Source organism: Roseovarius lutimaris, from assembly GCF_900115165.1.
In the GTDB taxonomy this organism is placed as follows: Bacteria; Pseudomonadota; Alphaproteobacteria; order Rhodobacterales; family Rhodobacteraceae; genus Roseovarius; species Roseovarius lutimaris.
In genome coordinates, this window is the sequence record NZ_FOVP01000023.1 from 1 (window position 1) to 52,326 (window position 52,326).

At 60.1% G+C, this 52,326-nt stretch carries 38 protein-coding genes and 1 pseudogene; 16 read left to right on the forward strand and 23 right to left on the reverse strand.

All coding sequences use genetic code 11. From position 1 onward, the window contains the following. From BMZ91_RS21850 to panB, 4 genes are all read right to left on the reverse strand, one after another. Nucleotides 1-251, reverse strand: a 251-nt coding sequence (locus BMZ91_RS21850) for a transposase (RefSeq protein WP_143076383.1), incomplete at its 3' end; no start/stop codon positions are given. Further along, nucleotides 217-1,302 carry an IS630 family transposase gene (locus BMZ91_RS17570; RefSeq protein ID WP_245736453.1) on the reverse strand — a complete coding sequence of 362 codons (1,086 nt, stop codon included), beginning with the start codon at nucleotides 1,300-1,302 and terminating at the stop codon, nucleotides 217-219. The genes BMZ91_RS21850 and BMZ91_RS17570, both read right to left, overlap by 35 nt. Nucleotides 1,303-1,483: 181 nt before the next feature. Then, nucleotides 1,484-2,332: a pantoate--beta-alanine ligase gene (gene panC / locus BMZ91_RS17575; RefSeq protein ID WP_092841649.1), complete on the reverse strand. Its 849-nt coding sequence runs from the start codon at nucleotides 2,330-2,332 to the stop codon at nucleotides 1,484-1,486. Then, complete coding sequence (panB, locus tag BMZ91_RS17580) at nucleotides 2,332-3,156, reverse strand: 3-methyl-2-oxobutanoate hydroxymethyltransferase (protein WP_092841651.1); 825 nt, start codon at nucleotides 3,154-3,156, stop codon at nucleotides 2,332-2,334. Before panB ends, panC begins: the two co-directional genes overlap by 1 nt. A gap of 137 nt (nucleotides 3,157-3,293) precedes the next feature. On the opposite strand from panB, the gene BMZ91_RS17585 reads away from it, so the two are divergent. The 3 genes from BMZ91_RS17585 to BMZ91_RS17595 all read left to right on the forward strand — a co-directional run bounded on the left by BMZ91_RS17585 (nucleotide 3,294) and on the right by BMZ91_RS17595 (nucleotide 8,361). Next, complete coding sequence (locus tag BMZ91_RS17585) at nucleotides 3,294-4,463, forward strand: winged helix-turn-helix domain-containing protein (protein WP_092841653.1); 1,170 nt, start codon at nucleotides 3,294-3,296, stop codon at nucleotides 4,461-4,463. Between the two features lie 373 nt (nucleotides 4,464-4,836). Beyond that, nucleotides 4,837-5,556, forward strand: a complete 720-nt coding sequence (locus BMZ91_RS17590; protein WP_092841655.1) for a flavodoxin family protein — start codon at nucleotides 4,837-4,839, stop codon at nucleotides 5,554-5,556. 297 nt (nucleotides 5,557-5,853) lie between these two features. After that, nucleotides 5,854-8,361, forward strand: coding sequence for a GcvT family protein (locus BMZ91_RS17595; protein WP_092841657.1), 2,508 nt, complete (start codon nucleotides 5,854-5,856; stop codon nucleotides 8,359-8,361). A 151-nt stretch (nucleotides 8,362-8,512) separates the two neighbouring features. On the opposite strand, the gene BMZ91_RS17600 is transcribed toward BMZ91_RS17595, so the two are convergent. From BMZ91_RS17600 to BMZ91_RS17620, 5 genes are all read right to left on the reverse strand, one after another. Beyond that, complete coding sequence (locus BMZ91_RS17600) at nucleotides 8,513-9,259, reverse strand: glycoside hydrolase family 25 protein (RefSeq protein ID WP_092841659.1); 747 nt, start codon at nucleotides 9,257-9,259, stop codon at nucleotides 8,513-8,515. Nucleotides 9,260-9,405: 146 nt separating this feature from the next. Continuing rightward, complete coding sequence (locus tag BMZ91_RS17605) at nucleotides 9,406-10,017, reverse strand: DUF937 domain-containing protein (protein WP_245736455.1); 612 nt, start codon at nucleotides 10,015-10,017, stop codon at nucleotides 9,406-9,408. Between the two features lie 101 nt (nucleotides 10,018-10,118). Beyond that, entirely contained in the window at nucleotides 10,119-10,460 is a 342-nt protein-coding gene (locus tag BMZ91_RS17610; protein WP_092841661.1) for a carboxymuconolactone decarboxylase family protein, read from the reverse strand. Nucleotides 10,461-10,531: 71 nt separating this feature from the next. Continuing rightward, nucleotides 10,532-11,191: a DUF938 domain-containing protein gene (locus BMZ91_RS17615; protein WP_092841663.1), complete on the reverse strand. Its 660-nt coding sequence runs from the start codon at nucleotides 11,189-11,191 to the stop codon at nucleotides 10,532-10,534. Between the two features lies 1 nt (nucleotide 11,192). Further along, nucleotides 11,193-12,128 carry an aldo/keto reductase gene (locus BMZ91_RS17620; protein WP_092841665.1) on the reverse strand — a complete coding sequence of 312 codons (936 nt, stop codon included), beginning with the start codon at nucleotides 12,126-12,128 and terminating at the stop codon, nucleotides 11,193-11,195. Nucleotides 12,129-12,218: 90 nt separating this feature from the next. On the opposite strand from BMZ91_RS17620, the gene BMZ91_RS17625 reads away from it, so the two are divergent. Both BMZ91_RS17625 and BMZ91_RS17630 read left to right on the forward strand, forming a co-directional pair. Continuing rightward, nucleotides 12,219-12,941, forward strand: coding sequence for a phosphatidylserine decarboxylase (locus tag BMZ91_RS17625; protein WP_281243390.1), 723 nt, complete (start codon nucleotides 12,219-12,221; stop codon nucleotides 12,939-12,941). After that, nucleotides 12,938-13,675: a CDP-alcohol phosphatidyltransferase family protein gene (locus BMZ91_RS17630; protein ID WP_092841669.1), complete on the forward strand. Its 738-nt coding sequence runs from the start codon at nucleotides 12,938-12,940 to the stop codon at nucleotides 13,673-13,675. Before BMZ91_RS17625 ends, BMZ91_RS17630 begins: the two co-directional genes overlap by 4 nt. Nucleotides 13,676-13,798: 123 nt before the next feature. Here BMZ91_RS17630 and BMZ91_RS17635 read toward each other — a convergent pair whose 3' ends face one another. From BMZ91_RS17635 to BMZ91_RS21220, 5 genes are all read right to left on the reverse strand, one after another. Next, nucleotides 13,799-14,872: a BMP family ABC transporter substrate-binding protein gene (locus BMZ91_RS17635; RefSeq protein ID WP_092841712.1), complete on the reverse strand. Its 1,074-nt coding sequence runs from the start codon at nucleotides 14,870-14,872 to the stop codon at nucleotides 13,799-13,801. Between the two features lie 37 nt (nucleotides 14,873-14,909). Further along, nucleotides 14,910-15,830 carry an ABC transporter permease gene (locus BMZ91_RS17640; RefSeq protein WP_092841671.1) on the reverse strand — a complete coding sequence of 307 codons (921 nt, stop codon included), beginning with the start codon at nucleotides 15,828-15,830 and terminating at the stop codon, nucleotides 14,910-14,912. Next, nucleotides 15,830-16,912, reverse strand: a complete 1,083-nt coding sequence (locus BMZ91_RS17645; RefSeq protein WP_092841673.1) for an ABC transporter permease — start codon at nucleotides 16,910-16,912, stop codon at nucleotides 15,830-15,832. Before BMZ91_RS17645 ends, BMZ91_RS17640 begins: the two co-directional genes overlap by 1 nt. Before the next feature lie 44 nt (nucleotides 16,913-16,956). Beyond that, entirely contained in the window at nucleotides 16,957-18,474 is a 1,518-nt protein-coding gene (locus BMZ91_RS17650; RefSeq protein ID WP_092841714.1) for an ABC transporter ATP-binding protein, read from the reverse strand. 267 nt (nucleotides 18,475-18,741) lie between these two features. After that, entirely contained in the window at nucleotides 18,742-19,017 is a 276-nt protein-coding gene (locus BMZ91_RS21220) for a hypothetical protein (protein WP_143076384.1), read from the reverse strand. A 624-nt stretch (nucleotides 19,018-19,641) separates the two neighbouring features. On the opposite strand from BMZ91_RS21220, the gene dnaE reads away from it, so the two are divergent. Further along, the gene (gene dnaE / locus BMZ91_RS17665; protein WP_092841677.1) at nucleotides 19,642-23,142 is read left to right on the forward strand and encodes a DNA polymerase III subunit alpha; all 3,501 of its coding nucleotides are present in this window, start codon (nucleotides 19,642-19,644) and stop codon (nucleotides 23,140-23,142) included. Nucleotides 23,143-23,266: 124 nt separating this feature from the next. Then, nucleotides 23,267-24,109, forward strand: a complete 843-nt coding sequence (locus BMZ91_RS17670; RefSeq protein ID WP_143076385.1) for a hypothetical protein — start codon at nucleotides 23,267-23,269, stop codon at nucleotides 24,107-24,109. Between the two features lie 4 nt (nucleotides 24,110-24,113). Here the strand turns inward: BMZ91_RS17670 and BMZ91_RS17675 are convergent, their stop codons facing one another. After that, a complete protein-coding gene (locus BMZ91_RS17675) occupies nucleotides 24,114-24,308 on the reverse strand; it encodes a SlyX family protein (RefSeq protein ID WP_092841680.1) in 195 nt (64 codons plus the stop codon). A gap of 111 nt (nucleotides 24,309-24,419) precedes the next feature. Between BMZ91_RS17675 and hisS the strand changes: the two genes are divergently transcribed. From hisS to hisG, 3 genes are read left to right on the forward strand one after another with little or no spacing between them, the layout of a single operon-like run. Next, nucleotides 24,420-25,904, forward strand: coding sequence for a histidine--tRNA ligase (hisS, locus tag BMZ91_RS17680; RefSeq protein ID WP_092841682.1), 1,485 nt, complete (start codon nucleotides 24,420-24,422; stop codon nucleotides 25,902-25,904). Continuing rightward, the gene (locus tag BMZ91_RS17685) at nucleotides 25,904-26,989 is read left to right on the forward strand and encodes an ATP phosphoribosyltransferase regulatory subunit (RefSeq protein ID WP_092841684.1); all 1,086 of its coding nucleotides are present in this window, start codon (nucleotides 25,904-25,906) and stop codon (nucleotides 26,987-26,989) included. The genes hisS and BMZ91_RS17685 overlap by 1 nt, the downstream gene beginning before the upstream one ends. After that, nucleotides 26,986-27,681 carry an ATP phosphoribosyltransferase gene (gene hisG / locus BMZ91_RS17690; RefSeq protein ID WP_092841686.1) on the forward strand — a complete coding sequence of 232 codons (696 nt, stop codon included), beginning with the start codon at nucleotides 26,986-26,988 and terminating at the stop codon, nucleotides 27,679-27,681. The genes BMZ91_RS17685 and hisG overlap by 4 nt, the downstream gene beginning before the upstream one ends. Before the next feature lie 82 nt (nucleotides 27,682-27,763). On the opposite strand, the gene BMZ91_RS17695 is transcribed toward hisG, so the two are convergent. From BMZ91_RS17695 to BMZ91_RS17705, 3 genes are all read right to left on the reverse strand, one after another. Further along, nucleotides 27,764-28,336 carry an outer membrane protein gene (locus BMZ91_RS17695; protein ID WP_092841688.1) on the reverse strand — a complete coding sequence of 191 codons (573 nt, stop codon included), beginning with the start codon at nucleotides 28,334-28,336 and terminating at the stop codon, nucleotides 27,764-27,766. 313 nt (nucleotides 28,337-28,649) lie between these two features. Further along, nucleotides 28,650-29,294 (reverse strand): outer membrane protein, encoded by a 645-nt coding sequence (locus tag BMZ91_RS17700; protein WP_092841690.1) that lies wholly within the window; start codon nucleotides 29,292-29,294, stop codon nucleotides 28,650-28,652. 206 nt (nucleotides 29,295-29,500) lie between these two features. After that, a complete protein-coding gene (locus BMZ91_RS17705; protein ID WP_092841716.1) occupies nucleotides 29,501-29,926 on the reverse strand; it encodes a DUF1489 family protein in 426 nt (141 codons plus the stop codon). A 134-nt stretch (nucleotides 29,927-30,060) separates the two neighbouring features. On the opposite strand from BMZ91_RS17705, the gene BMZ91_RS17710 reads away from it, so the two are divergent. Further along, entirely contained in the window at nucleotides 30,061-32,355 is a 2,295-nt protein-coding gene (locus BMZ91_RS17710; protein ID WP_092841718.1) for an adenosylcobalamin-dependent ribonucleoside-diphosphate reductase, read from the forward strand. Between the two features lie 1,448 nt (nucleotides 32,356-33,803). Here BMZ91_RS17710 and BMZ91_RS17715 read toward each other — a convergent pair. The 5 genes from BMZ91_RS17715 to BMZ91_RS17735 form a co-directional block, all read right to left on the reverse strand. Beyond that, a complete protein-coding gene (locus BMZ91_RS17715; RefSeq protein ID WP_092841692.1) occupies nucleotides 33,804-34,169 on the reverse strand; it encodes a hypothetical protein in 366 nt (121 codons plus the stop codon). A 603-nt stretch (nucleotides 34,170-34,772) separates the two neighbouring features. Then, nucleotides 34,773-36,206: a hypothetical protein gene (locus tag BMZ91_RS17720; protein WP_177193906.1), complete on the reverse strand. Its 1,434-nt coding sequence runs from the start codon at nucleotides 36,204-36,206 to the stop codon at nucleotides 34,773-34,775. A gap of 29 nt (nucleotides 36,207-36,235) precedes the next feature. Then, nucleotides 36,236-38,530: a hypothetical protein gene (locus BMZ91_RS17725; RefSeq protein WP_092841696.1), complete on the reverse strand. Its 2,295-nt coding sequence runs from the start codon at nucleotides 38,528-38,530 to the stop codon at nucleotides 36,236-36,238. A 25-nt stretch (nucleotides 38,531-38,555) separates the two neighbouring features. Next, complete coding sequence (locus BMZ91_RS17730; protein ID WP_092841698.1) at nucleotides 38,556-38,771, reverse strand: hypothetical protein; 216 nt, start codon at nucleotides 38,769-38,771, stop codon at nucleotides 38,556-38,558. Continuing rightward, entirely contained in the window at nucleotides 38,764-38,952 is a 189-nt protein-coding gene (locus tag BMZ91_RS17735; protein ID WP_092841700.1) for a hypothetical protein, read from the reverse strand. Before BMZ91_RS17735 ends, BMZ91_RS17730 begins: the two co-directional genes overlap by 8 nt. 366 nt (nucleotides 38,953-39,318) lie before the next feature. Here BMZ91_RS17735 and BMZ91_RS17740 point away from each other — a divergent pair, with 366 nt between their 5' ends. The 5 genes and pseudogenes from BMZ91_RS17740 to BMZ91_RS17760 all read left to right on the forward strand — a co-directional run. After that, nucleotides 39,319-40,800 carry a hypothetical protein gene (locus tag BMZ91_RS17740; protein ID WP_143076386.1) on the forward strand — a complete coding sequence of 494 codons (1,482 nt, stop codon included), beginning with the start codon at nucleotides 39,319-39,321 and terminating at the stop codon, nucleotides 40,798-40,800. A 65-nt stretch (nucleotides 40,801-40,865) separates the two neighbouring features. Next, nucleotides 40,866-41,813, forward strand: coding sequence for a pentapeptide repeat-containing protein (locus tag BMZ91_RS17745; protein ID WP_177193907.1), 948 nt, complete (start codon nucleotides 40,866-40,868; stop codon nucleotides 41,811-41,813). Next, nucleotides 41,814-46,814: an AAA domain-containing protein gene (locus BMZ91_RS17750; RefSeq protein WP_092841706.1), complete on the forward strand. Its 5,001-nt coding sequence runs from the start codon at nucleotides 41,814-41,816 to the stop codon at nucleotides 46,812-46,814. Further along, on the forward strand, nucleotides 46,811-51,787 hold the full coding sequence (locus BMZ91_RS17755; RefSeq protein ID WP_092841708.1) for a hypothetical protein: 4,977 nt from the start codon (nucleotides 46,811-46,813) through the stop codon (nucleotides 51,785-51,787). The genes BMZ91_RS17750 and BMZ91_RS17755 overlap by 4 nt, the downstream gene beginning before the upstream one ends. 306 nt (nucleotides 51,788-52,093) lie before the next feature. Then, nucleotides 52,094-52,326, forward strand: a pseudogene (locus BMZ91_RS17760) (IS256 family transposase); the annotation flags it as partial.

Consider the following 52,326-nt stretch of genomic DNA (forward strand, 5'->3'; position numbering starts at 1 on the left):
CGTTCCACAACAAGCTGGCCGATCTTGGAATGCAGTTTGTCGACATCAGCGGCACTAACCCGTTCAGGCGCTGAACCTTGGCGCGTAAAGGCCGCCGCCATGTTTTCTATCGCCGCGCGTTTCCACGTCCCAATCTGCGTCGGATGCACGCTGTATTTCTTGGACAGCTCGGCAAGCGTCATCTCCTCACGGATCGCTTCAAGAGCAACCTTGGCCTTAAAATCCGGCGAATGGTTCTTTCGTTTCTTCATTTTGGATCGTCACTTTCATCATGCGATCCACCTTAACGTCTGGTCCGAATTTCCGCGACCACCTCTCATTTGGGATGATTTCCCGGAAGAACTTCAGGATCGCATTCGCGAACTGTTTTTGGGTGGGGTAATGTCGGTTGTGCGTCACCTGCTGGTGCATGACGGCCCATAATCGTTCAATGGGGTTAAGGTGCGGGCAATACGGTGGCAGCTGGATCAGGTGGATTCTGCAGTCTGGCCTTGCGAGGAAAGCCCTGACGTCTGGTCCTTTATGGTAGGCGGCGTTGTCCCAGATCACATGAATAATGCGCTTGTCGGGGTTGCGGGCCTCGATCTTGGCGAGAAGCGGCGCGGCGCTGCCCCCATCGACGGTGGTTGGTTCGACAAAGGGCGCGTCGAAGGTTTCAAGGTTGAGCGCACCATGGATGTTCACTCGGCCACGTCCTGCCGTGGTCGTGACCGCTGGGTTTGACCCGGTCTTAACCCAGCCGAAGCCGGGTTTAGTCTGGTATTCGGGATGCACAGCATCAGCGAAATAGACGGCTTCATCCATGCTCATCTTACTCACCAGCCGTTCGTACATCGCGATGAACGCAGCCTGCTTTTCGGCAGATGCAACCCGTGGCAGGGCCTTGGGCTTGCGGTACTCGAACTCCAACCGGGCCAGAAGCTTGATGCAGCCGGAATGTGAATATTCCAAGCAAAATTTAGACGCGATGTGCGATCTGATCTCAACCGTCGAGCGGCAGAAGCGTCCTTCCAGCCAAGTGCATAACGCAGCTTCCTGTGCTGACGTCATACGGGACTGGCCACCCTTCCAGCCATCGACGGCAAGCGCGTCCCAACTGCTCTCTCGGTAGGTCTTGTACCAGCCGCGAATGGTATCGTCATCAAGGTAGAGAAATTCGGCTATCACCTGGCAGGACTTGCCGTCATCCAGCAACAGGATCGCATTCGCCCGCCGTGCAATGCCATGATCCTCGCGCTGACTGCCAACGCAGGCCTCAAGCTCAAGGCGCTCTGTTGAGGAAAGAAAGCCGGGACGGATCATGCACGTACCTGAAGCACTCCTGGCCCAGACGTCAACCCGTCAAAAATTCGGTTGCCCGAAGACTCTGTGTATAGTACTGATAAGTATCAGCTTTCTAACTTGACAATACTCCCACCGGAGGCATCCGGGGCCAACCACAGGTGCCTCCGGCGGGAGTATTTATGGAAAGATGAAAGCGGGCTCAGGCCTCGACCGCGATGTTGTCAATCAGGCGCACCCCGGCAAGCCAGGCGGCGGCCAAAAGGCGGGCGGGGCGTGTCGGGGTATCGAGCAGGCTGAGGTCGTCGTTGGCGCGCATTTCCAGGTATTCGACTTTGGTGAAGCCGGCCAGTTCCAGGCGTCTGATCGCGGCCGCTTGCAGCGGGGCAAATGCCTCGCCCGCGAGGAGGGCGGCGGCCAAGGTTTCCATTTCCTCGTGCAGGCGCGGGGCGGTGACGCGGGCGCGATCCGAGAGCAGCAGGTTGCGCGAGGACATCGCCAGCCCGTCAATCTCGCGGATGGTGGGACAGCCATGCACCGTGATGGGAATGTCGAGATCGCGTGCCATGCGGCGCACGATCTGAAGCTGCTGAAAATCTTTCTCGCCAAAGAACGCGTCGCTGGCCGAGGTTTGCAGGAACAGCTTGGCCACCACCGTGGCGACCCCGTCGAAATGCCCCGGTCGATGCGCCCCGCACAGCACATCGGTCAGCCCCGACACCGTGACCTTGCTCGAAAACCCGTCGGGATACATCTGTGGCCCGTCGGGCACATAAAGCGCGTCGACGTCAAAGCGTTCGAGCTTGCGGGCGTCGTCATGCTCGGTGCGGGGATAGTTCTCAAGGTCTTCGGGCGTGTTGAATTGCATCGGGTTGACAAAAATCGTCACGATCACCCGGTCACAGGCCGCCTTGGCCGCCTCGACCAGCGACAGGTGCCCGTCATGCAGCGCGCCCATTGTCGGCACGACGCCGATTGTCTCACCGGCAAGGCGCCAGGGCAGGGTGGTGTCACGCAGCATGTCAAGCTGGCGCAGAATGGGGGCTGGCATCAGGTCGGGGCCTTATCTGCAAAGGTATGTTCGGGGCCGGGAAAGGCACGTGCGCGCACCTCTTGGGCATAGCTGGCAATCGCCGCCTCACCATCGGTGCCAAGGGAAGCGTAGCGTTTCACGAATTTCGGTTTGAACGCCGTGAACAGGCCGAGCATGTCGTCGACCACAAGTATTTGCCCGTCACAGTTCACAGAGGCGCCGATGCCGATGGTCGGAATGGGAATCTCTGCGGTGATCTGATCGGCGAGGGCGGCGGGCACTTTTTCAAGCACGACGGAAAAGGCGCCGGCCTCGCTTACCGCGCGGGCATCGCCCATAAGCGCCTCGGCGGCATCGCCGCGGCCCTGAACCCTATAGCCGCCAAGCGTGTTGATGGATTGCGGCGTCAGGCCGATATGCGCCATCACCGGCACGCCGCGCGCCACCAGAAAGGCGATTGTCTCGGCCATATGACGACCACCTTCAAGCTTGATCGCGCCGGCGCCGGTCTCGGCCATAAGCCGCGCGGCATTTGCAAAGGCCTGTTGCGGCGATTCCTCGTAAGAGCCGAACGGCATGTCGAGCACCATCATCGCGCGGCTCAACCCGCGTGCCACCGCCTTGCCGTGCAGGATCATCATTTCCATGGTCACGCCAAGCGTCGAGGGCAGGCCATGCAGCACCATGCCGACGCTGTCACCGACAAGCACGAAGTCGCAATGCGCATCCATCATCTGGGCCATCGGCGTGGTATAGGCGGTCAGGCTGACAATCGGGGGGCCGCCCTTCATCGCCCGGATATCATCGGGCAGGGGGGCGGATTTTCGGGCTGTTGCGCTCATGGGTCTGTCCGGCTTGTTTCTGCATTGCAGCGCAGACTAGCAATTGCGCCGGGTGAAATCTACTGTTCTGTTGCGTCCTGAACAGCAGAAGGACCAAGCGCAATGCGCCGACTGCCATTTTATGGATATGTGCCGCGATGAGCGCGCTGGAGATTTCCAATCGCGATGCGCGCCGACTTTGGCTTGCGGTCAATGGGTTGGGCGCAGCGCCGATGGCGGGGCTGCCGGATGTGGCGGCGATGATCCGCGCACTTGGCTTTGTGCAGATCGACACGATCCGCAATGTGACCCGCGCCCATCACCACATCTTATGGAGCCGCGCCCCGCGCTATCGCGAGACGATGCTTTGGCCGCTTCTGGGTCAAAAGCGGCTGGTGTTTGAACATTTCACCCATGATGCCTCGCTTATCCCGATAGAGGTTCTGCCCAACTGGCAGGAACAGTTTCGCCGTCTGGGGCAAAAGGCGGCGACCAACGATTGGTATCGTTCGGGGCTTGCAAAAGACGAGGTGCGCGCCATCCGTGACCGGATCGAGGCCGAAGGGCCGCTTTCGACCCATGCCTTTGACAGCCGCACCATAAGCCGCGAGATGTGGGCGCGCCCGCCGCATAAAAAGGTGCTGGATCAGATGTGGTATGCCGGCGATCTGGCGACCAGCCACCGTGAGAAATTCGTCAAGTTCTACGATCTCGGTGAACGGGTTTTTCCCGATATCGCGGCCGATTGCCCACCCGCGCGGGATCAAATCGGTTGGCTGTGCGATCAGGCGCTGGAGCGGTTGGTGATCGCCACGCCCGGCGAGATACAGCGATTCTGGGGCGTGGCAAGCGCGCCAGAGGTGCGCGATTGGCTCGCGCGACGCCGCCTTGTCGATGTGGCGGTGACCGGCGCGGATGGCACGCGGCAAAAGGCCTGGGCCCTACCGGATATCGAGGTGCGCCTGGCTGCCTGCGTACCCGTCGCGCGGCGTCTGCGTCTTCTCAACCCGTTCGATCCGGCGATCCGGGATCGCAACCGGCTTTTGCGGCTGTTCGGGTTTCAGTATCGCAACGAGATGTTCGTGCCGCAAAACCAGCGGATATGGGGCTATTACGTCTATCCGCTGCTTGAGGGCGATACATTTGTTGGCCGGATCGAGATCAAAGCGGACCGCGCGGCAAACTGGATGGCGGTCACCGGGTTCTGGCCCGAGCCGGGCGTGAAATGGGGCATCGGGCGGTGTGAGCGGCTGGACCTCGAATTGCGCCGCTTTGCCCGGCTGGCCGGGATCACCGATATTCGCTGGGACGTCTCGCGCCCGGCCTGAGCACCCTTGTGGCGAGCGCGCCGCATGGTGCGGGGGTGATGGTGGCGGCTTTGCGGGACTAAGTGTTAATTTGCAGATCGGGCGCCAATGGCCGCTTTACGTGCGCCAGCGCCTTCCAGAACCTCTAGACATGAAACGGCCAATAAGAGGAAGTAACCCGCTGTATGAACGGGAGGTCTCAAGTCAGATGTGCAAATCCTACAATTTGCAGGGAAATGACATGCCGGTTAGTCAAGTTCCTCAATTTCGAATACAAAGAAAATTCAGCAAGTTGAGTAAAACCATCACAGTCGCCAATTTTGGCCCCTCGTATCGTTCATGATGCAATGGTCAAGCTTCATGACTGAGCAAAATCTAATGGAAGGTCACCTCAATGACAGAATTCTCCGAGCTTCAAGCACTTTTCATCAATACATCTCTCAAGCGTGAACCATCTGAAAGCCATACCAAGTTGCTGATGAATGCATCGGGAAATATCATGGCGGAGCAAGGTGTATCGGTCGAGCATTTGCATATGCTTAGCCACCAAATACCACCCGGCGTTTATCCCGACATGACAGACCATGGATGGGATAAAGATGATTGGCCCAATATTTGGAGAATGGTCCTCGCAGCTGACATCCTCGTCATCGGCACACCGCTGTGGTTGGGTGAAGAATCCTCGGTTTGTCGGGTATTGATCGAGCGCCTGTACGGCATGTCCGGCGAGTTGAACGACAAAGGCCAGTCAGTTTTTTATGGTAAAGCCGCGGGTTGCGTGGTTACGGGCAACGAGGACGGTATCAAACATGCCGCAATGACAATCGGTTACGCAATGAGCCATCTGGGCTACACGATCCCACCCCAAGCTGATTGTGGCTGGATCGGAGAGGCGGGGCCAGGCCCTTCATATGGCGACAAAAAAGATGATGGCAGTCTGGTTGGATTCGACAACGAATTTACGCAACGGAACACCACTATTATGACATGGAACCTGATGCACTTGGCGCGGATGCTGAAAAACGCCGGTGGATACTCAAATCAGGGGAATGATCGAAATGCTTGGGCGGCGGGTGCACGGTTTGGTTTTGAGAACCCAGAATACCGAAGTTGATTTAGATTCTCTTGCCTCAGGAATCAACATCACAGGATAGGCTTATGCGCTTCTCATGATAGCAGTACTTTGTACGGTTTGCAGCATTGGTAACAATGAGTTCTGAGCTGACATTTGTCCGCTGCTTTGCGACGGATCGCCCTTTCATGCGGACATGCGGACGCCCCCCAAGGCCCAACCGACCGATGATATCGGGGCATGCGTCGGTTTTGCGCGCTCTTGTGTCGGCTGGGCTGTGCGCGGTTATGCAGGATTGATAAATATCGGGCAACGCATGCACCAAGGGAGTCGCAGCTCATGAAAACCAATGTCAAAGCCCTGGTCGTCGGCGGTGGCGCCGTCGGGACCTCGATTGCCTATCATCTGGCGCGCGCCGGGTGGGCGGATGTCATGCTGCTTGAGCGCGACGAGCTAACCAGCGGCAGCACATGGCATGCCGCCGGCCTTTTACCCTTGTTCAACATGTCCTATGCCACCACCCATATTCACAAATATTCGGTCGATTTCTACAAGACGCTTGAAGCGGAAACCGGCCTTAACGCCGGTTTTGCCGTGGTCGGCAACCTGCGCATGGCCCAGACCAAGGAACGGATGGATGAGTATATGCTTTATGCCTCGACCGCCGAAACCTGTGGTGTGCCCTATGAGTGGCTGACCCCCGATGAGATCAAGGCCCGCTGGCCACTGATCAATACCGAGGATCTTGAAGGCGCGATCTATCACAGCACCGACGGCTATATTAACCCCGCCGATGTGACCCAGGCGATGGCCAAGGGCGCGCGTCAGCGCGGCGTGATGATCGAGCGCAAATGGCAGGCGGATGCGTTTCACTGGACCGGCACCCATTGGGAGGTGACCTGTACCAGGATGGTGGAAAAGGGCGGCAACCTTGTGCCCGGCGACGAGCAGATCACCATCACCGCCGAGCATGTGGTCACGGCCTCGGGCAACCACGCCCAGACCACCGCCAGAAAGCTTGGCATCAAGATCCCCGCGATCCCGGTCGAGCATCAGTTTATCGTCATGGACAAGGACCCGGCATTGGTCGAATACCGTGCCAATGGCGGGCAGGAGCACCCCGTCGTGCGTGACGCCGATGCGCAATCTTATGTGCGCGAAGAGCGCGGCGGCTGGATCCTGGGTGTCTATGAGAAAAATGCACCGGCCTGCTTTGAGTACGGCGTGCCCGACAGCTTTCGCGCGGACCTGTTCCCGCTCGATCTTGAGCGGATCGAAGAACAGTACATGGCGATGATCCACCGGGTGCCGTCCTGTGAAGACTCTGGCCTCAAGGACGATTTCAACGGGCCGATCTGCTATACGCCCGATGGCAATCCGCTGGTCGGTCCGGCGCCGGGGCTGCGCAATATGTGGCTGGCCGAGGGCTTTAGCTTTGGCATCACCGCCGCGGGTGGCACGGGCTATTATCTGGCGCAGCTTATGGTCGATGGCGAGGCCGAGATCGACATGGCGTCGCTCGATCCCAAACGCTACAGCCAAAACTGGATGACCACCGAATTTGCCGCGCGCAAGAACGAAGAATGCTATGATCACGTCTATATCCTGCACCATCCCGACGAGGAACGCCCGGCCTGTCGACCGCTGCGCACGGTGCCGGCCTATGACCGCCAGAAAGCACGCGGCGCGCAATTTGGGTTTGTGAATGGCTGGGAGCGCCCGAATTATTTCGGCCCGCTCGACGCGCCCGAGAACTTTGACCATGACGCGCGCAGCTTCCGTCGCGGCGGCTGGTGGCAACATGCGGTGGAAGAGGCCCGCGCGATCCGCGAAGGCGTTGGCCTGATCGACGCCTCGGCCTTTACCAAGCATGTGGTCAAGGGCCCCGGCGCGACGGCGTTCCTTGATTGGTTCACCTGCAACAAGCTGCCGAAAGTCGGGCGGATCAACCTGACCTATGCGCTGACCGGCAAGGGCACGACGCGCACCGAGTACACCATCGTGCGCAATGGCGAGGATAATTATTACCTCGTCTCGGCCGGCGCCTGGACGGAATATGACGCCGATTATCTGCGCAAGGCGGCCGAGGACAAAGCCCCCGAATTCGGCTATATCGAAATTCAGGACGTGACCACCCAATGGGGCGTGTTTGCCATCGCCGGCCCCAAATCGCGCGATGTCCTGCGCGCGGTGATCAAGGACGCCGATCCCGACACAGCGCTGAGCAACAAGCGGTTTCCCTGGCTGACCGCGCGCAAGATCGAGCTGGGCATGTGCCCGGTCAACGCCATCCGCGTCGCCTATACCGGCGAGCTTGGCTGGGAATTGCACCACCCGATCGAAATGCAGAATTATCTGTTCGATCTGCTCGAAAAGGCCGGTGAAAAACACGGGATGAAACTGGTTGGCGCGCGGGCTCAAAACTGGCTCCGACAGGAGAAATCCTACCGCGCCTTCGGCAACGAGTTGGGGCGCGACGCAACCCCTCTCGAGGCCGATCTGCCGCGCTTTGTCGACCTTGAGAAAGAGTTCCACGGCAAGGATGCGATGGTCCAGACCGGCGTGCGTTCAAAATGCTGCACGCTTTTGATCGACGGGCCAGAGGATGCCGACCCATGGGGCCGCGAAGTGCTCTACACGCCCGAGGGCGCGCGCGTTGGCCGATTGACTTCGGGGGGCTATTCGGTGGCCTTTGGAAAATCCATAGGCATGGGGTATGTCAAACCCGAACACACCGCGCCGGGCACCAGGCTCAAGGTCAAAATCCTTGACCGGCTTTGGGATGCCGAGGTGACCGTCGATAGCCCCTATGACCCAAAAAACGAGACCATCCGCAAGGACGGCTGATCAGACCAAGGATCACAAAGACGGGGCCGGGGGATACACTCCGGCCTCTGTTTCTTCTGGCCGAAAATATCCTCGGGGAGTTTGAGGGGTGAAACCCCTCATCAAAACCGGAAACTGCGCGGCGCAGCCGCTCAATTTTGAAAAACCGCGTTCAGCGCCTGTGCGACCGCAGCCATTTTTGCCACTCACCGCGGCTGCCGTTGAAGACATTGACATCAACGCCGCCGGTGACACCCGGAACGAGGCCGGTGCCGGTATATTGCCAGAATTTCCAGTGTTGGTCGGGATAAACCTGCTCCAGCGACTTTGCGGTAGAGCGCAGCCAGAATTCGACGCCCGGTAACTTGCCCATCTGGTTCTGGCGATAAAACTCCGGCGTGGTATAGATGATCGGGCGCTGGCCGTAGTGCTTTTCGACCAAGGTCAGGAAAATCCGCGCCTGACGGCGGACTTCTTGTGCCGGGGGGCGTTTGACGCAGGTTGGCGAATGCGGGTTCCATTCCATGTCCAGCACCGGCGGCAGGGTGCCACGGCGACGCGGGACATTTTGAATGAACCAGGCCGCCTGTTCCTTGGCCGGGCGACAGAAGTAATAAAAGTGATAGGCGCCGCGCGGGATGCCCGCGCGCCGTGCGCCACCCCAGTGATCGGCAAACATCGGATCAAAGAAATCGCCGCCCTCGGTGGCCTTGATAAAGACAAACTCCACGCCCGCGCGTTTGGCCTTGCGCCAGTCGATCCGATCCTGAAACCGGGCGACGTCAAGCCCGTGAACCCCGTAGCTGTCAGGCGCGCGCCCGGTCCAGACCACCGGGGCGTTGTCGCCAAAACGATAGCCCGCCTGTCCGGGCAGGGCGAGCGAGAGCAAAATCAAGCTTAGCAAAAATACGCGGACCATGCGGCACCTCTGTTTGACAGGCACATGTAGGGTGGGTGAAACCCACGGCCCTGCACCTTGTGGGCTCGCCAGGAGCGTGGGTTTCACCCACCCTACACCTGCCGATCAAGTGTTTGCGCAAGACGGGCGCGACACGACCCGCTGGTTTAGCGCATGAATTTCCCCATCACATCATCCAAAACCGAACCATCGCCATCGGCGTCCAGCATCGAGGTCAGCATCGACAGATCCGGCCCGCCCTGGGCGCCCGCCTTGCCGCCGCCAAGCCAACCGCCGACCATGCCCATCAGGCCGCCGCCCTGACTGCCGCCGGAAAACGCCTGCATCATCCCGTCGATCGAGCTGTCGGGCATCTGTTTTTGCAACCCGCCCTGCACCATAGCGGCAATCGCCGGAAGAAATTGCGCCACGGTGCTTTGATCAACGCCGACGCGGCTTGCGGCCTCGGCGGCGAGGCCCTGTGCGTCTTGCTGACCACCCATCAGGCTTTCGAGAAAGGCCAGGCCCTGTTGCTGACCGGCGGCGCTTGCGGCGACGGTTGCATCCTCGAACATCGGCGCCTGATCCTCACCGCGCAGCGCGCCAAGCACGCTGTCAAGACCGCCGCTTTCGGCACGCTGTTTCGCCGCCGAGCCGATGACCGGGGCCAGCATTCCGGTCAGCTGGTTGGCCTTGGCCTCGTCCAGACCAAGCTGTGCGGCCAGCTGGGAAATGCCCTGACCGCCCTGGGCCTGTTGCAGAAGCTTCATGATCGACATGGGGGGATCCTCTCTACTGATACAATTTGGTTGCTAGCCAAACACGAAAGCCGCAGCCCACAAAGGGGAATTCCCGAAAAGGTCACGCATTCTGCGCCCGATCACCCGGATGCACTGAGTTCATCATAGCACGCCAGGGCCTTGGCGGCATACATCATCGCCGGGCCGCCCCCCATCTGAATGCACATGGCGATGACGTCGCCGATTTCTGCGCGCGTCGCCCCGGTCTTGATCAGCGCCTCGATGTGAAGCGCGATGCAGGGCTCGCATTTGGTGGCGACCGCAATGCCGAGGGCGACGAATTCCTTGGTCTTGAAATCAAGCGTGCCGCCTTCTTTCACCGCCTTGCCAAGCCCGCCAAAGGCGCGGGCGGTGTCGGGGATCAGCGCGTTGAGGGCGCGCAAATCCGTGCGGGTATTGCTTAGGGTGTCGGTCCAGATCATGGCAGTGCCTTGTAATAAGTTGCTTCGCCGTGACCCTAGCCCTGCGCGACGCAGGCTGGCCTTGATCCAGATCAGGCGCGCCGCTCGGCGACCAGCATGAGGTTGTTGGCGGGCATCTCCAGAGTCTTGACCGGGTCAAGGCCAGCCGCTTGCAGCCAACCCATGACATCGGCCAGATCCTTATAACCGATCTCGGGGTCTTGCGCGCAGAGGCTGGCATGAAACCGGGCGTCGCCCTCGGAGGTGGCGGCCCCATCGCGCAGAAACGGGCCGTAGATCACGAAGCGCCCGTTTGGCGCAAGCGCCAGAGCGGCTTGCTTGATCAGGGTTTGCGCCTCGGGGGCGCTTATCAGGTGCAAGAGGTTGATCAGCACTATCAGATCCTGACCGCCATGGCGCGCGCCCCAGCCATCGGCGGTGGCATCAAGCGCGATTGCGGCGCGCAGGTTGGGCAGGGCAGCGTCGCCTGCATAGGCGTCGATACTGGCGCGCCGCGCGGGGTCAATCTCGCTCGGTTGCCAGATCAAGCCGGGCAAGGCGGCGGCGAAGTGCAGCATGTGCTGGCCCGTGCCGCTGGCGATCTCAAGCGCGCGCCCCGACGAGGGCGCGATACCTTGCAGGGCCTGCGTGATCGCGGGCGCATTGCGCTCTGCCGAAGGCGCCGACAGGCGCGCTCCGGTGACCTGATGCGCGACCGAGGCGGTTTCGGGAAGGGGGCGGCGGGTTGTCATCTCAGGCCTCCTCAAGCCGGTCGGTGGCGGGGGCGGGCGTGGGGCTTAGCGCGCAAAGGCGGGCGTAAAGCGCGTCGTCCATGTCGAAACCGGTTGCGGCAAGGGAGGGCGCAAGCTGTTCGGCGGAGCGCGCCGACAGGATCGGCATCGGCCCGGCCGGGTGGCGCGCGGCCCAGGCGGCGGCCAGCGTCGCGGGGTGCAGGCCCATCCGGGTCGCAATCGCCGCCAGATCACGCGCGGCGTTGTGCATCCAGTCAAGCCCATAGCGCGCGGCGTAGCGGTCATTGTCGGTCAGGCGCCCGGTGCCGCCACTGGCATATTTGCCAGTCAAGAGCCCGCCCGCCAGTGGCGAATAGGGCGCGACGGCGATGTCTTCGGCGGCGCACATCGGCATAATCTCGACCTCGGCCTGACGCTTGACGAGATTGTACATCGGCTGAAGGATCGAGATCCGCAGATCGAATGTGGCGGCGATACAGGCGGCCTTCATCACCTGCCATGCGGCAAAGTTTGACAGGCCGACATGGCCAATCTGGCCGCGCGATTTCAAAAGCGCGAAGGTTTCCAAAGTCTCGTTAAGGTCCGTCGCCGCGTCAAAGCGGTGCAGATAGAGGATATCGACATGATCGAGCCCAAGCCGCTTGCGTGAGGTATCGAATTGCGCCAGCAGATTGTCGCGCCCCGCGCCCCCGGCATAGCCCGCCTTTGTCGCAATGATCAGGCGCTCTCGATGGCCGGGGATGAACCTGCCCAAAAGGGTCTCGGAGGCGCCGTCGTTATAGAGATGCGCGGTGTCGAAATGGGTGATGCCCGCGTCAAGGCTTGCCTCGAACATGGCGCGGCTTTCGGCCTCATCGGCGAGACCGCCAAATTGCATGGTGCCAAAGGCAAAGCGGCTTGCCGGGGTTCCATCGGGGGATGTCAGTGTGTTTGTCATGTCGCGAACTGTGCCACGGTGCATATCCAAAGGGAAGATGCTACCTTGTTGCTTGAAACTCGGGGTCAGGCGGCTTAGGCGAGGGAAACGTTGCCCGATCCCCGCCCCGATCCCCGCAAGGAACACACTGCCATGAAAATGCACGAAACCTTTATCAAGCCGATGCACCCCGAGGGGCGCAAATTCGTGGCGATCTTTGCCGCGATCACGCTGGTGCTGTTCATGGTCTGGGATGTGCTGGGCTGGGCCGGTCTTGGGCTGACGATCTGGTGCTATTATTTCTTTCGCGACCCCGAGCGCGTGACGCCCGAACGCCCCGATCTGATCATCAGCCCGGCCGACGGCATGGTGTCGCTGATCGAACCGGCGGTGCCACCAAGCGAGCTTGGCCTGCCCGATACCCCGCTGACGCGGGTAAGCGTGTTCATGAGCGTGTTCAACTGTCACATTAACCGCGCGCCGGTGGCGGGGCGGGTGCAGGCCGTGGCCTATCGTCCCGGCAAGTTTCTCAACGCCTCGCTCGACAAGGCCAGCGCAGACAATGAACGCAATGGCGTGGTGATCGAGATGGCCGATGGGCGGCTGTTGCCGGTTGTGCAGATCGCCGGCCTCGTGGCGCGCCGGATCGTGTGCTTTGTCGACAAAGAGGCCACTCTCAAGCGCGGCGAACGCTTTGGCCTGATCCGCTTTGGCTCGCGGCTTGATGTCTATTTGCCAGACGGGGTACAGCCGCAGGTGCGCGTTGGCCAAACCATGATCGCCGGCGAAACCGTAATTGCAGAGCTGAGCGCCGTCAAAGGGCCCGCGAAATGACCACCCCCCGCAAAGAGGTCACTCTGGCACAGCTGTTGCCGAACATGCTTACGGTGGCGGCCATTTGTGCCGGCATCACCGCCATTCGGCTTGGGGTGCAGGGCGATTTCGTGCGCGCGGTGCAGCTCTTGCTGATCGCGGGGGTTCTTGACGGGCTTGACGGGCGGCTGGCGCGGCTTTTGCGCAGCAGCAGCGCGATGGGCGCCGAGCTGGATTCGCTTGCCGATTTCCTCAACTTCGGCGTCGCGGCGCCGCTGGTGGTGTATTACTGGGGCCTTCAGGATGTGGCGCGTCAGGCCGGCTGGATCGCGGTACTGTTCTTTGCGGTCTGCTGTGTGATGCGGTTGGCGCGGTTCAATGTTTCGGCCAAGTCCGAGGACACCAAGGGCGGATCGGGGGCCTATTTCGAGGGGCTGCCGTCGCCTGCGGGCGCGCTTCTGGCGATGTTGCCGATGTTTGTCACCTTTGCCATTCCGGGCATGTCGACACCACCCGCGCCGCTGATCGGGCTTTACATGGCCGGGGTGGGCCTTCTGATGATTTCGCCGGTGCCGATCTGGTCGTTCAAGAAAACCAAGATCTCGCGCGAGAATGTAAAGTTTTTCCTGCTCGGCTTTGCCTGCGTCGCGGCTGCGCTGGTGATCTTTACCTGGACCGCGCTGATCGTGATGTGTCTGGCCTATGTGGGCACTGTGATCTGGGCAATTTTCGCCTGGCATCCCAAGGACGCTTGACCGGGGCAGGCATCGGCGCGCAGACCTGAGCGCCAGTGATTTCGGGCAATCGGCCCTTTTGCACAGAAACGAAAACAGCCGCCAGTCGCCCGGCGGCTGTTGTTTTTACCCTGTTCGACAGGCTTAGTTGGGGATGTCGCCGGTGATACCTTCGACATAGAAATTCATCCCCAGAAGCGTGCCGTCATCGGCGGCTTCACCTTCGGCAAGCCAATCGCTGCCGTCCTGCTTCTTCAGCGGGCCGGTGAAGGGGTGATAGCTGCCGTCGGCAAGGGCGGCCTTGAGGGCAAGCGCCTCGGCCTTGATGTCTTCGGGTACCGCGCTGCTGATCTCGCCGATGCCAACCATGCCGGGGCCGATGCCGTCCCATGTCTGAACGCTTTCCCATGTGCCATCCATCACCGCTTGGGTGCGGGCGATGTAATAGGGCGCCCAATTGTCGATGATCGAACTGACGCGCGGCATCGGGGCATATTCCCCCATATCCGAGGCCTGCCCGAAGGTGATGACATTGCCGGCCTTTTCGGCGGCGGCCTGCGGCGCGGTTGAATCGGTATGTTGCAGGATCACGTCCGCCCCCTGTTCGATCAACGCTGTGGCGGCGTCGGCCTCTTTGGCGGGATCAAACCAAGTATAGGCCCAGATGATCTTGAACTCGACATCGGGGTTGACCTTGCGGGCATGAATATAGGCCGAATTGATGCCGCGAATAACCTCGGGGATCGGGAAAGAGGCGATATAGCCGATGATATTCGACTTGGTCATCTTGCCCGCAATATGGCCCTGTACCGCGCGCCCCTCGTAGAAACGCGCCGAATAGGTCGAGAGGTTCGGCGCGGTCTTGAACCCGGTGGCGTGTTCGAATTTCACGTTTCCGAATTTCCCGGCCACGGCGAGCGTCGGTTCCATATAGCCAAACGAGGTGGTAAAGATCAGGTCCGCCCCCTGAAGCGCCATCTGCGTGATCGCGCGTTCGGCATCGGCGCCCTCGGGCACGCTCTCCTGATAGACGGTTTCAACCTTGTCGCCGAAATGCGCCTCGACCGCGAGGCGGCCCTTGTCATGCTCATAGGTCCAGCCGCCATCGCCGATCGGGCCGACATAGATAAAGCCGACCTTGGTCTTGTCCTGCGCCATCGCGGATGTCGCCAGCCCAAGCGCCAGGGTGGCGGTTGCAAGCAGTTTGGTGAGGGTCATATGTGGGGTCTCCCTGTTGTTATATTTTGGCAGCGCCTCATTGCGAGGCATGAAAAATGCGGCCCAAAGAGGCCGGCGCACGCGAGCGATCCGCAGACATGATGACCAGCACGAGGATCGTGATAAGGTAAGGCGACATGGACAGGTATTCGACGGGAATTGCAATCCCGGCGGCCTGAAGATTGAGCTGAAGCACTGTAACCCCGCCGAAAATCCAGGCGCCAAGCAACACCCGTCCGGCCTTCCAACTGGCGAAAACCACCAGCGCAAGCGCGATCCATCCCGCCCCGGCGGTCATGCCTTCGGTCCATTGCGGCACGCGGATCAGGCTTATGTAGGCGCCGCCAAGCCCAGCGCAGGCACCGCCGAACAGGATCGCCAGAACCCGGATACGCACCACCTTGTAGCCAAGCGCATGGGCGGCATCGTGGTTTTCCCCGACCGCGCGCAGGACAAGCCCGGCGCGGCTGTACTTCAGCATTGCCCAGATCGCCACGACCAGCGTGAGCCCGAAATAAACCATCAGATCATGGGAAAACAGAACCGGCCCGAGGAGCGGAATATCGCCAAGCAGCGGGATATCAAGCTTGCCAATCGGCGGTGGCTTGATGCCCACATAACCTTGGCCCAAAAGCGCGCTCAGCCCCAAGCCGAATAGCGTCAGCGCCAGCCCCGAGGCCACCTGATTGGCAAGGGCAAACTGGGTCAGGATCGCGAATAATAGCGACAAGAGCGCCCCTCCACCCGCCGCCGCGACAAAGCCAAGAACCGGCGAGCCGGTATTGACCGCCACCGCAAAGCCGCAGATCGCGCCAATGATCATCATGCCCTCGACCCCGAGGTTCAGAACGCCCGCGCGCTCGACCACCAGTTCGCCAAGTGCCGCCAGCAGGATCGGCGTTGCCGCCACCATCAGCGAGGCCAAGAGCAGCACCGGGTTGATTGATCCGAACTCCATCACGCGACCTCCGGTCTGCTCAGGCGAATGCGGTAATTGGTCAACACATCCACCGCCAGCAGAAAGAACAACAACATGCCCTGGAAAAGCTGGATCGCGGCGGCGGGCAGGCCAAGGTTGGATTGTGCCAACTCGCCGCCGATATAGGTCAGCGCCATCAAAAGCCCGGCCAAAAGGATGCCTACCGGATGCAATCGGCCGAGAAAGGCAACGATAATGGCGGTAAACCCATAGCCGACGTTGAAATCAATGCTCACCTGCCCGGCAGGGCCCGCCACCTCGAACATGCCCGCAAGCCCGGCAAGCGCGCCCGAGGTGCCCAGACAGAACAGCACAAGGCGCGCAGGCCTGACCCCGGCAAAGCGCGCGGCGCGCGGCGCCTGCCCGGTCAGGCGGATGTGATAGCCAAGGATATGCCGGTTCAGAAGGATATAGGCAAAGATTACCGCGATCATTGCCGCCACCACCCCCCAATGCATACCTGACCCGGTGATAAGCTCGGCGTTATGCGCGCTGTCATATTGTCTTAGGTTGCGCGAGCCGGGAAAGCCCATGCCCTCGGGGTTTTTCATCAGCCCAAGCGCCATCGCCGCCAATAGCTTTTCGGCCACATAGACCAGCATCAGCGACACAAGGATTTCATTGGTGCCAAAGCGCAGCTTCAAAACCGCCGGGATCATCGCCCAGATCCACCCGCCAAACGCGCCTGCCAGCACCATCAGCGGAAAGATCACCCAACTTTCCATCGGGTAAAACGCAAGGCCGACACCGGCCCCGGTCAGCGCGCCGATGATATATTGCCCCTCAGCGCCGATGTTCCAGATTCCGGCGCGAAACCCAAGGCTCAGGCCAATGGCAATCAACACCAGAGGCGCGCCCTTGATCAAAAGCTGCGGCCGGTAATAAAACGCGAACTCGCCAAACAGCGGCTCCCAGAAAATCGTCGTGATCGCCGCAACCGGGTCTTTGCCAAGCGCGGCAAAAAGCGCGGCCCCCATGATCATCGTGATCACCACCGCCAAAAGCGGCGTAAGATAGGTCCAGACCTGCGAGGGCTGTGGTCGCTTCTCAAGCCTAAGCATGACGCCCACCCTTCTTCTTGGCAAAAATACTCAAATCCGCCAGATCAGACATGCGCCACCTCCATGCCATGCGACCCGCCCATCATAAGGCCGATTTCCTCAACACTAAGCCCCTCTGCGGGCTTGATATCCGACAGCCGCCCCTCGTTGAGCGCGCAAAACCGATCCGAGATTTCCATAAGCTCGTCAAGGTCCTGGCTGATACAGATCACCGCCGCACCATTCGCCGCCAGGTCAAGCAGCGCCTGACGGATCGCGGCGGCAGCAGCGGCATCCACCCCCCAGGTCGGCTGATTGACCACCAGAACCTCGGGGCGCTGCAAGACCTCGCGGCCGATGACGAATTTCTGAAGGTTGCCGCCCGACAGGGCGCGCGCGGCGGTGCCGGGTCCGGGGGTGCGCACGTCGAATGCGGCGATGATCTTGCGGGTGAATGCCTCGGCCGCCCCCCATTTGAGAAACCCGTTCCGCATCAGGTTCTCGCGCGCCGCAGCGGTCAGAACCGTGTTCTCGATCAGGCTCATGTCCGGCGCGGCGGCATGGCCAAGCCGCTCTTCGGGGGCTGTCAAAAGGCCGCGTGCGCGCCGCTCGGACGGCCCAAGCCGCCCGATTCCGGCACCCTTGAGGCGGATCGCGTCTGGCACGGCAAGCGCCTCGCCCGAGAGCGCGGCAAGCAATTCGTCCTGCCCATTGCCAGCCACCCCGCCAATGCCAAGAACCTCGCCTTCCTTCACTGCAAAGCTGATGTCCTTGAGCGCCGTGCCGAATTGTCCGGGCGAGGTGAGGGAAAGCCCCGCGACCTCAATCGCCACCGGCCCAAGATCGCGATCGGCCCGCGCGGGGGCGGCAAAGGCCGATCCCACCATCATCTCGGCCATCGCCCGCGCCGAGGTCTCACGCGGGATGCAGGTGCCAACCGTCTTGCCCAGGCGTAGGATTGTGGCGTGATCGCAAAGCGCGCGGATTTCCTCAAGCTTGTGCGAGATGTAAAGGATCGCCACCCCCTCGGCGGTCAGCTTGCGCAGGGTGGTGAACAGGATGTCCACCTCTTGCGGGGTCAGAACGCTGGTCGGCTCATCCATGATCAAAAGCTTGGGGTCCTGTAGCAGACAGCGGATGATTTCCACCCGCTGGCGCTCGCCTGCGGACAGGCCGCCAACCGTGCGAAACGGATCAAGCGGCAGGCCGTAGGTCTCCGAGACATCCCGGATACGGGTGGCGAGGTCGCGCAGGGCGGGCGGCTCTTCCATGCCAAGCGCCACGTTTTCGGCAACGCTCATCGCATCAAATAATGAAAAATGCTGGAACACCATCGCGACGCCGGCACTGCGCGCTGCGCGCGGTTCTGCCGGGGCATAGGGCGCGCCATGCAGGGTCATGCTGCCGCTGTCGGGGGTGACAAGCCCATAGATCATCTTGACCAGGGTCGATTTTCCGGCGCCGTTCTCGCCCAAAAGCGCATGCACCTCGCCCTCGCGGATTGCAAAGGACACAGCGTCATTGGCGACAACGCCGGGATAGGCCTTAGTCAGGCCCACAACGCTTAGAAGGTCGCCTGTCACGTGGGGCTCTCCCCTGATCGTCTTTTCCCGCTTGTTTTCACTCCAATTGGCCTTTCTGCCCAAAGCTTAGGAAAGCATGATGTCGCCTGACAAGTCCTGTGCTCGACGGCCGGTCAGGGCGCGGCGTTCTGTGCGATCGTACCCCGTGACACTCTGCATCCGTCAAGACATTGTTTACCTGTAAGGAAATGCCTTTTGCCTTGGCAAACTTTTCGGAACTTTCAAATTTCATGCGAAACTGTCTCTGGTTTTGTGCCCGCAATTTCATCAGGGCGCAAGACATCTGCCACCACACCAATCGCAATCAGTTGTGGATGCTTGCCAAGCGCAGGCTCGCCAATCGGACAGGTGATGCGCGATCTGATCCGGGACATGGCGAGGCAAGCGATGGCAAAGCTCAAGATCAAGCGCATGCGAATAGATCAGGATCAGGTCGTCGGCACTCATCGGGGCATATGCCACCATGCGCTCCGGGTCCTGCGCGGGCAGGGCGCTGACCCCCTCGGGAATATCCTCGGGAAAGCGCGCGGGTGGGCCGCTCAATCGGTTCCACCCTCCAGCCTTCGATCAGTGCCGACGGCGGTGAAGACCTCGCTCAACATCTCACCCGCACCGCCTTGGTGACCCAAAGCCCGATATCCGTCGCGCCCGCGATCAACGTGGCATCGGGATGCCTGGCGTAATAGCGTGCCAACTCATCGGTGGTTTTGGGGTGGAGCGGCGGAGGGGGGCTGTCTGCCCCCCGGCCTTTGGCCCCCCCCGAGGATATTTCCGGCCAGAAGAAGCCGGGATCGTTCAGTCTTTTGGCGGTCCTGTGTCATCCAACCGGGCACCATGCGTTGTTCGGCGGCTTTGGCGGCGCGGAGGATTGGCGCGTAGCCGGTACAGCGGCAGAGGTTATCCGCAAGAGTGCGGTCATGATCGCGCTCGCCATTAAAATGCGCGGCGGCCATTGAGGCGATGAGCCCCGGCACAAAGGCCGCATTGCGAGCCGTGATGGTCGATCACGGCGCTTTGTACCGGGTGAAGCGCCGCGTCCGTGAAGTTGTGGCAGAAAGAAGAGACAGGCGTCGAAGGCGGGCGTGGTTGATGTAACTTTGCGAAAGCTGTGAAAACAGGCTTTGGCAAGTCTTTTGTTTGCCGCGCGGCAAGGCTAGTGTCGCGGCTATGACAACTGATCCCCGATTCATCCATCTGCGCGTTCACACCGAGTATTCGTTGTTGGAAGGTGCTGTGCGGCTCAAGAAACTTGCCGGTCTTTGCGCGGCGGCGGGCATGCCTGCGGTGGCGGTGACCGACACCAACAACATGTTTGCGGCGCTGGAATTTTCGGTGACCGCCAGCGGGGCGGGTATTCAGCCGATCATGGGTTGTCAGGTGGATCTGGCCTATATCACGGCGACGCCGGGCGAGCGCGCCAAGCCGCCCGCGCCGGTGGTTTTGTTGGCGCAGAATGAGCGCGGGTATGAAAACCTGATGAAGCTCAACTCCTGTCTTTATCTGCGCGACGACGGGGAATTGCCGCATGTCACGCTTGGTGATCTGGCCGAGCATGGCGAGGGGGTGATTTGCCTGACCGGCGGGCCGGATGGCCCGGTGGGGCGGCTTTTGCGCGGCGCGCAGCGCCCGGCGGCCGAGGCCCTGATGCGCCAGTTCAAGGAGATTTATGGCGACCGGCTTTATGTCGAATTGCAGCGCCATCCCGGTGAGGGCGGTGCGCCCGAGGCCGAGCGGTTGTCGGAGCGTGGGCTGATTGAAATGGCTTATGCGATGGATATCCCGCTGGTGGCGACCAATGATGTCTATTTCCCCAAATCCGAGATGTATGAGGCGCATGATGCGATGCTTTGCGTCGCTGACGGGGCCTATGTCGATCAGAGCCAGCCGCGCCGCCGCCTGACGCCGCAGCATTATTTCAAGACGCCGCAGGAGATGGTGACGCTGTTTGCCGATCTGCCCGAGGCCCTGGAAAACACCATCGAGATCGCCAGACGCTGTGCCTTTGGCACCTATCGCCGCGATCCGATCCTGCCGAAATTTGCCGATAACGAGGTTGCAGAACTGCGCCGTCAGGCGATTGCCGGGCTTGAGGCGCGCCTTGCGGTGATCCCGCATGCGGCCTCGGTTGAAGACTATACCGCGCGGCTTGAGTTCGAGCTTGGCATTATCGAGGGCATGGGATTTCCGGGGTATTTCTTGATCGTTGCCGATTTCATCAAATGGGCCAAGGATCACGATATTCCGGTGGGGCCGGGGCGGGGCTCTGGCGCCGGTAGCCTTGTGGCCTATGCGCTGACCATCACCGACCTTGACCCGCTGCGCTATAGCCTGCTGTTCGAGCGCTTTCTCAATCCCGAACGGGTGTCGATGCCCGACTTTGACATTGATTTCTGCATGGATCGCCGCGAGGAGGTGATCCAATACGTGCAAGAGAAATACGGACGCGACAAGGTTGGCCAGATCATCACCTTTGGCGCCCTTTTGTCCAAGGCGGCGGTGCGCGATATCGGGCGGGTGTTGCAGATGCCCTATGGGCAGGTTGACCGGATTTCCAAGATGATTCCGGTTGAGGGTGTCAAACCCGTCAGCATCGAACAGGCGTTGGCGCAGGAAGAGCGGCTTCGCGAAGAGGCCAAGGCCGAAGAGGTCGTGGACCGCCTGTTGAAATACGGCATGCAGGTCGAGGGGCTGTTGCGCAATGCCTCAACCCATGCCGCCGGTGTGGTGATCGGTGACCGGCCCCTTGATGCGCTGGTGCCGCTCTACCGCGATCCGCGATCCGATATGCCCGCGACGCAGTTCAACATGAAATGGGTGGAACAGGCGGGTTTGGTCAAGTTCGACTTTCTCGGCCTGAAAACCCTGACCGTCATTCAGAACGCGATTGAACAGATTCACGCGGGCGGGCGCGATCTTCATGTCGCGGCGGATGGCAACGCGATCTACGCGCCGATCGAGGGTGCGGAAAACGACATCGGGCAAATCCCGCTGGACGATGAAAAGACCTATGAGCTTTATGCGCGGGCCAAGACGGTGGCGGTGTTCCAGGTTGAAAGCTCGGGGATGATGGATGCCCTCAAGCGGATGAAACCCACCTGTATCGAGGATATCGTGGCGCTTGTGGCGCTCTATCGTCCCGGCCCGATGGAGAACATCCCGACCTATTGCGAGGTCAAGAACGGGCTGCGCGAGATTGAATCCATTCACCCGCTGATCGACAGTATTCTTGAGGAAACCCAAGGCATTATCGTCTATCAGGAACAGGTGATGCAGATTGCGCAGGTCATGGCCGGCTATAGCCTTGGCGGCGCCGACTTGTTGCGCCGCGCCATGGGCAAGAAGATCGCCGAGGAGATGGCCAAGGAGCGCCCGAAGTTTGAAAAAGGGGCGATGGAAAACGGCGTCGCCAAGAAAAAGGCGAATGAGGTTTTCGACCTTCTGGAGAAATTCGCCAACTACGGTTTCAACAAATCGCATGCTGCCGCCTATGCGGTGGTCAGCTATCAGACAGCCTGGCTCAAGGCCAATCACCCGGTCGAGTTTATGGCTGGGGTGATGAATTGCGATATTCATCTCACCGACAAGCTTGCGGTCTACTTTGAAGAGGTCAAGAAGGGCCTGCGGCTTGACTGGGTGCCGCCCTGTGTGAACCGATCCGAGGCGACGTTTGTGGTGCGCGACGGGGCGCTGCATTACGCGCTGGGCGGGCTCAAGAATGTCGGCGTCGAGGCGATGAAGCTGATCGTTCAGGGGCGCGAGGACAAACCCTTTGCCACGCTTTATGATTTTGCCCGCCGGGTTGATCTCAAGCGGATCGGCAAGCGCCCGCTTGAGATGCTGGCGCGGGCCGGGGCATTCGATGCGCTTGATCGCAACCGCCGCCGGGTGTTCGATAGCCTTGAGGGGCTGATGAATTATTCCGCCGCGATCCATGATCAGAAAAACTCCAATCAGGTGTCGCTGTTTGGTGAGGCGGGCGATGACCTGCCCGAACCACGGATGAGCCCGCTTGAGGATTGGTTGCCCGCAGAGCGGCTGAGCGAAGAGTTCAAGGCGGTTGGCTTTTACCTCTCGGGGCATCCGCTTGACGACTATATGACGGTGCTGAAACGCAAGGATGTCAAAACCCTCGATGAGGTCACGGCGCGCGCGGCGAGCGGGCCGTTGCTTGTCAAGATGGCTGGTGTTGTCGCGGGGCGGCAAGAGCGCAAATCGGCGCGCGGCAACCGCTTTGCCTTTGCGCAGCTCTCCGATACCACCGGCGGGTATGAGGTGACGCTGTTTTCCGAAACCCTTGAGAAATCTCGCGACTTTCTTGAAACCGGCGCGCAGGTGGTGATCACCGCCGAGGCGACCATGGAATCGGATCAACTCAAGCTTTTGTGTCGCAGCGTCCAGCCGATTGACGGGATGGTTGCCGATGCCGGGGCCGTGGGTTTGCGGATTTTCATAGATCAGCCGGGGGTGATCGCCTCGGTCGCCTCGGTGCTTGATAACGCCGCGCGCACCGTCAAGGCGGGCGGGCGCGGCCCGATCCACTTTTGCCTGATGGGGCAGGGATTGCCCGGCGAGGTCGAGGTCGACAGCGGACAGGAATACCCCGTCACCCCGCAGATCAAGGGCGCGATCAAAAGCCTGAGTGGTGTGGTCACGGTCGAGGAAATCTAGGCGGGTTTCGCGCATCCGGTCCGGCCATAAAGGGCCGATGCCCGCGCGGTGCGGTCTCTGTGCTGGACCGGGGCGCGCGCAGTTGATTAAGATGCGCCCGAGGATGCACGGGGGGACACAGATCATGCGGCGGGCGGTATATCTGGCATTTTGCCTGTTGGCGGTCGCCTGTAGCGATCCTTTGGATGAAATCCCCCGGTTGAGCGATCAGGACCTTGCCGATGAGCCGCCCCGCGTTGGCCTTACCCAGAGTCCCGATGTGGCCAGCGGTGGCGGATTTCTTGCACAGCTGTTGCGCGGCGATGACAGCGACGAGGCAACTGCCATGTCAGAGGCGGCAAAGGCCACGCCTGAGCCTGAGCCCGAGCGCGACACACAGCTTGCCCTCGTCGAGCCGCCAGAGCCAGAGGCGCCCAAAAAGCGCGGCGGTTTCCTGAGCTTCCTGCGCCCCGACACCTCGACCGCAACGGCATCCGCCACCAGCGAGGTCGCCTTCGGCACGGTTCTGCCTTACGGTCAGGCGGCGCGTATCTGTGGCCTTGATAAGGCCGCGATGGGGGAACGGGTGCAGCAGTACCCCGAGAAACGCCCGGTCTACAGGCTCTATGACAGCGATCCCCGCGACATTGGCCCGCATAGCTTTTACATCACCGGCTTTGACGATGGCTGTGCCCGGCAAGTCACCGCCTCGCTGGTGATGTTCGGCTCTGTCGAGATGCATGAGCAGTTGCGCTATGGTCTGCCCGCCACGGTGCAGCCCTATAGTGATACCGACAAGGCCTATGAAAAGATCAAATCAAGGGTCTGCCGCGTCGGGCGTAAGACGCCCTGTGGCGGGTCACTGTCCAAGCTTGAGCGGGATACGGTTTTTCTGAGCATCTACAAGAATTTTGGAGGCAATGCCGAGTGGTCCGAGATGCTTTTGCATGGTCGTGAAATGGTCGCCCTGAGCCACAAGGGCGGCTAACGCGTTAGTAATGCGGCGGGCGCTCGTCGCCGAGATAGACGCCGCCATCGCTGTCGGGGGTGCGGGCTGCCTCACGCTCGATCAGGATCTGAAGCCGCGCGGCCAGGTTTGCAATCTCGCGGTCCTGGCGGGCGACAACGTCCGACAGGTCATCGACGGCGCGTGTGAGATGCGCGATTTTCTCTTCAAGCTCGGTCATTCCCCCGCTCTATCGGTGCGCGCGCTGCCGGTCAACTCTCTACGCCCTGCTTGCCCCCGCGCGGCCCTTGGGCTAGACCGCGCCACGACAGAACCCGCAAGGACCAGAGCCATGGCCAAGCCCAAGAAACAGCCCCGCCCCAAGGCCGAAACGCCCAAAGGCTTTCGTGATTATTTCGGAGCAGAGGTAAGCCAGCGCGCCGCCATGCTGCGCCAGATAGCCGGGGTCTATCATCGCTATGGGTTTGACGCGTTGGAAAGCAGCGCGGTGGAAACCGTCGAGGCGCTTGGCAAGTTTTTGCCGGACGTGGACCGCCCCAACGAGGGGGTGTTCGCCTGGCAGGAAGCGGATGAGAGCGGCAATGGCGACTGGCTTGCGCTGCGCTATGATCTGACGGCGCCTTTGGCGCGGGTTTATGCCCAGCACCGCAACGATCTGCCCACCCCCTATCGGCGCTATGCCATGGGGCCGGTCTGGCGCAATGAAAAGCCGGGGCCGGGGCGGTTTCGCCAGTTTTATCAATGCGATGCAGATACGGTTGGTGCGCCAAGCGTGGCTGCGGATGCAGAGATTTGCGCGATGCTGGCCGATTGCCTTGAAGAGGTCGGCATCCCGCGTGGCGATTACATCGTGCGGATCAACAATCGCAAGGTTCTGAACGGTGTGCTTGAGGCAACCGGCCTGAGCGACACGGCGCAACGCGACGCGGTGCTGCGCACCATCGACAAGTTCGACAAGGTCGGCGAAGCAGGCGTGCGCGAATTGCTCGGCAAGGGCCGTCTTGATGCGTCGGGGGCTTATATCGACGGTGTCGGGTTGAGCGACGAACAGGCCGCGCCGGTGCTGGCGTTTCTGACCTCCAAAGGTGCGGATACTACTGCGACGCTGGGCAACCTGCGCGGCGCGATTGGCGGGTCGGATATTGGGGCCAGCGGGGTGGACGAACTAGAAGTGATCGCCGACCTTCTGGCGGCCCAAGGCTATGGCCCTGATCGGATCGTGATCGACCCCTCTGTCGTGCGCGGGCTTGGCTATTACACCGGGCCGGTGTTCGAGGCCGAGCTGACCTTTGAAATTTTGGACGAAAAAGGCCACAAGCGCCAATTCGGGAGCGTTGCGGGCGGTGGGCGCTATGACGATCTTGTCAAGCGGTTCACCGGTCAGGAAGTGCCTGCGACCGGTGTTTCCATCGGCGTTGACCGCCTTTTGGCGGCGCTGCATGCCAAGGGGCGGTTGGACGGCAAGGCCGAAGGTCCGGTGGTTGTCACGGTGATGGACCGCGAGCGAATGGCCGATTATCAGGCAATGGTCGGTGAATTGCGCGCCGCGGGTATTCGCGCCGAGGTTTACCTTGGCAACCCCAAGAATTTTGGCAACCAGTTGAAATATGCCGACAAGCGCAACAGTCCCGTTGCCGTGATCGAGGGCGGCGATGAAAAGGCCAAGGGCGTGGTGCAGATCAAGGACCTTATCCTTGGTGCGCAGATCGCGGAAAATGCCACGCTGGAAGAATGGAAGGAACGGCCCAGCCAGTTTGAGGTGCCACGCGCTGAGCTTGTTGAAAAGGTGCGTGAAATCCTGGGCGGGCAGGGCTGATGCCAAAGCGTGCCGCGATCCGTGCCGAGGCCGAGCGCCTGCGCCACCTGTTTGAGGCGGCGGGCGCTGTGCCGGTTGAAACCTCGGTTCTGCAACCTGCCGAAGTGCTGCTTGATCTTTACGGCGAAGACATCCGGGCGCGTGCCTATGTGACCTCGGATGCGCTTCGCGGCGAGCAGATGCTGCGCCCCGATTTCACCGTGCCGGTGGTTCAGATGCATATGGAGCACGGCGCAGAGCCCGCCCGCTATACCTATTCCGGCGCGGTGTTTCGCCGGCAAGAGGATGACGCGGCACGCAGCAATGAATATACTCAGGTCGGCTTTGAAATCTTCGAGCGCGCCGCGCCCGAGGCGTCGGATGCCGAAGTTTTCGCGCTGTTCTACGACATTCTGCGCCCGCTTGGTCTGCGCGCCGCGACCGGCGATATCGGTATCCTGATGGCCGCCGTTGACGGCTTGCAGACCACCGACCGGCGCAAGGCGGCGCTGCGGCGCCATATCTGGCGGCCGCGGCGGTTTCGCGCGCTGATTGACCGGTTTTCCGGGCGCGCGCCAGTGCCCGAGGCCCGCAAGGCGCTTTTGGCGGCGGGCGATCCGATGGCCAATGCGGGCGCGATGATCGGGCTGCGTGGCCCCGATGAAATTGCCGCGCGGATCAGGGCGCTGCGCGAAGATCAGGCGGCGGCGCCGATATCGGGGGCCGAAGTGGACCTGATTGATGCCATTCTTGCGGTGCGTGAAACCAGCCTGAATGCGCTTGAACGGCTGCGCGATATTGCGGTCGATATGCCCGCGATCCTGCCCGCCGTTGATCGGCTTGCCGCCCGGCTTGACGCGATGGAGGCCCGCGGGATCGACGTGAAAACGCTTGATTTCGAGGCCAGCTATGGGCGCACGCAGATGGAATATTACGACGGCTTCGTGTTCGGATTTTCCGCCGAGGGCCGCCCCGACCTTCCGCTTGTGGCCAGCGGCGGGCGCTATGACGCGCTGACCCGGCAGTTGGGGCGCGGACGCGAGATACCGGCGGTGGGCGGGGTGATCCGCCCGGATCTGGTGCTTGGTCTGGAGGGCGCGCAATGAGCCTCAAGCTAGGAGTGCCGTCCAAGGGACGGCTGATGGAAAAGACCTTTGACTGGTTCGCCAAAGGCGGCATCACGCTCGGGCGCTCGGGGTCGGATCGCGAATATGCGGGATATGTCCAGGGTATTGATAATGTTGAACTTGTCCTGCTTTCGGCGGGCGAAATCCCGCGCGAGCTTGCGGCGGGGCGCATCCATCTGGGCGTGACGGGCACCGATCTTGTGCGCGAAAAGCTTGGCCAGTGGGAACATCGCGTCAAGGAGCTTGCCGAGCTTGGGTTCGGGCAGGCCGATCTTGTGCTGGCGGTGCCTGCCTGTTGGGTCGATGTCGGCACGCTTGACGATCTTGATGCGGCGGCGGCGGCGTTTCGCCTCAGGCACGGGTTCCGGATGCGGATTGCCACGAAATACCACCGTCTTGTGCGCGATTTCCTGCGCGAGAATGGCGTCGCCGATTACCAGTTGATGGATAGCCAGGGCGCCACCGAAGGCACCGTCAAGAACGAAACCGCTGAGGCGATTGCCGATATCACGTCGACCGGCGATACGCTTCGGGCGAACCACCTCAAGATCCTGGATGACGGGCTGATGCTCAAATCGCAGGCGACACTGTTCAAATCGCGTGTGGCCCCGATGGAGGCCGAGGATCGACGCGCACTTGAGACTCTCAAGGCAAAGTTTGGGCTGGATTGAACGGGGCCCACAAGCTGTGAGATACGAAAACGGGCGGCCCTGAGGCCGCCCGTTGAGGTTCGCTCTGAAGAGGTTAAGTCGATCAGAAGCGGAAGGCGGCGCGGATTTGCGCGGTTGTGCCGTCAAGGTCTGCCCCGGAGTTGTTGAAGCTGCCATAGTCGTGGTAAAGAACCTCACCACCAACAGAGAAGCTCTGATTGATCATGTGCTCATACCCGGCACCGACAACATAGCCATCGTCGCTGCCGGCATTGTCGGTGCTTGCGATGGTGTAACCGCCGGTGCCGTAAAGCAGGCCATTGCCGATTTTATAACCGGCACGCAGTTTCGCGCGGAAAATTTCGTCGAGACCGTCGATATCGGCGAAATCATAATCCAGACCGCCACCGACAACGACGTTGTTGCCGAGGTCATAGTCATAGCCAAGGATCACACCACCAAGGATGCCATCTTCGCTCGGGCCAGGAGTGGAGTCGAAATCGCCATAGCCGATCTCACCACCGGCATAAAAACCGGTCCAGTTCGGGCTAGCCGGGGCCACGGGCACCGCGGCTGCGATAACCGGCTCGGGCGCGGGGGCCTCAGGTGAGCCGGCAAATGCGGGGGCGGCCATAAGGGCGGTTACAGCGGCCAGTGCTGTTGTTGTCTTAAGCATGGAATGCTCCTTTATAGTTGTGTTGTTTGCCGCGGGCGTGTCGTTCGGGGAGGAGATTTGCCCGGGGCACGGCGATACCGTACAGCGAGGATATCGGGTGTTTGAGTGCATCGGACAAGGGCCTTGGGTGCTATCTTAGATCACTACCGCGTGAGTGGCCAATATATGCTTAAATCAGGCGATAACTGGCGGTTTTCCGCAGATAACTGTGCTGAAATTGCAACCTACGGATGAAATTCAGGGCGGTTCCCTTGTCGGGAAAGCAGGCGGGCATGCTGGAGGACACGCCCGCCTTTTCAACGCCGAACCGAGGTTAAAAGCGGTAGGTGGCGCGAACCTGAAGGGTTGTGGCCTCAATGTCGGTGCCGGAATTATTGACGCTGTCAAACTCGTGATAGAGTGCTTCGGCACCGATCGAAAACTGATCGCTGATCATGTATTCGTAACCGCCACCGATGAACCAACCATCGTCGCTGCCTGCGGTATCGGTATTGGCAATCGCATAGCCGCCCGTCCCGTAGACCAAGCCCCGGTCGATCTTGTACCCGGCGCGGCCCTTGACGCGAAAGATTTCCTCAATCGAGTTGTTGGGCCCCGCGTCAATATCGGCAAAGTCGTAATCAAGCGCACCACCAAGCACCCACTGGCCGAAATCGTGGTCATACCCGAGGGTGAAGCCGCCCATGATGTCTTCGTCACTGCCAGAGCGGTTGGTATCGACAAAGCCGATGCCCGCCTGCACGCCGCCATAAAAACCGGTCCAGTTGACCGTGCCGCCGAAAGACGGGCGGCTTTGGCTTGATACAGCTGCGGGGGTACCCGCAACACTGGGGGGCGCGAACTGGATCAGGGTTGGTTTTGCAAAAGTCGTCTCGGGCGCGGCAGGGCTGGTTTCAGCCAGAGCAGGGGCGGCGAGCGCCATAAGCCCAGCTGAGATAAGGGAAATCGGTGTTCGCATCGGTTTATCCTTTCGCGACTCTTCCTGTTACGGGGGTCTCATCGTTTCGTGCGTTATGGCGGGCACCCCGACTGGGGCGATGACCATGGGATAAATATCAATCGCAGGTGGTGCCAAGGCAATGAACGTTGCCATCGCGAGGATTCAATAAACAGTGAGGGCGTCGTGTCCGGATCCTGTCATATGAGGAGGCCGTGCCGCGTGCCTCAGAGCACCCCGATATCGGCCAGGGCGGCCGAAAGCTCTGGTGGCAGGGCGTCATCGCTGCTGCGCGCGGCGCTTATGTCAGGCGGGGCATCGGCGCCGGGCAGGTAACGCCAGCCCTGAAACGGGCGTTTCTGGGCGGTGGCGGTACGGATGATCGCAGGGTCCAGAACAATCGCACAGCGCCGGATTCCGTCGCCCCCGATCACCTCATCCAGCCGCAGAATGCTCTGGCGGCATTGCACCAGCCCCTGAATTACCCAATAGATCGAGCCGCCCTGCAAAAGCTCTGCTTCGCGCTTGGGCCACATCCGGGTGACATGACGCGGATGACCATCCGCCCCTTTGGCACGCGGGTTGTCCTGCCAAGCGATCAGATCCTCGACCGACTTGGTGCCCACGCTGAGTTTGATCAGATGCAATGTCATGCGCATTCCCCCGGACTGCGCCATATATCGTAGCGTCCCTGCGGGCAACTGCAAGAGAGGGCGCAGTTGCGTATGGAAATCATTTGGCCGCCGGGCTATGGTGGGTTTCCTCCACGCAAATGGGAATCGCCCGCATGACACGCTTTGCCGCCCCGATCGCCGAACAGATCTGGAATATGAAATACCGTTTCAGGGCGGCGGATGGCGCGGCACATGACCTGACGGTTGAAGACAGCTGGCGGCGCATCGCGCGCGCTTTGGCCGAGGTCGAAGAGGACAAGGCCACGTGGGAAGAGCGGTTTTACGAGGCGCTGGAAGATTTCAAATTCCTGCCGGCCGGGCGGATCACCGCCGGCGCGGGCACCGGGCGCAGGGTGACGATGTTCAACTGTTTCGTCATGGGCACGGTTCCCGACAATATGGGCGGGATTTTCGACAACCTGCGCGAGGCGGCGCTGACCATGCAGCAGGGCGGCGGCATCGGCTATGATTTCAGCACGATCCGCCCCAAGGGCGCCGAGGTGCATGGCGTGTCGGCGGACGCCAGTGGCCCGCTCAGTTTCATGGATGTCTGGGATGCGATGTGCCGCACCATCATGAGCGCCGGAAGCCGTCGTGGCGCGATGATGGCGACGATGCGCTGTGATCATCCCGATATCGAGGAGTTCATCGCCGCCAAATCCGATCCGGCCAGGTTGCGGATGTTCAACCTGTCGGTGCTGATCACCGACCCCTTCATGGCGGCGGTGCGCGCCGATGGCCCCTGGGATCTGGTGTTTGACGGTCGGGTCTATCACACGCTGAATGCGCGCGATCTGTGGAACCGGATCATGCAGGCGACCTATGATTTCGCTGAGCCCGGCGTGATTTTCATCGACCGGATCAATGCCGCCAACAACCTCAATTACTGTGAAACGATTGCCGCGACGAACCCCTGCGGCGAACAACCTCTGCCGCCCTATGGCGCCTGTCTTTTAGGGTCGGTCAACCTTGCAAAACTGGTGAGCGACCCGTTTGAGGCCGCAGCCGCGCTTGACCAAGAGGCGTTGTCGCGGCTGGTGGGCACGGCGGTTCGGATGATGGACAACGTGGTCGATGCCAGCAAATTCCCGCTTGAGGCACAGGCCGCCGAGGCGCGCGCCAAACGCCGGATCGGTCTGGGTGTGACCGGGCTTGCCGATGCGTTGCTGATGGTCGGGCTGCGCTATGGCAGCGACGAGGCGGTGCAGCAAACCGAGGACTGGCTTCATGCGATTGCGCGGGCGGCCTATCTGGCGTCGGTCGATCTCGCAAAAGAAAAAGGCGCCTTCCCGCTATTTGAGCGCGACGCCTACCTTGCCAGCGGCACGATGAAGGCGATGGATGACGACGTGCGCGATTCGGTCGCCAAACACGGCATCCGCAACGCGCTTTTGACTAGCATCGCGCCCACCGGCACCATCAGCCTTTATGCCGGCAATGTCAGCTCGGGGATCGAACCGGTCTTTGCCTATTCCTATACCCGAAAGGTCTTGCAGAAGGACGGCTCGCGCACCGAGGAAGAGGTGGTCGATTACGCGGTCCGCATGTGGCGCGAAAAGTTCGGCGATGCCGCCTTGCCCGAGTATTTCGTCAACGCCCAGACATTGCCGCCCGAGGATCATGTGAAAATGCAGGCGGCCGCCCAGAAATGGGTCGACAGCAGCATTTCCAAGACCATCAACTGCCCCGAAGACATCAGCTTTGAGGCGTTCAAGACCGTCTATATGCAGGCCTGGGATCTGGGCTGTAAGGGCTGCACCACCTATCGGCCGAATGACGTGACCGGCAGCGTTCTAAGCGTGAGCGAGGCCAGCAATGCCGCCCCTGGCGAGACCGCCGCGCAGGTGCCGGGTGGATTGCCGGGCGAGGGCGGTGATGTGATTTACATGTCAGAGCCGCTGGATCGCCCGACCGAATTGGAAGGCGCGACCTACAAGCTTAAATGGCCCGACAGCAATCACGCGATCTATATCACCGTCAACGATATCGTTCTCAACGGCCATCGCCGCCCGTTCGAGGTGTTCATCAACTCCAAGAACATGGAGCATTACGCCTGGACCGTCGCCCTGACACGGATGATCTCGGCGGTGTTCCGGCGCGGCGGCGACGTAAGCTTTGTGGTCGAAGAGCTGAAGGCAGTGTTCGACCCGCGCGGCGGGGCCTGGATGCAGGGCAAATACGTGCCCTCAATTCTGGCGGCAATCGGCGGTATCCTTGAACAGCACATGGTGCAGATCGGCTTTCTTGAGGGCGAGGGCATGGGCCTCAAGACCGACCCGCAGGCGCAGGTGGTCAATCTTGGCGACGCGCCCAAGGGCCCGGCCTGTCCGGCCTGCGGTGAGTTTGGCATGCACATGGTCGAAGGCTGCATGACCTGCGGCAGTTGCGGGCATTCCAAGTGTTCTTAATGAAACGCTAAGTTCAATTAGGTGTTCTGACTACCAATTAGTGGCCACTGGCCGGGCTGAAATAGCCATTTTGCAAGCACAAAAGGTCAATCGGGCGGAAACGCCCGATTTAGCCGCTTTCCCGGCCCATTGAGTGCGAACGAAGGTTCGCCGCTAATCTTGGAGGATATGGGGCTATGATTACAGGGATTCAAATAATTTTTAAAATCTTTTTGCCTGCTGACTTCGCAGACATGCGAGTTTCTGGGCGCGGGCGGTTTCCATGCATTTCGGCGTGATTGAGATGCGATGACCAGGAAAAGGCAAACATCAGAACACGACCGGCATGCATGTTTGCCATGATTGTGTGCATGTAGAGGGGCAGCAATTGATGATAACACCTTGCAGAAACGACAAAGGGCGGCTCGCGCCGCCCTTCGCTATTGAAGTGATTGGTGTTCTACAGAAAACGTGACCTGCGCAATGCATTCTCGATCCGCGCAAAAGCGTTTAGGGCGTCGTGTCGCGAATGGCCGCCGGAATAAGGGCGGCACGCGTGGCGGTTGGCAGGGGTGTTTTCGATATCGTGACCGAGAAAGATGAACGCCTCCTGCGCCGCTGGGGTGGTGAGGTTGGATTGTTCTCTCGGCCAAATGGTTGTGACCTATGCGATCTTATGGTCGAGATTGATAGAGCGCCGCTCGACCCAGAGATTGGCGGTGTTTACCCCGAATTTCTAACAGAATTCGGAGACTGACGTCACAGATGTCCTGTCGCATGTGCCACCGCGCCCGGTTGGGGCGCGGCCTGTTTCGGTAATCATCGCGCGGTGCAGAGCCGCGCGAGCGGTTCGCTCACCCGGGCGCCATGCCGCCAGATCATATCAGACGCCGGAATATTTCGCTCGAGGCTGATGCGGTCGGGCAATGATGGCGCCTGCTCCACCAGAACGCGGTGGATATCGCGAAGCGCGGGCCCTACAAAACCGACATCCGGGAACGGCTGACGAAGTCGCGGTGCAGGTTGCAGAACGCCTCGAATTGGCTCGGGTCATCGAGTGCATCGAGTGCATCGAGTGCATCGAGCAGATCACAGAGGCCTGCGCCTGGCGGCGCAGATGTGCCTCTGTTGCTGCAGCCGCGTCATAATGGGCCTGATTTGTGTCCAGATTGGTGGTGATGAGCAGCATGTTCTCCTTTTCATGCAAGACCGGTGCTGGTGGTGCCGGTTTCATCGGCGTCATGGTCCGTGCATCGTGGGGAAGAGATCGCGAGTGGTTGGCTCCTTTGCCTGGTTTCGCGGGCTGGTAGGGTGCTGGTAACGAGAACATTGGTCGTTTTTCTCGAACACGAAGAAAAAAACCCAGATCGGTCGAGATTTTTTAGGTAAACCGCTGGTGCCACACCCCGACACAGTGTGCACGGCGGTGTGGGGAGTGCGTCAGGCCGCGCGGTCATCTGACGTGGAGATCACTCAGCACCGCGCAATGCGTTATCGAGACCGTCGGCAAGCCGACAAAGCTCGGGTACGATCGGATCGTCGGGATCCAGCGTCACAAAGCATTCGGCATCATCCCAATATTCGTCATAGGCATGGTCGAGAAACAATAGACTACGCAGGTCGAGAAGCAGGCGGCGAAGGCGGCGCGTCAGCGGCCCCGGCTGGTTGAGGCTGTCGCGGATCGCATTGATGAGCCTGGCCCCGCGCCGATCCGCGAGCAAGTCGGCCGCATGGCCGAGCGCCTCGTCGTGGGTCGACAGAAACGCTCGAAGCGCTATTTCGCCGACATCAATGATTTGGACGCTGGCATTCGGGATGATTTTCTTGTGATACATTTTGCCTCCGGTTGGTAAGAAAATGCCAGGTTTCGTCCCGGCGGTCATGGAATTCGGAGGTTCATGTCATCGCCAACCGCTGAGTCTCGCGCCTCACGATGAGGGCGCGCAGATCAGAAGGTGGCGGGGTCTGTCGTGGCTCCTTTCGTCAGCTGTTCTTCTCGATGATTTCGGCTTTCCCGAGTAATATGGGCCGAATGGCGCAACGACGAAACATTTTCTGCAATTTTTTTGGGATAAACCATCAGGAGTTGAGAAACCCCTCATACTGCCAGCGCTATACGTCATATCAATGTGTAGGTTCTGGCAGATGGGCGGTTTGCAGAAATTCTCTGCATATGCACGATCATTGGTTCGTATTGTGAAAAGCCGACATTCACACCCCTGCCTGCGCGGTAGCTCTTGCCTCGCCATGCACCAAGGTCAGCAATGCGCAGGAAGCGGAGTTTGCAAAGTTGCGACGATTTCCCGAAAACCGCCTTTCAGACCAAACGCAGCAAATGCCGGGTGAGAGCCCAGTACTTCGGTTCCAAGCTTCTTAGGGGATGCGACAGTCGCTTGAAACCGCCGCATCCTGCTGTTTCACGAACTGGATCCTGCGCGTCACGAACCAGCGGGCATCCCGGTGTCGCGAACCGCGCGGCGCAGCCAACTCCGCCAGCGGTTGGGCAGAGGATAGAGCTGGCACAAGTCGGACTGCGCCAGATCGGGCCGGGTGTGCACCCATTCGGGCTTGAGCCGGGACAGAGGCACTTCGCGATGCGCTTGGTTCGGAGCGTCCAGCTCGAAGAACTCGATGACCCGCTGATCGGACAGGCTCGGCGGCGTGGCCGTGACGAAGTAGGGCCGGCCGCGCACATACAGCACCTGGGTCAACAGGGCCGACATCATCTCGCGGGACATTGCCGCGATCCGCGGCGGCAATCGGCGCGGCGCCTTCCAGAACTCCTCGAACCGGTCGGCCAACTGCCCATTGCGACGCAACGCGCCTTCGCGGTTGACGATCAGGCCGATCTGCAAAATCTCGACAAGAAGCGCCCCGATCAGGAAGCCAAAGCCGAGCCCATCAAGCTCCTCGCCCTCGGTCAGGCCGATCCGGGCGGCAGCGCTCATCACAAGCACCTCAAGAGCGGCATCAATGCGGGCGTCTTCGACCAGGGGCGGCGTCTTCGGAATTTCGATCGCCTGGGCCAAAAGCGCCTCGGCCGCCGTGACCTGAGCCAGGAAAGCAGGGGTCGGACAAGTATACCGCGTGGCCTTGCCAGGTTCCACAAACCCGTTCGTCAACTCGTCACGGATTTTCGCCAGCGTGGCGCGGATGCGCCCGATCTCGGAAGTCCGCGCCATCCGAACCGCCCCGCGGTAGATCTCATCCACGGCTTCGGGCTTGGCCGAATACAGGTCGACCATCAGATCTTCCGCCTTCTCGGACACCGCCACGGCATCGTCGGCGGCAGTACGCAGCAAACCGGCATGGCGATCGCGCATCCGCGACCGCGGCCCGGGCCGGGCAATCGGCTTGTCCCCTTCACAGGTGCCCCCCCGGGTTTCTTCGGTGTATTTCAACCCGTCCGCTTCACGCGAAAGGCTGCTGACACCGCTCGAAAGGTCGGTGAACCTGCCAGACACGACCTCAAGCGCCTGGACGACAGGTGCGACCGCCTCACGTTGCATCTGCTGGGTCAGCGTCTGCTCGTGCCAGCCGAACACCAGCGTCGTGGCCGACAGGAAAGCCGAGGTCACGCTGGCCGTGCCGCCGATAACCAGGAAGGTCAGCGCAACCAGCCCGATACCGAAGCGGAAGGACTGAGACCACGCCCAGGTGATGACGAACTGGATCAGACCGCCGATCAGCAAACAGGCCAGCAGGTGCATGGTATCGGGTGACGGCAAAAGCCCACCCTGCGGAAGCGCATCCAGCGCCGCCCGCACCATGCTGATGTCCTGGGTCGAAAGCTTCAGCCCGAAACCGGCAATACTGCCGCTCAGGGTGTTGAAGCCGATGATCGGCAACAGGTTGAGTTTACTCATGGACACTTGTTTTCTCCTTAATATCAAACTGTGAGTCAGGTTCCGTTCGAGGCCATTGCCGCAGTGACCGCGGCGGCGTGCCAGGGGGCCATGGCCCAGTGACCCAGGGCATCGCCCAGAGACTGGCTGTTGTCGGTGACCGAGGCGAAGACAAAGCTGGTGAACACCCGCCCGTCGGGCAGGCGGCTGGAAACCGTCGAGGTGCGCACCAGGTTGCGTCCCTTCTCGGTGTGGGTGCCCGACTTTGCCAGCTCGGGGTGGACCCCGAGGGCACGCAGCATCTGGTTTGCGGCTGCCAGCGTGCCTTCGGCCCGCAACGGTGCCCCGAGCAATTCCCGCGCTGCCGCGCGTGTCGTGGCATCAAAGCCCAGGGCATCCAGGTCGACCGGCTCAAGCAGCGGCTGGCCGAGAACCGAAAGGCCCGGGGATGCACCATTCATCAAGGCGTCGAAATAGGTGATCATGTCGGCCGGCGCCGACTGGCGCCCGATCCCATATGCGGCATCAAAGGCCGGCGAGACCACGGTGCCGCCGCGGATATGCAACCCGTTCAGCAGCGCCTTGGTCGACTGCGGATACTGGTGAACCAGCCACTCAAAGGGCGGACTCACCGATTTCCCCAATGCCGTTTCCAGCGGAATCCAATGACCGCCGACGCAGGTCGAACCGCCATTGGGGGCCGAACACAGCCGGCTCACTTCATTCTCGGCAGCCACAAGGGCCAGCATCGCCTTGTTGGTCGAGGCCAGTCCGAACCGCGGCTTCTCGGCGGAATAGCCGCCATTGCCGCTGTCGCGCCGGACCGTCCCGGTAATGGCACCGCGGCGGTTCATGTGGACGGCGCGGATTTTGGGGCCACCCGCCCCATGTTCCACCACAACAACAGCGTGATCGATGCGATGCCCGCAGCGTCCGGTAAAGCAGCTGCCCTTTGGCAAAAGGTGTTCGCCTTCGTGCAAAAGCTTGGCCATGCGCTGGTTCAGACTGGCCTGCGCCCGGGCATAGATGCTGGTGTCCAACACCTCGCCGCTGCTCGGCGCACCGGCCAGTTTCCAGGCGTCTCTCTGCAAAAGCCCCGGATTGATCTCGCCACCGCCGAGGGGCCGGGCCAGCGGCGTGAAGGCGCGCGCCACCGGCAGCCGCAAGGCGTCGATCCGCGCCTGTTCGCGATCCCGGGCCGCCTTCGGCAGGCCGGCATCGATCGACGGCGGATGCTCGCAGATGTCCAACCCGCCGCACAGGCGACGCAATTCCGTCATCGCCGCCGCGATCTCGGCGGCGTTGCGGCCGTGCAACTTGATGCAGCGCACGGTCGAAGGACCCAGATTGGCGGTCCAGCTGCGGGCGGCATTCGGGCTAATCGGGCGGCCTGCGCGTTGCAGATCAACGCTGAACCCCGCGGCGCGGGCAAAACGGCACTGCTCCAGAAGCCCCTGCGGCATCCCCCCGAAAAGCTGCTGCGCGCCAAAGAGCCCGGCCTTGGGATACCCCGCGTTCTTGACCAACGGCATATGGTTGGCAATGAACGCTTCGCGCGTCAGATCATCGGGCAGGTGGGCATGGGCATAACGCATCCCCGCCAACATCAGCACCGGCTTCTGATACCATCGTGCGCCACCGGGCACCCCGGCCAAGGTCTCGAAGGTCGATTGCAGCGGCCCGGTCATACCCCGATCGCCCAAAAGACCCACCATCGAGGCCAGCTTGCGCACCACCCCTTTGGGATCCTGGGCCAGGATCGTGTCCTTGACGCGCCAGGCGCCCTCGATGGTTCCGACCATCTCGACCACCATCGTGCGATCTCGCCCGGCCGGGATCGGAATGGTCAGATGCGACCGGTGCTCGCCACATTCATCGGTACCATGAGCGGGCCAGGCATCGAGGATCGTGCCATCCTCGGCACGCATGGCCACCACCTCGGAACAGCGCAGGTTGCGCTTGGCGGTCTCGATGTAGCCGTTCGACACGTGCCACGCGACCGCCGACACCGGCACCAGCGCCAGCGCCGTGCCCCGCACCAGACCGCGCCGCGTCCAGGTGCCGGGCAAAAGCGCGCCGGCCAGACGCCCCAGCGGCTTGCTCAACGCCAAGCCCAGGCGCACCGGCGAAGGGATCGAGGGCAACGCCATCGGCGGCAAACGCACGCCCTTCGGTTTCCACCCCAGCCCGACTTTGCCGTCCCACTTGGCACGGCGGCGCAGGTAATAGGCCACCGGATCGAGCGAACGGCGTTTCAGAAAGAGCTCGAGATCGGCGTCGGCCCGCGCCATTTCCCTGGCCAGGTCGTCGATCTCCTTGCGCATCGTCTTGTTGTCTGGCTTATCAGTCATGTCCTTGCCCCCTTTCCAGCCAGGATCAACGCCCGAGCCGTAGGATGCGGCGCAGGCGTGCGCGTTCGTTCAGCACCGAGCGCCAGTCCGAGGGCGTCTTCGTCACGATGAGCCGGAAGCGGTGGCCATCGGGGCCCAGCCCGACCAGTTGCGGGTGCCGCTTGCGCCGCGTCAGCAGCGCAACCTGGGTTGCACCGCAGGCCATGGCCTCCTTGATCAGAATCTCGTGGTGATCACGCATCGCGCGGGCCCTCCTGCTTCGGGCCTTTCGGCTGCGGCGGGATCTGGCGGGCCAGGCGGACGGCCGGAATGAGATCGCAATAGGCGTGCAAGAGCGATTGCGAGAAATCCATCTGCGGCGATCGGGCCGCCATTTCGGACAGCTCCGAAATGGCCGGCGATTTTACGTTGAATACAAGCATGAATGCCTCCTCATCTATGGTTTGATGAGGTCAATCTGGCGGCGCGTCATTCACATGCAAATTTTTGTTTTTTCGTGATTTTTCCATGGAAAGCATGTGCTGATTCTCAAGAGAGAAACTGCTCTCGGGGTTTTCTCATGGGAATCCGCGCCGTTCGCGGGAAAAGTCACAGGCGCCCGATCCGGATGTAACAAGGATGTCCGCGATGGCCTTTTTCTCGCCGACCGTCTTGAACGCGAGATCACGGCGACGGCGCCCACCCCACCGCAAGCAGTCCGTGTTGTCGTCCGGTTGCGAAATACTTCCGATGAGCCTGTTGACATACCCGAGTCATCCCGGAAAAGCTGACGCCAAGGAGATGCGGGATTGGTTTCGATTGATGAAAAACACTTAGATTACCCCATGCACAAGCGTCCTGTAGAGGCGTTTTGGCGTAAGGTTTTCCTGATGGCATTCGTTGCGCAATTGCAAGGTCCGGACCCTGTAAGCGTTTCTCGCGTGCGCATCAAAAGAGGCAACGCGAAACACGAGAATGATAAGTTCGCCGACTGTAATCTTCCCCAACGGTTCCAGAACTTTTTCAACATCGCCAAAGCCGACGGCGAAACAGAACCAGAGAATGCGTTGACTGACGCCGATGCGTTGAAAGCGGGCTTTGCAGGTTTGATTGAAAAACTGAAACCCGAAAAGAACATCGAAAAGGATATCTTCAACAAAAGGGCCGTGACATGTCTACTGGGAATGCCTCTAAAAAAACATCTGCCCAGTGCCTATTACAACGAATACCAGGTTTGGAACACATACCTGAAAGGCGGCGTCGGCACAGGTTTGGATGAGGTTTTGGAAGTTCCCGCGAATTTCCTCTACCGAATTGCAGTCGCCTTTGGGTTTTGCCCGCCTCAACCTCTCACGGTTATTGGCGACAACTCTAGTGACAACTGGCTGAAGGAATTGGCCTTCAATCCCGAGAGTTTTGACCAATGGGCAAAAGAGGGCGGAGGCTCGGCGGAAAACAGTCTCGCCTGCAAGTTGTGGCAAGCCTTTGCTGGCACGCACGCAGCTGGAACGAACAGTTGGGGCGAGAGCTTTGACGACTTCTTCGACCGCTGGTGTGACCGTGTATTCAATGATGACGAGAAGCTGCGAGCTGGAGTCCAAGTACTGAATGGGCACCAATTGGTCGTGTTGAGGCAGTACAAGAAGCCGAAAGATGACAAAACCTCGGAAGAGCAGAATGCCGCTTCAAAGACGCCCGCTAAGTCGACCAACGCGCGCGCGGAGACGAAAGAAGAGTTCTGTCTGATCAACGGCAGTACCGAGTTTTCCCTGACCATGACCGGTAACAATAACATCAATCTCGAGGCGACCCTGCATGATAACTGGGACGAGTTGGCCTTTACCGGGTTTGAGATGGTGGCAACGTCCACTGATCTCGACGCCCTAGAGCATGTGGACAACGATACTTTCAACACCGTCGAAGGCGGCAAAGCCATGGTTCGGCACAAGTCTGACACGACGATGCGTTGCGTTGTCGTAACTTACACGAACAACAGCGGCATATCTGATGGTCAGGTGTTCGAGACCGACCCCTGCACAATCCTGCGCGCAACTGCGAGCGAAAATGCGGGCTACGTCATCGACTATACGGTCTCGGTACCAAACCGTCGAATCGTGGGAAAGCCTCAGACTGGCTCCAACGCGCCTCCAGACTTCCCTCTGGCTCGAATCAGAGACATCCTGAGCAAACACGATCGCTTCACTGGTCTGAGCATCAATGCAAAAGAAGACTTGCCGAATCCCATCCCGCTCTACGAAGGGCGATACATCCATGAGGCGGAAGATAAGTGACCGATCAGCGTCGACCTGACAATTGGCCCAGGCGCCCTCCTCTTTCGCCCAAGGAGCGCCAAGAGTTGCAAGATTTGATCGCGGCGGCCGAAAGCAATGACGTCGTCGAGGTTCTGGGCAAGGACCGGGATATCCTTTCGACCCTGTTTCGCCACGAATGGCTGGCCAATGTGTGTTTCGATGGTCAATCTTGGCGCGGCACCGATTTCACCGGGGCCGATTTGGCGGGCAGCACCTTTCACGGCGCCCGGATCAAGGGGGCGCGTTTCGATTTTGCTCTGATCGACCGCTGTCAGCTACTGGCGGCTGAAGACTGGGCGGCACATGTTGTCGAAGAACTGGACCGGATTCCGCTGCTCCCCGATTTCGTGCCCCACCCCGAACCGGGGCGACGGATGAGCGAGCGCGCCTATGCGCCCGAACTGGTTATGTTGCCGCCCCTTCAGGACACCTCTGCACCAACCCGTTCCGATCAGGTAGAGGCGTGGCGCGACGGACGGCTGGCGGTTGCCGTCACGTGCGTGCGCCAGGATGAGTGGGAATGGTCGCAGTATGACCGGACCCGTCGCGTCCCTTTGACCAGCGGTCGCACCAATGCGTGGTGTGTCGGATCTTTGCAGCAGGCCAAGGATTATGTGAAATGGCTGTCGCTTCGCACGGGTGGGCAATATGAAGTCATGGACCGCACGCTCTATGACGAGTTGACGACGCGGGAAGCCGGACAACCGGACAAGATCACCGGCAAGCGTGACAGCCCCGCCGCCTATGACGACCCGCTACATGGCAAAAGCTCCAGGGCTTCGCAAACGGGGTTGATCGATCTGGTGGGCAATCTGCGGCAAATCGCAAGACGGCCGAAGGCGGCCTGGCAACTTGTCGGCGGATCACACAAATACCCACCAGGGCGATGTACGCGCAACAGCCACTGGACGGTGCAGGAACAGGACCGGGGAACGGATTGGGGGTTGCGTGTTGTGCGCGTTTTTTCACCTCAAGAACAGGGCTTCAGTTGAATGGCAATTGACGTGCAACCGCATCCGGATTGGCTGAACCTGGAAACCGAGGTCGCAGAACCTTTTGGCTGGTCCCATCTGTCGGCTCCGCCCGGCCAAGGGAAAAGCACGTTCTGCCGGTGGCTTGCCAGCCGGACGGCCGGAAACCGCGCTATTCTGCTCCTTGATTTTGCGCAGACGTCCGAGAATACCCCGGGTACGATCTTTCAAACCGTTCTTCAGCGCGCCTTGACAGAACATGGCATCGAAGTTGCAGAAGCGGAACGGCTTTTTGAGCAGGAAAGGATCGGCGACCAGGTCACGATGGCCTGGGTCTGCCTGGAGGCAGCTGCGCACACCCTTGCCGCACAGGGCACGCGTCCGCTGGTCTTGCTCGACGGGATCGACACGTTGTTGGTCACATCCGAAGCTCGCCTGCCACTGCTCGACAGGCTCAAGGCTCATTCTCAGGGGGCAGCACCTGCATTTGACATTCTGACAACATCCATCTTGTCGCTTCGAAGCCTGAAGGAACGCTTTTTGGTTTCTGGGCTCAGTCAAGCGGTTGAGCACCGGTTTCGCCTTCTGGACAAAAACGATGTCGCGTTCGTGCAAGATGCCTTGGGCGGAGCCACCTTCAAGAAAAAGGTCTGCCGGAAACTGATCAAGGATGCCAGTGGCAATATCGCCGTTATTCGCATGGCGCTGGACCGGTTCTCGACCATGGGAACAGACCAGGACTACGATGATTTGAAACAGGATCTGTTCCTGGATTTATCGGATGACCCGGAGTTCGAAAACACCATTCTCGGCGAAATCAAAAGGACACCACATACGGCAGACCAGGCCGTGCATGTGCGCGATCTGGTCCAGATTCTGCAAGAGTTGAAGCGGGACAGAGGGAAACGCAAAGCACCTTTACCGCCGAAAAAGGCCTTCCTTGCTGAAGACCACGGCTGGACCAGCACTCCTGAAACGTCACCTGGCCGGTTGTCGGCTTTTTTCTACCAGGCAACCGACCTGAATGCTCTGGAAGCCAAAGCCGCCGATCTGGACGAGTTGGCAAGAAAACTGGAACGTGAAGAAGCCGAGGACGCGAAAAGCAGTGATCCTACGCGCCAAAGGCTGCGCAAGGCCATTCATAGGGAATTCTGCCAGAGCGAGGCAGGCGTTGCGTTGAACGCGACTTTGGATCGAAAGAACGAACGCTGCGTGGTTCGTGACCGCCACTACATTTTCCACCTCGAGCGCGAGAAACCAATGGAGGATATGGCGCACGAGGTTGCCAAGGAAAAGTTCATGATCAAGGTGTTCCCCAACCTTCCAAAGGGCTCCGGTGATCTTCTTGAAGTGGAGCTGTTCCTGCTTCGGCAACTGTCCGATCAGAAACAACCCGGGTTGCCTCGATTTGATACCGGGGGACGCCTCGACATGATCGACCTCGGAGAGGAAGAGGTCGGGTTCATCTTGATGCGCGTCAACGGCACGGCATTGACGGATGATGACATCCTGCCGCCGCAAAAGCTCGCCGCCGCTTTCCAAAGCGAAGCGGAAAACGCACCGATAATGAAGTTGATCGATGAGCTTTTGCCCCTAGCTCAGGCACTCGACAAACTGCACACTCTCGGGATCTTTCACCGCCGGCTTATCCTGTCCAATATCCTGAAGGACGACGCAGTTGACGATGCCACCGGCACAAGGATGCAAAAGTTCCTTCTGACCGGTTTCGAGTTCGCCCAGTACATCCATTCGTTCGGTGATGTCACCTTGCCGTTGGATGAACATTTGGCAGAGGGAATGTCCGAGGTAATGCGCGCGCGCCTTGACCGCGTTTGCAGCCCGCCGGAATTTTGGTCGAATGCCGAGACCGACCCGGCGGTTCCAAACACTGTTCCGCTGGCGATGTCCGATGTGTTTGGCCTGGCGATGGTCTTCAGCCTGATGTCGCACGGTCGCCCGAACGACAACAACCTTGCAAGACTGCTCGATGCAACGAAGCCCGAAGAGCAACTGCATGAGTTCGAGGCACTGCTGGAACAGTATCGCCAGGATATCTCGGAGAATGACGCATTGCCCTTCGATTTGCGATCAATCCTGATCGAGGGCCTGGCGAGCGACGCCAGAAAACGACCGTCGTCGCGAAGATTTGCGCGCGTATTGAGCGACCTTCAGGCCGCACTGCAAGCGCAAGCACGCATCGACGAAAAGAAAGAGTTTCTGATCACGTTCCACGAGGCGGACACGGCGCGCGAACTTCAAAAATCCCACCTGATCCCTTCGGTATCGGACCCTAATTCCGGGGATGCAAAGGACTGGGCCCGTGACCTGGTCACAACCCATTTCAGCTCGGCAACCCATATCGTATTTGACGCTGACGGCTACAGCCGCTTTGTCCACGAAAGGCACCAGACAGGCAAAGAAAAGGACGCAAACATCGTGGTGCTGGGCAAATCGCTTGCGGCCTTCTGCACCTTTTTCCGGGACAAGCCGCGCGGCCGCGAGCCCGCCACCTTCGACTGGGCCCTTTCCGTGCGTCGTTTTGTGCGTCGCAGCGCCTTTGGCGAGGTATTGTTGGCCCGAAACAACGTGCGCTTTCCGAACACCCGGGTCAAGATTCTGGGCGAAAGCGAAGAGGAATTCAAAGACCTGAAAAGCCGTCGGAGCGCTGGTTCTTTCAAGCCATGGACGCCCATGGTGCAGGCTGCAAACCGACAGTCGGATGTCATCAATGAACGTTCCAAAGCCCATGCGTCCTGGACATTCGCCAACACAGTTCAAGCCACGATCGAAGAACTCAGCTTTCCCGTCGAGGTCATATCCCGCGACCACGGCGAAGTTACCTTGGATCTCAATGCAACCCAATTTTCTCGTGAACGGGAGAATGATCGATACCTGAACTTGGTTTTTCGCGATTCTGGGGCACCCTCGCAGCAGGCGTTTTTCTCGAGAACGATCGAAACCTGGCTCGAAGGCGACGGCGACACTTCCGGCCAAGCCTATTTCATCCCCGAGTTCGACGAGACCAAAGACAAGAAAAGCGGTACCAGGATCCCCCTGACGATCTCCACGCTCGGCCACGGGCGCCTTATCGTTAAATCCCACCCACGCCTTTTCGGGTGTGGAAAGATGGTGTTCTCCGATGCGATGAAGCTTCGCGGTGAACGGAACACAAAATCCGCGGTCACCAGAGACGTGCTCCTGTCAGAAAGACTGTTCCCGCAACTGGCCGCACCGCACCCGCGGATGATCATTTCGCGCGTTCTCAAAGATCGTTTGAAGAATGACCTGCCTCAGGGGCGTTCAGCTGAAATCGTCGAGAACATGCTCAATGCCGAGCCGTTTTTCGCACTGCAGGGCCCACCCGGAACCGGCAAGACGACGGCCCTGGAAGCATATGTGAGGCTTAGCCTCGAGCTTGCCCCGCTGTCCCGGCTACTGATCACGTCTCAATCACATGCAGCTGTCGATGTGGTTCTGGAGAAAGTCGTCAAGAGACTGGAGGAAGAGGAAAACCCCCCCGTGATCGCCAGGGTCGTGCCCGTGCACAGACCTGAGCGTTTGTCTCCCAAGGCACGCGAATATGATCTGGACGACGTCGTTTTCCGCCGCGCAAACGAGATGAGCAACAACGCCTGGCTCTCGGCACAGTCGGCAGACATCGACGCAGTCGGCGTTGCATGGCAAAGGATTGCCGGACTAAAGGCCACGGCCTTTTCGGAAATCGACCAGCGTCTTCGCGCCAGCGTGTCTCTTGTTTTTTGCACCACTTCGGCTTCACGCCGCCATCTGACCAAGGTTCGCAGGGACGGCGACCCCAGGTTTTCCTTCGATGTGGCGATTGTCGAAGAAGCAGCAAAAGCCAGTGCCTCTGACCTGATGATCCCATTGGTCCAGGCACCGCGCCAGATTCTCATCGGCGACCACAAGCAGCTGCCCGCCTTTGAAGCCCAGAAACTCATTTCACTTGCGAAGATGGCGCGCAAAACCAACGAAGAAGAAAGACTTTCGACCGGGGCTGAAGACATTTCCTTTTCGGAAATGAGCAGGGATCTGGAAAGAAAAATGGAGTGGTTCAGCCCATTCAAACGCATGTTCGAGCAACGAAAGGCGCTGAAAAAGGACGGGAGATGGAAGAAAGAGAATGACAAGGTCATCGACACGCTGGATATCCAATTCCGGTCGCACGAAGACATTGGCAGACTTGTCAGCCAGACCTTCTATGACAATGAGATCAAGAACGGGGTCTGGGACGAGACCCAGCACCCGCCGCCCTTGAAACTGCAACGTATCGGTGTGGCCGACAAGGCAATCACCTGGATCGACACCAGCGATACAGAAAAGGGCGAATTCGTCGAACGCGACGACGGGAACAAACAGCTGTACAACCTCGGCGAAGCGAAAGTGATTGCCCGCCTGATTGAACGGGCCGGGTTGGACATGGACGACCGAAAAGACAACGCGCTGCGAGAACGCGCCCTGTTCCTGTCCCCTTATCGCAGGCAGTTGGAGGCAATCCGGGAACAGCTGCGTGACAACTGCGCCGTTGAAATCGGCGGACGCGTCGTAAACGGCCGGGAAACCCGAATCAGACATCGCCTGGACCAAATCGTCACCTCGATCGACGCGTCACAGGGTTCCGAAGCGGAACTGGTTGTGGTTTCTCTGGTGCGCGCCAGCGAAGTTGCCGGCGATCAACCGGACCCAAGAGATGCCAGCCCCTTTGACTGGGAACGCGCCTTGCGGCGCAATTTCGGCTTTCTGATCGAGCCAGAGCGCATAAACGTGATGCTGTCCAGGGCGCGAACCCAGATCGTCATTGTCGGCAACCTGGACCATTTCCAGTTGTTGGACAAATGGGTTCGGGCATGGGCAGAAACCCATAACTCCTACTATCCGGCCGGGGATCCCCGACGCGACATGATGGACCAGATCCGAACGACACACGGGTTTTGGGGCAAGATGATCGCAAGCATCCACGATGTCGGACAGATCATCCCGGCCGGCAAAGTGATGGAACAATGACTGAAGCAATCTTTGTCTGCCTGCCCTATATTCCGTTTGACGTACAGGTGTACCCTTTCGGCGACGACACCCCGAGCGAGATCGAAAGAGCAATGCTCGGTTTCATCGCCGCACATGAGCCCGAAGGCGTAAGCATCCGCGCCTTCGATGATGCACTGCATCTGGGAAAACTCGCGACAGCCAACCTGCTGAATGGATTGTGGCGTCGGGCCCTGGTGCAGATGACGCGATCGCCCAGTCGTATCATCCTGGACGATCGCGCAAAGCAGCATCAAGACAACGATTTTCAGAATCTGGGCGCCCCGAGTGAGCCGATCAAGTTCCGGTTGGGATTCGACCTTTTACAGGGGCAGGTGATAAATCCGTTCAGTATCGATGCCGAAGAACCCAGGATCGACTACTCTGTCCTGCCAACGAACCCAGATGACCCCTTCAACCCGTACCCGTTTCCGCTGAACGGCTTTGAAACCCTGCCCGAACACGAACTCCTTCGCGCATTGAATACCGTTCCGGCGTTTCGCGAAGCCCGTGAAACGTGGTCGAATTCCAAGCTTGCGCCCGACACGCCCAACCACACGCTGACCCTGGACAACGTGGCCTATTTTCGCGGGTATTTCAGGGTTAGGCGGGCCCTGGATGATCAGTTGGTGTTCACGCCATCGGCGCAGAACGCCCATCTCAACTCGGTCCTCGAAAAAATCGGTGAATACCTTCCCAAGGAACCTGCAGCGCCCGGCGAGATGTTGTACGCCAACCTTGTTCGCAAGGCCAGTCGCACGGGAAGCCAACTGTCCGAGGCCCGCGATCCGATGTCGAAGCTGCGCAGGCAACAGGCGCGATTGGCCGTGATCGCCGAAGACCCGATGCGTTTCCCGGACGAGTTCAAAACCGTTTGGGCATCCGCCAAGGCCGGGCTGGACGAACTCATCTCGATCGAGCGTGAGCACGAAAACGCCCCCGTGAAAGTGACCTATATCCCCAAGGGTGCTGTCACCAACAGGTTCACATCCCTTCTCAAGGGGAAAGGAAAGCGGCTGATCCTGGCCTCCCGTTCGACCTTCCAGTTGGAACATCCCCAAAAGAACGATCTCCTGAAATCGCTGGTTTCAGGCTTGTCCGGATCACAGCCGAGAATTCAGCAAGCCTTTCTTCAATGGGTGGCGTTCGGCCACAGGGAAGATACCCAGGCTTCAAACCGCAAGGATCGCGCACGTCGGATAATCGACACGGTCAGCCGGCCAATCGATGCCAGTTCTTCCGGCGCCAGCGCAATGACCACCAGACGGTTCTGGCATTTCGGAACGGGCAACCGGGCCAAGCATACAGGGGCGTCACTGGCCATGCTCGACGATCAATGGCTGCTATTGGCAAGCGCGTCTCTCCTGGGTGATACGGTCGATCAGGCAACGGGTCTCCTGGTCGAACCGCAACCAGGGTCTGATCGCCCGGGTTACCATCCTTTGGCCCGTGCGACGGCCGATCGTTTGAGCGCCACCTTTGCCATGGGTCGCCTTTTGGGCGATGGGCCGGTGCGTCGAAAAACCGTGTCACCGGTCCAGAAAAGACTCGACCTTTTGCAGGCAATCTCAGACGAGCTGGCCGAAACCCTCTCGGTCGACAACGGCGCGGTGGCAGGAGAAGGCACCACAGTGTCGCTTGACGATGAATCAAGTCTCCTGGCGCAGGTTCAAACGCAAAAACTCTACTCCGAAAGCCTTGGGGCCGCGCTTGAGAGACTCTCGGAGTTCAGACGCTCCGGCCCGCTGGTCGCGCGGCCGATCTTTGATGCCGACATCTTCATGACGGCACGAAACCTGATCTTGTCCGCCGAAATCGACAGCACCGTCACCGTTTGTATCTCGGTAGGACCGCAACGACTGCGCAATCGTCCCGAGTTTTTCGAGTTTCACCCTACAATTGACCCGATGTTCCCAGACGCTCTTTCATCGTTCCTGGAACACTCGCCTCAGAACCGGGTGAACCTTGTCATGATGGATTCGACCAAAGCAGATGAACGACAATACCAATCCCACCTGAACCAGCTCGAGAAACTCGCCGAAATGTCTGGCGGACGCTTGAAGCTGTTCTATCCAACACAGCACGAACTGAACAGCACGACCGGGTTGTCCTTTGTTGTGACCCCCGAGGAGACCCTCATCGCGTCGGGTGGCATCGTCGGGCATAGGCGAGGCAGCGCAGCCCAAGGATCGACGCTTCACGTTGCCATTCTGTTGCGCGGGCAAGGCCACGCTGCGTCCGCTACTCAACAAGTTGCCGCCCATGTGCCCGGCCTTGAAATCGTGCTTTCCGAGACACCTAATACGCCCACAACGACAAGCACCAAGGGCCGCAAACTCTATCTACGGTGGAACGAAGAAACACGTGACCGGCACTGCTCTGATATTGGCGTTTCGGTGCTGGCCGGCGAAGCGGACGGCTTCGATGCCGCGACGCTTCAGGAAATCGCCGATGCGATCGCCGACCCGCAGTTCCAGCGGGCGATAGCCAAACGGCTGGCCCGGGCCCCTGGACCGGAAACACCCGAAGGCAACGCCGCCTTGCGATCGCTGTTCCGAAAGGCCGAGGCGGAAGGCGATCTTGCCGCGTTGGCCGGTTTCGCGGACTACGCCGAAAATGACCACCCAATGCACCTGCCGCCCCTGCGCGAAGCGGTCATCAGGTACCTGAAAGAAGAAGGCAACTCGTTCCCACAGAAACCCGCGGATTATCTGGCGCACGCACGGCAAAAGGAAATGTCTGCGCTTATGGTTCTCGCTTGGCTGAAAAAGCCGACCTGGGTCACCAACGCGCTTGTCCAGGCTTCTGCCGAAACGATCCAAGACCGATCTGATGAAACGCCAACCGGCCTGGATGCGATCCTGAAGGTTCTGACCAAGCGCGCGCGGGCGGGAGAAAACGATTTGCCCGACTTTGCGAAACTGGCGGACAAGGCAAGAACCGCGGAAACGGATACGCGGCAGGAAGACTACGAAAAGCTCGCCAAGCTCTTTGCGCGGATCACCCGAAAGGATTACGGCACAGGTAGCGCCGCGCATATACGCGACCTTGCTTTCTGGGAAGACGAGGCTTCGGAATTCTTCAAGCTTCGCGGCACACTGAGCAACACCAGTTTGACACAACGCCAAAAGGCAGCCGCTTTCGACCGGATTTTGCGGGCGTCGGTTAAGAATCCTGCCAGTGCCCTGCGCAGCAAGGGCGCGGCCACCGAAACCGGGCGGGAAAAGGTTCTACAGTTCGACGCCGCCAACCGCGCCCGAAGACCGGACCCGGAACTTGTGGGCAGGCGGCGCAATGCCATGGCGAATGACTGGACGCTGCTTCTAGCTGAATCCTGGCAATGGGCGCGCAGCTGGATGGAAACCGCAGAGGAAGGCCAGTCGCCCACAGACGGGGAATTGTATTCAGTGGCAATTGCCTGGCTCGATGCGTTCGACCCGAAAGCGCAAACCAACGCTGTCTGCCTGCAGCGGGTATTGCATTCCCGGTTGAGCGTCCTGGTGGGACGAGACGCGCCCCTTGCTGACGAATCCTCCTATTGGCGCTACCCGACGGCATTCGACAGCTCCGTTTTCAGCGAGGGAACGGTGAACTGGGTCAAATTCATGCAGGCACTCCTTTCGCAAGAATGGCCGCAGACGCCATTGCCAATCGACGAATGCTTTGAAGCGCAGCTTGCCGAATTCCGCTACATGCGCTGCAAGCGAATGCTGGACCATCCGCCATCGAATATGGACAGCGAAGAGGCCGGGCATCTTTTGCGAAAACTCGTGCAGACCGTGCGGAACGAGAAGAAGCGCCTGGTGACCGATCTGGATGCGCTCGAGCGATCCCTGGCAGAGCTGGGCGGGTATCTGTCTGCGGAAAACCAGGAAAACGCGGCCATGCTGCGTCAGGAAGTCAATGACGATGAAATCAATTTCGAGGGTGCGGAAACGCTGCGGGTGTATTTCAAAGAAATTCAGCAAGAGGTGACGAAAAAGCGGGAAGAGCTGAAAGAGACACTTAACCGGGAAATCGCTCATCTACCCGGGGCCTTCAAGTCGGCGGCCGAGCGGCTTTTTGACCAGCGCGACTTCAGTGCGGTTCGCGCCCTGATCGATCTGGGCTGGACCACGGTGCCGCCCTGGCCCCCGAATACAGCTTCTCTCGATCTCTTCAACCAATTGCTAAGGGCGAAAATCAAGGGAGAGGATATCGATTTCAGCTTGCAAACCCTGCTTGACGACAGAACCTTCGTTTCCATCAAGGACGCATTTCTGCCAGTTCTTACGGCAGCAGCTGTCATTACGCCGAGCGACGCGGAAACCTTTGCCCGTCTGGTCGCCGGGTGGTTCGGACGCGATGGTCCGGCCGATATGGCTAGGGCTGTTCAGCAACATCTCGGTCTGGTCCATGAACCCATGGTCGCATGCAAACGAAGCATGGATGATGACGAAGCCCCGGCAATACTGCACAACCCAGGTGAAGGCAGCGTCGATCTTGCCGTGGTTCCCTTTCTGAGCCGCCGATACGTGGCACCCGAGGCCATCACCGTCACGATGGAAGACATCGTTCAAGCCCTTGAATTGGACGAAGCGAAGCGGCGGGAGTTTCTCCTGGACCGGATCGACAAGCGATTGAGTTTTTCCAAGCTTTATTCTGCCAGTCAAAAGGTTACCGAACCCAATTGGTCGCAGGAATTCGGATCCCACGATTCAATGGAAAGCGCAGCAAAAGCTGTTCTCGACGCCGCGGCCCGCTTTGGATGTTCTCTATGCTATCAAAGAAACCCGTCACAGGAAACGAGCCCCAATATAAACGCGCTGGTCGGCCTGTGCAGCATTTTGTCATACTGGCATGCGGCGTCGCAAACGTGCGCTGGCAAAGACGAAGCCAGACTGGGTTCGGTTTTGGCAAAATGTTTCCAAAGCACCAAAGGAGCGAGAGTTTTTGAGGCATGCACTCTTAACTAGCGTGCCAAATGAAGAACGAATTCTCTGCCATTAGCGGAACTCATTTTTCGACGGGCTCTTCCAACACAGTCTGGTTTTCGTATTGCATTGGTTGGTTGATATCTATCGCTCCGCCATTTGGTGTCATGACCATTTTCGCTGGCTCTGGCGTTAGCATGCAGGTCACGAAATGCAACCTTTCAGACATCGAGCTAGGTGGCAGCGAACTCAGAGCTATGCGGGAATTTGGGTGATGGCGTGATTTGAAGGGCGGCGTATCGTGGCAGGTGATCAAGCCAGCCAGAACCTCACGAGGAGCGATACGCCATGAATGAAGATACAACTATCCTGCCTTTTCGCCAATCAGAAACGATCTTGGATCCGCTGACAGAGCTTGCCCGTGAAGGCGCGCGCCGGATGTTGGCGGAAGCGCTGAAAGCCGAAGCTGATGCGTTTGTCGCCAGTTTTGCTGAAGAGCAGCTGGAGGATGGCCGCCAGCGGATTGTGCGGCACGGATTTGGCCCTGAACGGCAGATCCAGACAGGGATTGGCGCTCTGGA

Coding starts and splice junctions, on each gene's coding strand:
- BMZ91_RS17570 (WP_245736453.1), bottom strand. CDS start 1,302: ATGATCCGTCCCGGCTTTCTTTCCTCAACAGAGCGCCTTGAGCTTGAG.
- panC (WP_092841649.1), bottom strand. CDS start 2,332: ATGCCAGCCCCCATTCTGCGCCAGCTTGACATGCTGCGTGACACCACC.
- panB (WP_092841651.1), bottom strand. CDS start 3,156: ATGAGCGCAACAGCCCGAAAATCCGCCCCCCTGCCCGATGATATCCGG.
- BMZ91_RS17585 (WP_092841653.1), top strand. CDS start 3,294: ATGAGCGCGCTGGAGATTTCCAATCGCGATGCGCGCCGACTTTGGCTT.
- BMZ91_RS17590 (WP_092841655.1), top strand. CDS start 4,837: ATGACAGAATTCTCCGAGCTTCAAGCACTTTTCATCAATACATCTCTC.
- BMZ91_RS17595 (WP_092841657.1), top strand. CDS start 5,854: ATGAAAACCAATGTCAAAGCCCTGGTCGTCGGCGGTGGCGCCGTCGGG.
- BMZ91_RS17600 (WP_092841659.1), bottom strand. CDS start 9,259: ATGGTCCGCGTATTTTTGCTAAGCTTGATTTTGCTCTCGCTCGCCCTG.
- BMZ91_RS17605 (WP_245736455.1), bottom strand. CDS start 10,017: ATGTCGATCATGAAGCTTCTGCAACAGGCCCAGGGCGGTCAGGGCATT.
- BMZ91_RS17610 (WP_092841661.1), bottom strand. CDS start 10,460: ATGATCTGGACCGACACCCTAAGCAATACCCGCACGGATTTGCGCGCC.
- BMZ91_RS17615 (WP_092841663.1), bottom strand. CDS start 11,191: ATGACAACCCGCCGCCCCCTTCCCGAAACCGCCTCGGTCGCGCATCAG.
- BMZ91_RS17620 (WP_092841665.1), bottom strand. CDS start 12,128: ATGACAAACACACTGACATCCCCCGATGGAACCCCGGCAAGCCGCTTT.
- BMZ91_RS17630 (WP_092841669.1), top strand. CDS start 12,938: ATGACCACCCCCCGCAAAGAGGTCACTCTGGCACAGCTGTTGCCGAAC.
- BMZ91_RS17635 (WP_092841712.1), bottom strand. CDS start 14,872: ATGACCCTCACCAAACTGCTTGCAACCGCCACCCTGGCGCTTGGGCTG.
- BMZ91_RS17640 (WP_092841671.1), bottom strand. CDS start 15,830: ATGGAGTTCGGATCAATCAACCCGGTGCTGCTCTTGGCCTCGCTGATG.
- BMZ91_RS17645 (WP_092841673.1), bottom strand. CDS start 16,912: ATGCTTAGGCTTGAGAAGCGACCACAGCCCTCGCAGGTCTGGACCTAT.
- dnaE (WP_092841677.1), top strand. CDS start 19,642: ATGACAACTGATCCCCGATTCATCCATCTGCGCGTTCACACCGAGTAT.
- BMZ91_RS17670 (WP_143076385.1), top strand. CDS start 23,267: ATGCGGCGGGCGGTATATCTGGCATTTTGCCTGTTGGCGGTCGCCTGT.
- BMZ91_RS17675 (WP_092841680.1), bottom strand. CDS start 24,308: ATGACCGAGCTTGAAGAGAAAATCGCGCATCTCACACGCGCCGTCGAT.
- hisS (WP_092841682.1), top strand. CDS start 24,420: ATGGCCAAGCCCAAGAAACAGCCCCGCCCCAAGGCCGAAACGCCCAAA.
- BMZ91_RS17685 (WP_092841684.1), top strand. CDS start 25,904: ATGCCAAAGCGTGCCGCGATCCGTGCCGAGGCCGAGCGCCTGCGCCAC.
- hisG (WP_092841686.1), top strand. CDS start 26,986: ATGAGCCTCAAGCTAGGAGTGCCGTCCAAGGGACGGCTGATGGAAAAG.
- BMZ91_RS17695 (WP_092841688.1), bottom strand. CDS start 28,336: ATGCTTAAGACAACAACAGCACTGGCCGCTGTAACCGCCCTTATGGCC.
- BMZ91_RS17700 (WP_092841690.1), bottom strand. CDS start 29,294: ATGCGAACACCGATTTCCCTTATCTCAGCTGGGCTTATGGCGCTCGCC.
- BMZ91_RS17705 (WP_092841716.1), bottom strand. CDS start 29,926: ATGACATTGCATCTGATCAAACTCAGCGTGGGCACCAAGTCGGTCGAG.
- BMZ91_RS17710 (WP_092841718.1), top strand. CDS start 30,061: ATGACACGCTTTGCCGCCCCGATCGCCGAACAGATCTGGAATATGAAA.
- BMZ91_RS17715 (WP_092841692.1), bottom strand. CDS start 34,169: ATGTATCACAAGAAAATCATCCCGAATGCCAGCGTCCAAATCATTGAT.
- BMZ91_RS17725 (WP_092841696.1), bottom strand. CDS start 38,530: ATGACTGATAAGCCAGACAACAAGACGATGCGCAAGGAGATCGACGAC.
- BMZ91_RS17730 (WP_092841698.1), bottom strand. CDS start 38,771: ATGCGTGATCACCACGAGATTCTGATCAAGGAGGCCATGGCCTGCGGT.
- BMZ91_RS17735 (WP_092841700.1), bottom strand. CDS start 38,952: ATGCTTGTATTCAACGTAAAATCGCCGGCCATTTCGGAGCTGTCCGAA.
- BMZ91_RS17750 (WP_092841706.1), top strand. CDS start 41,814: ATGGCAATTGACGTGCAACCGCATCCGGATTGGCTGAACCTGGAAACC.
- BMZ91_RS17755 (WP_092841708.1), top strand. CDS start 46,811: ATGACTGAAGCAATCTTTGTCTGCCTGCCCTATATTCCGTTTGACGTA.